43 protein-coding genes and 1 pseudogene (1 of these 44 cut by a window edge) are annotated in these 52349 nt (G+C 67.4%); 24 read left to right on the top strand and 20 right to left on the bottom strand.

What is annotated here, in order from left to right; translation table 11 throughout:
- Both RYM47_RS11695 and trxA read right to left on the bottom strand, forming a co-directional pair.
- A pseudogene (locus tag RYM47_RS11695) lies at positions 1-283 on the bottom strand (transcription termination factor Rho); the annotation flags it as partial.
- 223 nt (positions 284-506) lie between these two features.
- Positions 507-836 (bottom strand): thioredoxin, encoded by a 330-nt coding sequence (trxA, locus tag RYM47_RS11690; protein ID WP_315388068.1) that lies wholly within the window; start codon positions 834-836, stop codon positions 507-509.
- Between the two features lie 530 nt (positions 837-1366).
- Here trxA and rhlB point away from each other — a divergent pair.
- From rhlB to ung, 5 genes are all read left to right on the top strand, one after another.
- Positions 1367-3067 (top strand): ATP-dependent RNA helicase RhlB, encoded by a 1701-nt coding sequence (gene rhlB / locus RYM47_RS11685; RefSeq protein WP_315388066.1) that lies wholly within the window; start codon positions 1367-1369, stop codon positions 3065-3067.
- An 80-nt stretch (positions 3068-3147) separates the two neighbouring features.
- Complete coding sequence (gene ftsE, locus RYM47_RS11680; protein WP_070207341.1) at positions 3148-3834, top strand: cell division ATP-binding protein FtsE; 687 nt, start codon at positions 3148-3150, stop codon at positions 3832-3834.
- Complete coding sequence (gene ftsX / locus RYM47_RS11675) at positions 3831-4781, top strand: permease-like cell division protein FtsX (protein ID WP_315388064.1); 951 nt, start codon at positions 3831-3833, stop codon at positions 4779-4781. Before ftsE ends, ftsX begins: the two co-directional genes overlap by 4 nt.
- A 13-nt stretch (positions 4782-4794) precedes the next feature.
- Positions 4795-5637, top strand: coding sequence for a response regulator (locus tag RYM47_RS11670; protein ID WP_315388063.1), 843 nt, complete (start codon positions 4795-4797; stop codon positions 5635-5637).
- Positions 5634-6368 carry a uracil-DNA glycosylase gene (gene ung, locus RYM47_RS11665; protein WP_315388062.1) on the top strand — a complete coding sequence of 245 codons (735 nt, stop codon included), beginning with the start codon at positions 5634-5636 and terminating at the stop codon, positions 6366-6368. Before RYM47_RS11670 ends, ung begins: the two co-directional genes overlap by 4 nt.
- Here the strand turns inward: ung and RYM47_RS11660 are convergent.
- The gene (locus RYM47_RS11660; protein WP_315388060.1) at positions 6346-6708 is read right to left on the bottom strand and encodes a helix-turn-helix transcriptional regulator; all 363 of its coding nucleotides are present in this window, start codon (positions 6706-6708) and stop codon (positions 6346-6348) included. The two genes, ung and RYM47_RS11660, sit on opposite strands and share 23 nt — an antisense overlap.
- A 400-nt stretch (positions 6709-7108) precedes the next feature.
- Here RYM47_RS11660 and RYM47_RS11655 point away from each other — a divergent pair, with 400 nt between their 5' ends.
- The 4 genes from RYM47_RS11655 to rpoH all read left to right on the top strand — a co-directional run bounded on the left by RYM47_RS11655 (position 7109) and on the right by rpoH (position 23903).
- Positions 7109-9214, top strand: a complete 2106-nt coding sequence (locus RYM47_RS11655) for a hypothetical protein (RefSeq protein WP_315388058.1) — start codon at positions 7109-7111, stop codon at positions 9212-9214.
- A 101-nt stretch (positions 9215-9315) separates the two neighbouring features.
- Positions 9316-19146: an Ig-like domain-containing protein gene (locus RYM47_RS11650; RefSeq protein WP_315388056.1), complete on the top strand. Its 9831-nt coding sequence runs from the start codon at positions 9316-9318 to the stop codon at positions 19144-19146.
- 10 nt (positions 19147-19156) lie between these two features.
- Complete coding sequence (locus RYM47_RS11645) at positions 19157-22762, top strand: hypothetical protein (protein ID WP_315388054.1); 3606 nt, start codon at positions 19157-19159, stop codon at positions 22760-22762.
- Positions 22763-23027: 265 nt separating this feature from the next.
- Positions 23028-23903 (top strand): RNA polymerase sigma factor RpoH, encoded by an 876-nt coding sequence (gene rpoH, locus RYM47_RS11640; RefSeq protein WP_315388052.1) that lies wholly within the window; start codon positions 23028-23030, stop codon positions 23901-23903.
- A gap of 69 nt (positions 23904-23972) precedes the next feature.
- Here the strand turns inward: rpoH and purD are convergent, their stop codons facing one another.
- From purD to prmA, 5 genes are all read right to left on the bottom strand, one after another.
- Positions 23973-25259, bottom strand: coding sequence for a phosphoribosylamine--glycine ligase (gene purD / locus RYM47_RS11635; protein ID WP_315388051.1), 1287 nt, complete (start codon positions 25257-25259; stop codon positions 23973-23975).
- A gap of 67 nt (positions 25260-25326) precedes the next feature.
- Entirely contained in the window at positions 25327-26910 is a 1584-nt protein-coding gene (gene purH / locus RYM47_RS11630) for a bifunctional phosphoribosylaminoimidazolecarboxamide formyltransferase/IMP cyclohydrolase (RefSeq protein WP_315388050.1), read from the bottom strand.
- Between the two features lie 62 nt (positions 26911-26972).
- A complete protein-coding gene (gene fis, locus RYM47_RS11625) occupies positions 26973-27248 on the bottom strand; it encodes a DNA-binding transcriptional regulator Fis (RefSeq protein WP_068854228.1) in 276 nt (91 codons plus the stop codon).
- 112 nt (positions 27249-27360) lie between these two features.
- Positions 27361-28179, bottom strand: coding sequence for a DUF3426 domain-containing protein (locus RYM47_RS11620; RefSeq protein ID WP_315388049.1), 819 nt, complete (start codon positions 28177-28179; stop codon positions 27361-27363).
- A 29-nt stretch (positions 28180-28208) separates the two neighbouring features.
- Positions 28209-29129, bottom strand: a complete 921-nt coding sequence (gene prmA / locus RYM47_RS11615) for a 50S ribosomal protein L11 methyltransferase (RefSeq protein ID WP_315388048.1) — start codon at positions 29127-29129, stop codon at positions 28209-28211.
- A 171-nt stretch (positions 29130-29300) separates the two neighbouring features.
- Between prmA and RYM47_RS11610 the strand changes: the two genes are divergently transcribed.
- The 3 genes from RYM47_RS11610 to RYM47_RS11600 all read left to right on the top strand — a co-directional run bounded on the left by RYM47_RS11610 (position 29301) and on the right by RYM47_RS11600 (position 32911).
- On the top strand, positions 29301-30260 hold the full coding sequence (locus tag RYM47_RS11610; protein ID WP_315388046.1) for a hypothetical protein: 960 nt from the start codon (positions 29301-29303) through the stop codon (positions 30258-30260).
- Entirely contained in the window at positions 30257-30628 is a 372-nt protein-coding gene (locus tag RYM47_RS11605; protein ID WP_315388045.1) for a hypothetical protein, read from the top strand. The genes RYM47_RS11610 and RYM47_RS11605 overlap by 4 nt, the downstream gene beginning before the upstream one ends.
- A gap of 168 nt (positions 30629-30796) precedes the next feature.
- Positions 30797-32911: a hypothetical protein gene (locus tag RYM47_RS11600; protein ID WP_315388044.1), complete on the top strand. Its 2115-nt coding sequence runs from the start codon at positions 30797-30799 to the stop codon at positions 32909-32911.
- A 60-nt stretch (positions 32912-32971) separates the two neighbouring features.
- On the opposite strand, the gene accC is transcribed toward RYM47_RS11600, so the two are convergent.
- From accC to RYM47_RS11570, 6 genes are all read right to left on the bottom strand, one after another.
- Positions 32972-34339: an acetyl-CoA carboxylase biotin carboxylase subunit gene (accC, locus tag RYM47_RS11595; RefSeq protein WP_315388043.1), complete on the bottom strand. Its 1368-nt coding sequence runs from the start codon at positions 34337-34339 to the stop codon at positions 32972-32974.
- 10 nt (positions 34340-34349) lie between these two features.
- Positions 34350-34835, bottom strand: coding sequence for an acetyl-CoA carboxylase biotin carboxyl carrier protein (accB, locus tag RYM47_RS11590; RefSeq protein WP_315388042.1), 486 nt, complete (start codon positions 34833-34835; stop codon positions 34350-34352).
- 67 nt (positions 34836-34902) lie between these two features.
- The gene (gene aroQ, locus RYM47_RS11585; RefSeq protein ID WP_315388041.1) at positions 34903-35346 is read right to left on the bottom strand and encodes a type II 3-dehydroquinate dehydratase; all 444 of its coding nucleotides are present in this window, start codon (positions 35344-35346) and stop codon (positions 34903-34905) included.
- Positions 35347-35934: 588 nt separating this feature from the next.
- Positions 35935-36669 carry a response regulator gene (locus tag RYM47_RS11580; protein ID WP_315388039.1) on the bottom strand — a complete coding sequence of 245 codons (735 nt, stop codon included), beginning with the start codon at positions 36667-36669 and terminating at the stop codon, positions 35935-35937.
- A 29-nt stretch (positions 36670-36698) separates the two neighbouring features.
- Positions 36699-37070: a response regulator gene (locus tag RYM47_RS11575; RefSeq protein WP_315388038.1), complete on the bottom strand. Its 372-nt coding sequence runs from the start codon at positions 37068-37070 to the stop codon at positions 36699-36701.
- Positions 37067-38602: a PAS domain-containing protein gene (locus RYM47_RS11570; RefSeq protein WP_315388036.1), complete on the bottom strand. Its 1536-nt coding sequence runs from the start codon at positions 38600-38602 to the stop codon at positions 37067-37069. The genes RYM47_RS11575 and RYM47_RS11570 overlap by 4 nt, the downstream gene beginning before the upstream one ends.
- A gap of 188 nt (positions 38603-38790) precedes the next feature.
- Between RYM47_RS11570 and RYM47_RS11565 the strand changes: the two genes are divergently transcribed.
- The 6 genes from RYM47_RS11565 (at position 38791) to arsC (ending at position 43848) form a co-directional block, all read left to right on the top strand.
- Positions 38791-40110 carry an epoxide hydrolase gene (locus tag RYM47_RS11565; protein WP_315388034.1) on the top strand — a complete coding sequence of 440 codons (1320 nt, stop codon included), beginning with the start codon at positions 38791-38793 and terminating at the stop codon, positions 40108-40110.
- Positions 40111-40142: 32 nt separating this feature from the next.
- Positions 40143-41195 carry an alpha/beta hydrolase gene (locus RYM47_RS11560; protein WP_315388033.1) on the top strand — a complete coding sequence of 351 codons (1053 nt, stop codon included), beginning with the start codon at positions 40143-40145 and terminating at the stop codon, positions 41193-41195.
- A gap of 15 nt (positions 41196-41210) precedes the next feature.
- On the top strand, positions 41211-41720 hold the full coding sequence (locus RYM47_RS11555; protein WP_315388031.1) for a cytochrome P460 family protein: 510 nt from the start codon (positions 41211-41213) through the stop codon (positions 41718-41720).
- Between the two features lie 37 nt (positions 41721-41757).
- Complete coding sequence (locus RYM47_RS11550; protein WP_315388029.1) at positions 41758-42573, top strand: alpha/beta hydrolase; 816 nt, start codon at positions 41758-41760, stop codon at positions 42571-42573.
- Positions 42570-43406, top strand: a complete 837-nt coding sequence (locus RYM47_RS11545) for an oxidoreductase (RefSeq protein WP_315388028.1) — start codon at positions 42570-42572, stop codon at positions 43404-43406. The genes RYM47_RS11550 and RYM47_RS11545 overlap by 4 nt, the downstream gene beginning before the upstream one ends.
- Before the next feature lie 82 nt (positions 43407-43488).
- The gene (arsC, locus tag RYM47_RS11540) at positions 43489-43848 is read left to right on the top strand and encodes an arsenate reductase (glutaredoxin) (protein WP_315388027.1); all 360 of its coding nucleotides are present in this window, start codon (positions 43489-43491) and stop codon (positions 43846-43848) included.
- Here the strand turns inward: arsC and RYM47_RS11535 are convergent, their stop codons facing one another.
- Both RYM47_RS11535 and RYM47_RS11530 read right to left on the bottom strand, forming a co-directional pair.
- On the bottom strand, positions 43849-44274 hold the full coding sequence (locus RYM47_RS11535) for a response regulator (protein ID WP_315388026.1): 426 nt from the start codon (positions 44272-44274) through the stop codon (positions 43849-43851). It abuts the gene before it with no gap.
- A 71-nt stretch (positions 44275-44345) separates the two neighbouring features.
- Positions 44346-45035 carry a type 1 glutamine amidotransferase domain-containing protein gene (locus tag RYM47_RS11530; protein WP_315388025.1) on the bottom strand — a complete coding sequence of 230 codons (690 nt, stop codon included), beginning with the start codon at positions 45033-45035 and terminating at the stop codon, positions 44346-44348.
- Positions 45036-45164: 129 nt separating this feature from the next.
- On the opposite strand from RYM47_RS11530, the gene RYM47_RS11525 reads away from it, so the two are divergent.
- Complete coding sequence (locus RYM47_RS11525; RefSeq protein WP_315388023.1) at positions 45165-46304, top strand: DUF1254 domain-containing protein; 1140 nt, start codon at positions 45165-45167, stop codon at positions 46302-46304.
- A 57-nt stretch (positions 46305-46361) separates the two neighbouring features.
- Positions 46362-46997 (top strand): M23 family metallopeptidase, encoded by a 636-nt coding sequence (locus tag RYM47_RS11520; RefSeq protein ID WP_315388022.1) that lies wholly within the window; start codon positions 46362-46364, stop codon positions 46995-46997.
- Here the strand turns inward: RYM47_RS11520 and RYM47_RS11515 are convergent.
- From RYM47_RS11515 to RYM47_RS11500, 4 genes are all read right to left on the bottom strand, one after another.
- Complete coding sequence (locus RYM47_RS11515) at positions 46983-47609, bottom strand: DNA-3-methyladenine glycosylase (protein ID WP_315388021.1); 627 nt, start codon at positions 47607-47609, stop codon at positions 46983-46985. The two genes, RYM47_RS11520 and RYM47_RS11515, sit on opposite strands and share 15 nt — an antisense overlap.
- Before the next feature lie 61 nt (positions 47610-47670).
- Entirely contained in the window at positions 47671-48558 is an 888-nt protein-coding gene (locus RYM47_RS11510; protein WP_315388020.1) for an RNA polymerase sigma-70 factor, read from the bottom strand.
- A gap of 79 nt (positions 48559-48637) precedes the next feature.
- Positions 48638-49045: a cupin domain-containing protein gene (locus tag RYM47_RS11505; RefSeq protein WP_315388019.1), complete on the bottom strand. Its 408-nt coding sequence runs from the start codon at positions 49043-49045 to the stop codon at positions 48638-48640.
- Positions 49046-49058: 13 nt separating this feature from the next.
- Positions 49059-49538 carry a carboxymuconolactone decarboxylase family protein gene (locus RYM47_RS11500; RefSeq protein ID WP_315388018.1) on the bottom strand — a complete coding sequence of 160 codons (480 nt, stop codon included), beginning with the start codon at positions 49536-49538 and terminating at the stop codon, positions 49059-49061.
- Between the two features lie 163 nt (positions 49539-49701).
- Here RYM47_RS11500 and RYM47_RS11495 point away from each other — a divergent pair, with 163 nt between their 5' ends.
- The 4 genes from RYM47_RS11495 to RYM47_RS11480 all read left to right on the top strand — a co-directional run.
- Positions 49702-49965 (top strand): transcriptional regulator, encoded by a 264-nt coding sequence (locus tag RYM47_RS11495; protein WP_315388017.1) that lies wholly within the window; start codon positions 49702-49704, stop codon positions 49963-49965.
- The gene (locus RYM47_RS11490) at positions 49956-50990 is read left to right on the top strand and encodes a LysR family transcriptional regulator (RefSeq protein WP_315388016.1); all 1035 of its coding nucleotides are present in this window, start codon (positions 49956-49958) and stop codon (positions 50988-50990) included. The genes RYM47_RS11495 and RYM47_RS11490 overlap by 10 nt, the downstream gene beginning before the upstream one ends.
- Positions 50991-51120: 130 nt before the next feature.
- A complete protein-coding gene (locus tag RYM47_RS11485) occupies positions 51121-51876 on the top strand; it encodes an SDR family oxidoreductase (protein WP_315388015.1) in 756 nt (251 codons plus the stop codon).
- A gap of 24 nt (positions 51877-51900) precedes the next feature.
- Positions 51901-52349, top strand: the 5' portion of a protein-coding gene (locus tag RYM47_RS11480) for an Ohr family peroxiredoxin (protein ID WP_102946017.1). It continues 58 nt past the right edge of the window; the window shows 449 of its 507 coding nt (coding positions 1-449); its start codon is at positions 51901-51903; the stop codon falls past the right edge of the window.

Here is a 52349-nt window from a genome sequence, read left to right as displayed (position 1 = left end):
TGTTGTTGTTGTTGCGCGGGCCGCCGTCGCCGGCGTCCTGGCCACCGCCCTGCGCGGCCGGGGCATCGCCGCTGGACGCGGCCGGTGCCGGAGGAGCCTGCACAGGTGCCGGAGCAGCCGGCGCCGGCGCGGCGGGCGCGGCAGCCAGGGGCAGGGCGTTCTGGGCGGGGGTGGACCCGGTGTCGGCGCTGGGAGCAGCGGCCTTGGCGACGCGCGGCTTGCGCACGCGCTTCTCGGCGGGCGCGTCGGCGCTCCCGGGTTCGGAAGTAGTGATATCGGACAAGTGCTGAATTCCTCGCTGGAAGGTGCGAGCGCCCGGCAGGGGCGGCGAACGTTGGGAAGGGATTCTGGAAAGAGACGTCGTCCAGAAGATGCGGCGCGCGAATGCGGCCGGATGTGCCGACACTAACACCGGCTCGCGGCGGCGCGCAAGCCGGGTGGGGCAGGATCATTCATGCGGGCGTGGGGCCCGCGGGGCAGCCGGCTGGGCCGGCTGCCGGGGTGGATCAGGCCAGGGCCTTGTCGAGCAGGCCGGCCAGCTGGGCCTTGCCCACTGCGCCGATCTGTTCGTTGACCTTCTCGCCGTCCTTGAACACCACCAGGTACGGGATCGAACGGACATGGTACTTGGCGGCCAGGGCGCGGTTGTTGTCCACGTTGACCTTCACGATCTTGGCGCGGCCCTGGTACGCGTCGGCGAGCTCGTCGAGCGCCGGGGCAATCATCTTGCAGGGACCACACCATTCGGCCCAGAAATCGACCAGGACCGGTTCCTTGGAGTTCAGTACGGTGCTATCGAAGTCGGCATCGCCGACGTGTACAACCTTGTCGCTCATCTTGGTCTCTCGTTTTGGAGTGCACCTGGACGTGGCCACTAAAGACCTCATCCGCTCTGCTGCCTCGTTCCCCCTGGGGTCGTCGGCGGTGCGCCCGATGGATGCCTGGACGCTCACGGCCGGCAGTGTACCCCTATCGTCGCGGGGTGGCAGGTGCCGGCTGGAAAGAATTGTCCTGTGACAGCGGTCGCGATTTGCCGGGGGTGGCTTCAGCTATGTGGGGGTAGGGGCTGACGGTTCCAGAGCGGGTGCGCGGGGCGTTCAACTGGGGGTTGGCGGGGTGAAGGGGGTGGGAGGACAGCCACGCAAGGCGTGGCTCTACCGGGCGGACGTGGTGTCGCAGAAGGGCGTGCGACGGGGTGGGCCGGTATCCGGGCGGGTTTGCGCTAAACTGGGTCATTGTGCGGCGCCCCGGGACCCGGTCGGGTCCGGCCTCCGCCTTCCCCGGCGCAGGGCCCGCAGTGGCGACGGTGCCCCCCAAGATTGCAAGCCACCCGCTCTTCGTCGGCTGGCCTTACCAAGACGGACTCATGAGCGACAAACCGCTGACCGATTTGACTTTCTCCTCCTTCGAGCTGCATCCGGCCCTGCAGGCGGGCCTTGAAGGCGCTGGTTTCACCCGCTGCACCCCGATCCAGGCGCTGACCCTGCCGGTGGCATTGCCCGGCGGCGACGTCGCTGGCCAGGCCCAGACCGGGACCGGCAAGACCCTGGCGTTCCTGGTCGCGGTGGTGAACCGCCTGCTGACCCGCCCGGCCCTGGCCGACCGCAAGCCGGAAGATCCGCGCGCGCTCATCCTGGCACCGACCCGTGAGCTGGCGATCCAGATCCACAAGGACGCGGTGAAGTTCGGCTCGGACCTGGGTCTGCGCTTCGCGCTGGTCTACGGCGGCGTGGATTACGACAAGCAGCGCGAACTGCTGCAGCAGGGCGTGGACGTGATCATCGCCACCCCGGGCCGCCTGATCGACTACGTCAAGCAGCACAAGGTGGTGTCGCTGCACGCCTGCGAGATCTGCGTGCTGGACGAAGCCGACCGCATGTTCGACCTGGGCTTCATCAAGGACATCCGCTTCCTGCTGCGCCGCATGCCGGAGCGCACCACCCGCCAGACCCTGCTGTTCAGTGCCACCCTCAGCCATCGCGTGCTGGAGCTGGCCTACGAGCACATGAACGAGCCGCAGAAGCTGGTGGTTGAAGCCGAGACCATCACTGCCGCGCGCGTGCGCCAGCGCATCTATTTCCCGGCCGACGACGAGAAGATTCCGCTGTTGCTTGGCCTGTTGTCGCGCAGCGAAGGCGCGCGCACCATGGTCTTCGTCAACACCAAGGTGTTCGTCGAACGTGTTGCCCGTTCGCTGGAAAAGGCCGGCTACCGGGTCGGCGTGCTGTCCGGCGACGTGCCGCAGAAGAAGCGCGAGAGCCTGCTCAACCGCTTCCAGAAGGGCCAGCTGGAAATCCTGGTGGCCACCGACGTGGCCGCGCGCGGCCTGCACATCGACGGCATCAAGTACGTCTACAACTACGACCTGCCGTTCGACGCTGAAGATTACGTGCACCGCATCGGCCGTACCGCGCGCCTGGGCGAAGAGGGCGACGCGATCAGCTTCGCCTGCGAGCGCTATGCGATGGGCCTGCCGGACATCGAGGCCTACATCGAGCAGAAGATCCCGGTCGAAGCGGTCACCAGCGAGATCCTTACCGCGCTGCCGCGCCCGGAGCGCGCGCCGCTGGCCGAAGGCGAAACCGACGACAACGAAAGCGTCGGCCAGATCTTCCGCGAAGCGCGCGAAGCGCGTGCGGCCGAAGAAGAACGCCGTGGCGGTGGCAGTGGCCGCGGTGGCAAGCCGTCCGGTGGCCGTGGCGAACGCCGTGGCCCGGGCGAGCGCAGCAGCGATGGCAAGCCGCGTCGCGAACGCAAGCCGCGTGTGGAAGGCGAACAGCCGGCCGCCGAAGGCGCGCCGAAGCCGCAGCAGCCTGCCAAGGACGCTGCACCCTCGGCTGCCAGCAGTCCGGCAGTGGAAGGCGAGCGCGCGCCGCGCAAGCGCCGTCGTCGTCGCCATGGCCGTCCGGTCGAGGGTGCAACCGCCGAAGGCGGCGCTGGCCAGCCGGTGACGCCGGTGCAGGTCACCGCCAAGTCGATGCGCAACCCGGCACCGGCCGCGGACCCGGGCGCTTCGTTCCTGACCCGCATCGGCCGCAAGATCCGCCGCATGCTCTCGGGCAGCTGACCGATCAACGGTGGCGCCCAACGGTTGGACGGGCGCCACCGCATCCCCACGCCGTCGCTTCGCTCCTGCATAATCGGGGAATGAGCGTCCTGCGTTTTGACAATGTCAGCAAACACTATGCGGGCGGCCACCAGGCACTGGTGGACGTCAGCTTCGAGGTTGCGCCCGGCGAAATGTTGTTCGTCACCGGGCACTCCGGTGCCGGCAAGAGCACCCTGCTCAAATTGATCCACCTCGACGAGCGGCCCAGCCGCGGCGCGGTGGTGTTCGACGAACGCAACCTGCTGAAGGTGCGCGGTGGCGACATCCCGCATCACCGCCGTGCGGTCGGCGCGGTCTACCAGGACCATCGCCTGCTGATGGACCGCAGCATCGCCGAGAACGTCGCGCTGCCGCTGATCCTGCGCGGTACACGGCGCGGCGACATCGGCAAGCGGGTGCGCTCCGTGCTTGAACGCATGGGCCTGGGCCACCGCGAAAAAGCGCTGCCTTCGCAGCTCTCGGCCGGTGAGCAGCAGCGCGTCGGCATCGCCCGTGCGATCGTCGGCGAACCCAAGCTGCTGGTCGCCGACGAGCCCACCGGCAACCTCGACCCGACCCTGGCTGCGGAAATCATGGCGCTGTTTGCCGAACTTCCCGCGCGCGGCACCAGCGTGCTGGTGGTCAGCCACGACCTGGCGCTGCTGCGGGCCATGCGCAAGCGCGTGCTGATCCTGGACCACGGCAAACTGATCGACGACATCTCGCCGCAGGACCTGGCCGAATGAGTACCGCCACCAACAAGGAAGCCGCCGCGCCGTCGCGGCTGGGCGTGTGGCTGCATCATCATGGACACAGCGTGGTGTTCAGCCTGGGCCGCGCCTGGCGCAAGCCCTGGGCGACCCTGCTGACCATCATGGTGATGGCCCTCGCGCTGGCGTTGCCGCTGGGCCTGTCGATCGCGCTCGACAACCTGAAGCACTTTGCCGGCAGCGTGCAGCAGTCGCGCGACATCAATCTGTTCCTGAAAACCGACGTGGACGCCGCAGCTGCAAAGCAGGTGGCCGACACCCTGCGCGGCCGTGGCGACGTGGCCGGCGTGACCCTGCGTTCACCGGACGAAGGGCTGGGCGAACTGCGCGACAGCGCGGGCCTGGGCGAGGCGATCGATGCGCTGCACGACAACCCGCTGCCCTCACTTCTGATCATCACCCCCGCCAACCGCACCGACGATGCGCGCCTGGCGCAGTCGCTGGAAGGCCTGCCGCAGGCCGACCTGGTGCAGCACGACGCGCTGTGGCGCAAACGCCTGGACGCCTGGCTGGGCTTCGGCACGCGGCTGGTGCAGGTGCTGTCGGTGCTGCTGGGCCTGGGTGCTGCGCTGGTCGTGGGCAACACGGTCCGCCTGGACATCCAGGCACGACGCGACGAAATCGGCGTGCTGCAGCTGCTGGGCGCCAGCGACGGCTTCATCCGCCGTCCGTTCCTGTACCTGGGCGCGTGGTACGGCCTGGGCGCCGGTGCACTGGCGCTGGCACTGGTTGGCGTTGCCGGCCTGGCCCTGCGCCCGCCGCTGGCCGCGTTGTCGCAAAGTTATGCCAGCCCGTTCGTGCTGCACGGGCTGGATCTGCTGCATTCCTCGCTCGTGCTGGTCGGCACTGTAGTGCTGGGCTGGCTGGGCGCGTGGCTGGTGACGGGACACTTCCTGCGCCAGACCCGTCCGACCGAAACCTGAAGGCCCATCCTGCATGCGTCCGCAAGTATTGAAGCACCTGGTCGACGACGCGCCGCGCGTCATGGTGGTCGACGGTTCCAAGCTGGTCCGCAAGCTCATCGCCGACGTGCTGAGGCGCGAGCTGCCGGCCGTGGAAGTGGTGGGCTGCGCCAGCATCGAAGACGCGCGCATGGCGCTCGAGGCCGGGCCGGTCAACCTGGTCACGACCTCGCTCACGCTCAGCGACGGCGACGGGCTGGCGCTGGCGCGGCTGGTCCGTGAAACCGCCGGGCAGGCCTATGTGCCGGTGATCGTGGTCTCCGGCGACGCCCAGCAGCACCTGGAGCAGCGCCGCTTTACCGATGTCGTCACCGACTACTTCGACAAGGCGCTGGGACATGAAGCACTGGCGACCTTCATCCGGGGCTATGTGCAGCCGGAAACCATTCCCGGCGCCACCATCCTGTACGTGGAAGACAGCCGCGTGGTCGCCGAGGCGACCAAGCGCATGCTCGAGCGCCAGAGCCTCAACGTGCTGCACGTGATGACTGCCGAGGAAGCGTTCGCGCTGCTTACCGCCGAATCGCTGGGCCGCGGCAGCCACCGCATCGACCTGGTGCTGACCGATGTGACCCTCAAGGGCGAGCTCAGCGGCCTGGACGTGGTCGAGCGCGTGCGCGTGGACTTCGGCTACGGCAAGCGCCGCCTGCCCGTGCTGGTGATGACCGGCGACGGCAACCCGCTCAATCAGTCCAGCCTGCTCCAGGCCGGGGCCAACGACCTGGTGCAGAAGCCGATCGAAGAACGGTTGCTGGTCACCAAGGTGCTGTTCCAGCTGCGTCTGGCGCGCCTGGGCGACAAACCCGGCGCGCGATGAACGACGACGTACAGGCGGGCATCCAGCTGGAAGCGAGCTGGAAGGCCCGCATCGGCGATTACCTGCTGCGTCCAGAGATGCGCGCGCTGTCGGCGTACCTGCGCGAGCGCAAGGCGGCCGGGGCGCACGTGTTTCCGCCTGGCCCGCAGATCTTCGCCGCCTTCGACGCCACCCCGTTCGAGCAGGTGAAGGTGGTCATCCTGGGTCAGGACCCGTACCACGGCGCCGGCCAGGCGCATGGCCTGAGTTTCTCGGTGATGCCGGGCGTGCCGGTGCCGCCGTCGCTGTTGAACATGTACAAGGAGCTTGAGTCGGACCTTGGCCTGCCGCGTCCGGACCACGGCTGCCTGCTGCCGTGGGCGCAGCGGGGCGTGCTGCTGCTCAACGCGGTGCTGACCGTGGAAGAAGGGCAGGCTGGCGCGCACCAGAAGCGTGGCTGGGAAGGCTTCACCGACCAAGTGGTGGACACCCTCAACCGCGAACGGGAGGGCCTGGTATTCCTGCTCTGGGGCAGCTACGCGCAGCAGAAGGGCAAGGTGATCGACACGTCCCGCCATCGCGTGCTCAAGTCGCCGCATCCCTCGCCGCTGTCGGCGCACCGCGGCTTCCTCGGTTGCGGGCATTTCTCCGCAGCCAATGACTACCTGGAGCGACGCGGCCTGGGCCGCGTCGACTGGTCACTGCCGCCGCGGGCGGCGTTGGACCTGGCTACACCCCCAGCATCTCGATGATGGCGTGGGCCATCCGGCGCTTGCGCGGCGGCAGGCGCCGCACCAGCGACAGGATGTTGCCTTCCAGGTCGTTCTGTACGTAATCCGCATTCGGCTGCACGGTGCCGTGCAGGCCTTCGCCATCGGGTTTGGCACATCCCCTTCCGGTTGCCAGCCACTCGAACCGTACGCGGGTGACCACGGCAATTTGTGCCAGATGCGTCACGCTGGGGGTAGTGCCCTCCTTTCGCTCCCACTGCGCGACCGCACTGCGTTTCACTCCGGTTTCCAGGGCCAGCTGCGTCTGTGAAAGCCCTGCAGTGGTCCTTGCTGCTCGAATTCGATCCGACATCGACAGCATTGAAATCTCTCCCTTGCGTGTCCTTCCTGCGATGGGTAGTTATCGATACTAACCGGGCAGTGATTCTTTTTTTCGAATGTACAGAATCGCTGTCCGTGTCTGCCGCCCAAGGGTTTCCCATCTTTTCCCCCGTGAACGTCAGTACTGCTAACTGCGGTCTTCACAAAACCTTGTTTGCGTCTATCCGTTCGCCGACGTAATTAATTGTGAAACCGGCCACACATCGCCGGCTATTCAAAAAACGTCGAAAAATGCAGTCCTGCATGCGTCCCATGGTTGGCTCGCCAACCGTGCGGGAGCAGTGCAGCTCGGCGCAGGGGGACGGAAAATGGATAATGTGTTGAGTGTGAACGTTGCGTCAGGGCGATTCAGGTTTCCGAATGTCCTGCTGCTGTTTGTGATGGCTTTCTCGTTATTCGGCACAGTATCCAGCGTGAAGGCGCAGGACGCGTGCACCGCCAACGGCGCCTGTGTTTCTGCCGGGCCGCGGCTGGTCCAGGTAAGCAGCGCCGAGAGTCCCGTGCTGAATCTGCTGTTTTCCACGCTGCTGCCCGGGACCAATATCAATCTCACGGCGGTGGACTGGAACAGCATCGCGGCCGCCGATGTAAATCTGAATGCGCTGATTACGCAACTTAATGGGGGAGTTGTCGTAAGCGACCCCAGTCAGGTGCTCAATGCGAACATTACGCTGGCCCAACTGCAGGCGGCGCTGGTGTCCGTGCTGCAGGCCGACGGCCAGACCGCAGCGGCCAATGCGCTGAACCTGCTCACCCCCTCCATCGGCGGCCTGACCGGCAACATCCGCCTGGCCGACCTGCTGCAGGTGAGCCTGCCGCCCGGGTCGCTGGCCAACGTCAACCTGGACGTGCTCGACCTGATCACCGGTGGCGTGCAGCTGTACAACTTCCGCAACGTGGTGACCACGCCCACGCCGGTGACCCTCACTACCGCACAGCTGGCGCCGCTCGGACTGGGCGGGCTGGCCAATGTACGGATCTGGGCCCAGGTGATCGAGCCGCCCACCTACAACTGCGGCCCGGTCGGCACTGGCTTCCACAGCGCGGCGATCCGCCTCAAGCTCGATTTCGATATCGCCCAGGGGCTGACCCTCGCGCCGCTGGTGTCCGCGCTCAACGGGCTCAACATCGGCGGCCTGGTGTCGCTGGCTGGCACCAACATCACCGCCTCGCTCCTGCACCTGTCGGTGTATGCCGACATCGCGCGTGCCGAGGGCACCATCAACGCAGTCAACCTGGCCAGCAATGCGGTGACCCTGCAGGCGCGCCCGGGCCTGGTGAGCCTGTACATCGGCACCATCAGCGACGCGGTGTTCTTCAACCGCAACGCGGTACTGACCCCGGCCAGCGTCACCCCGATCAATGCAACCTCGCTGGCGGTCACGGTGGGCGTCAACCTGCTCGGTGGCCTGAAGGTGGCCGATGTGGACATACCGCTGACCGTGTCGCTGCGCGCGGCAGCCACTGCCACACCGCCAACGCAGTCGGTGGTGTTCACCGGTCCTTTCAAGCAGACCCGCACCCTCACCAGCGGCACAGTAAGCGCCACGGCGCTGGTGACTTCCCTGGTGAATTCGCTTGAACTGCAGATCACCAGTGGCACGCCGGTGGTGCGCTTGATCAACAACCTGATCGTGCTGCCACTGCCGGTGGGCAACATCGTCAATGCGGTCGTGGGCACCCTGCTGCAGGCACTGCGGCCGGTGGTCACGGCGGTGGTCGCACCCGTACTTTCGGCGGTTCTGGGCGGCGTTGTGGACAACCTGCTGGGCCTGCTCGGCATCCGCATCGGCCAGGCGGTATTCACCGTGGAAAGCATCTCGCAGAGCTGTGCGGCCACCGTGCAGCTGGTCAAGACGCTGGCGCCGACCACCGACACCGGCGTGTTCAACCTCAGTGTCGCGCAGGGGGCAACCGTGCTCGCCAGCGTTGCCAACGTGGGCAACAACGGCGCGACCACGGCGGTGGTGACTACGCCCGGAACGGCGTACACCCTTGCGGAAACCGCCGGAACCGCCACCGTGCTGGCGCGCTACGCAAGCACCTGGGAGTGCAAGGACCAGGCGGGCACCACGCTGAGCAGCGGAACCGGCCAGAACTTCACATTCACGTCGCCGGCCTTGTCGGCGCAGCCACTGAATGTGGTCTGCCGGATCACCAACCGTACGCGACAGGCCGATCTGTCCATCACCAAGACGGATGGAAGCGGCACGTACACGCCCGGTGGCACCGCCAGCTACGTCATCACCGTCAGCAATGCGGGGCCCGACCCGGTTACGGCTGCGCAGGTCAGCGACACGCTGCCGGCGGGCGCCACGCTCGGCGCGCCATGGACCTGCACCGCCTCGGCGGGCAGCGTCTGCAGCGCGGCCAGCGGCGGTGCCGCCGGGACCAACGGGGTAAGCCTGGGCGTGGACCTGATCAACGGCGGGACAGCGACGATCACCGTCCCGGTGATCTTCAGCGCCGACCCGGCCGCGTACTAGTCGTCTTCATCCGGTGCGTCGCCGTGATGGCGCGCCGACAGCAACGTCGCAATGCGTAGCGCGCGGGGAGCCCCCTGCGCGGTGCTATCGAGGATACCTGCATGTCGACCGCCAGCGCCCGCCGCTTCCTTGCCGCACTGCTCATGACCCTGGCCACGGCCAGCGTCCACGCGCAGGCGTATCGCAACCCGCTGGTCAACACCGCCACAGTGAGCGCGCCGGCCGACATCGCCGATCCCACCCCAGGCAACAACAGCAGCAGCGACAGCAATACGCTCGCCGCCACCGCGCAACTGAGCGTGCTCAAGACCATTACCACGGCGGTTCCGGTCGCTGCCGGCGGACCGGTGCAGTACCGCATCGAAGTGCGCAATGCGGGCCCGTCGCAGGCGGTCGGTGCGACGCTGTCCGATCCGGTGCCGGCGCAGCTCACCGGGGTCACCTGGACCTGCGCGCCGGTATCGGCAGCCACCACGTGCAGCGCAGCATCGGGCACCGGCAGCATCAACGTCGGTGTCAACGTCGGGGTAGGGGAGGTATTGGTGGTGCTGGTCAACGGCACCGCGCCAACGGTGACCCCCGCCACGGTATCGGCCAATGCCGCAACCATCACCGCGCCGCCCGGAACCACCGATCCCACGCCGGGCGACAATACCGGCACCACGCCGACCATTCCGGTGCAGGCAGTCGCGATCGTCGCCAACAATGACGATTACAGCGCCGCGCCGGTGGCGCCGGGTGCCGGTGGCACCACGCCGCGCGTGTTCGCCAACGATACCCTCGGCGGCGTTGCATTCGCCGACGCCGCCGTGGTCGCGACACTGACCACCGCGCCTGCGGGCTACGCGATCAACGCCAACGGCACCATCAGCGTGCCGGCTACTGCCGCCGCCGGCCCGGTTACGCTCGTCTACCAGATCTGCGAGGTCGCATCGCCGAGCAACTGCGCCAGTGCCAATGTTGCGCTGATCGTCAGCCCCAACGCGGTGGACGACAGCGTTGCGGTCCAGGCCGGCCAGGCCGTCAACGGTGACGTCGGCAGCAACGACAACGCCGTTGCCGGTGCTACCTTCGTGCAGACCGGTGCCACCCCTACCCAGGGCAGCGTGGTGTTGCAGTCCACCGGTGCATTCACCTACACCGCCAACCCCGGTGCCACCGGCACCGATACGTTCGCGTACCAGCTGTGCCTGCCCGCGCCCAATGGCGGCGTATGCGACACCGCCACGGTGACCATCAACCTCACCGCCAACATCATCGACGCAGTCAACGATGATTTCAGCGTCCCCGCGATTCCCGCTGCGGCAGGTGGCGCCACCCCAAGCGTGCTCGCCAACGACACCTTCAACACGGCACCGGTGTCGTCCGCCGACCTGACCACCACCCTGATCACCGCACCGGCCGGTTACACCCTGGATGCAGCAGGGGTAGTCAGCGTGCCGGCCAATGCCGTGGCAGGTCCGGTCAGCCTGGCATACCGCATCTGCGTGACGGCCGCACCCACGCTGTGCGACACGGCCAGCGTGCAGCTGGTGGTGGGGCCCGATGCCGTCGACGACGCAGTCACCACGCCCGGCGCCGGGCAGCCGGTGTCGGGCAACGTGGGCAGCAACGACAACACTCCCGCCGGCTCGGCATTCGCTGCCAGCGGCGCTGCGCCCACCAAGGGCAGCGTCACCGTCAATGCCGATGGCTCGTTCACCTACACACCGGGTGCCGGCGCCACCGGAACCGATACGTTCGGCTACCAGGTATGCCTGCCAAGCCCGGCCGGGGTCTGCGATACCGCCATCGTTACAGTGACCTTGGGCGCGAACGCGTTGATGGCCAACGATGACCTGTTCCCGACGCCGGTGCCGGCGCTGACCGGCGGCAGCACGCCCAGCGTGCTCGGCAACGACACCCTGAACGGTGTGGTGGTTACGCCAGGCACCGTGACCGCCACCCTGCAGGGCGGCGTGACCGGCTTCACGCTGGATGCGTCCACCGGTGTGATCACGGTGGCGGCTGGCGTGCCTGCCGGCGCCACCGCGCTGAGCTACCAGCTGTGCGAGAACGCGGTGCCGGCCAACTGCAGCACCGCCAACGTGCAGGTGCTGGTGAGCCCGGCGGCGCAGCCGGATACGTTCAACGTGCAGTCCGGGCAGGCGGTCAACGGCAACGTGGGCAGCAACGATGCGCCGCCGGCCGGCGCCGTGTTCGCCGCGCTCACCCAGCCCACCGTGGGCGGCCTGGTATTCAACGACGACGGCACATTTACCTACACCTCGCTTGCAGGCAGCACCGGCAGCGATACCTTCAACTACCAGGTCTGCCTGCCTGCGCCGAACACCGCCGTGTGCGCGTCCACCACCGCCACGCTGGTGATTGCCGCCAATACGGTCGACGCGGTGGACGACCCGTTCACCGCCCCGGCGATCTCGCCGGTCACCGGCGGCAGCACGCCGTCAGTGCTGGGCAATGACCTGTACAACGGCGCGCCTGCCGCCGCAACCCAGGTAACCCTGAGCCTGATCAATGCACCGCCGCCGGGCTACACCATCACCAGCGCAGGGGTGATCAACGTACCGGCTGGTGCTGCCGCCGGCGCGGTGAATCTCACCTATGAACTGTGCGAAGCGGGCACCACCACCAACTGCGACACCGCGCAGGTGGCGTTGCTGATCGCGCCTGCGGCCGCCGATGACGCGTACACCACTCCGGCCGGTCAGCCGCTGCTGGGCGATGTCAGCCTCAATGACAACGCACCCGTCGGTTCCGCCTACACCGTGTTGACCCCGCCTGCCGCGGGTACCTTTGCCCTGCAGACCAGCGGTAGCTTCAATTACACGCCGGTGGGCGCCGGCCCGCAGACCGTGCAGTACCAGGTCTGCCTGCCGGCACCGGACGCAACCACCTGTGCCACCGGCACGGTCAACATCACCGTCATCGCCAATACGCTCAACGCGCTGGACGACGATTTCCGCACACCGGCGTTCGCTCCGGGCACGGGCGGCAGCACGCCCAGCGTGCTGGGCAATGACACCTTCAATGGTGCGGCCGCCAATCCGCTGCAGGTGACCGTGAACCTGGTCGGCGCACCGGCGGGCTTCAGCATGGATGCGGCCGGTGTGATCGACGTGTCCAGCTTCGCCCCGGCGGGCGCTGCCGCGCTCACTTACCAGCTGTGCGAGCTGGGCTCCACCACCAACTGCGACACCGCTGCAGTGCAGGTGCTGATCGCGCCGGACGCGCTGGACGACAGCGTCGCGGTCACGGGGACCCAGCCGGGCAGCTTCAATGTGGCCGCCAACGACAACGTGCCGGTCGGCGCCACTTTTACCGTCACCGTCGCCCCAACCAAGGGCACAGGCGTGCTCGCCGCAGATGGCACCCTGCAGTACACCGCGACCGCCGGCCAGAGCGGGGCGGACACACTGACCTACCAGGTGTGCCTGCCGGCGCCGGATGGCGCTGTCTGCGACAGCGCGCAGGTGGCGATCAGCATCGCCGCCGCCGCACTGGTCGCGGTCAACGACGATTACAGCGCCAGCCCGATCCCGCCCGCTGGCGGAAGCACGCCCAGCGTGTTGCTCAACGACACCTTCAATGGTGCGGCGATCGTGCCCGGCACCACGCCGGTGACCGCGTCGTTGACCACGCTGGTGTCGGGTTACAGCATGGCCGCCAACGGCGTGATCTCGGTGGCCGCCGGCACTCCGCCGGGTTCGGTCGCGCTGAACTACCAGGTCTGCGAAACCGCGTTGCCCAGCAACTGCGCCGCCGCCACCGCAGTGGTGGTGATGAGCCCGGACGCGGTCAACGACGTGCTGCCCGCCACCGCCGGCGCCGTCACCGTACTCAACGTGCTGGCCAATGACCTGGCGCCGGTTGCGCCGGTGGTGACCGTCACCGTTCCCCCGGCGGGCGGCACGGCAGTGCCCAACGCCGATGGCACGGTGAGCTATACGCCCACCGGAGCCTTCGTCGGACCCGATGCCTTCACCTACCAGCTGTGCCTGCCGGCGCCGCACGGCACTGTCTGCGACACCGCCAGCGTGGCGCTGACCGTGACCGCGACCACGGTCACCGCAGTCAACGACAACTTCACCGGCACGCCGATCGCACCCGCCGCAGGCGGCAGCACCGCCAGCGTGCTGCTCAACGACACGTTCAACGGTGCGGCCATCGTGCCCGGTACCACCCCGGTCACTGCCACGCTGCTCAATGCCGTGCCCGGCTACACCATGGCGCCCACCGGGGTGATCACCGTGGCCGCCGGGACCACGCCTGCAGCGGTGACCCTGAGTTACCAGGTCTGTGAAACCGCCTTGCCGACCAACTGTGCCGCCGCCACGGCGGTGGTCGCGGTCAGCCCGGATGCCGTCGACGACGCGCTGCCGGCCACCGCCGGCACCAGCACTGTGCTCAACGTGCTGGCCACTGACGCGGCGCCGCTCAATCCGGTGGTCAGCATTGTCGGCGCGCCCGCGAACGGGGCGGCCGTGGCCAATGGCGACGGCAGCATCAGCTACACCCCGAACGCGGGTTACACCGGCGCCGATGCCTTCACCTACCAGCTGTGCCTGCCGGCGCCCGGGGCTGGGGTCTGCGACACCGCCACCGTTGCGGTGACCGTCAGCGCCACCACCCTGAACGCCAGCAACGATGACTTCACCGCCACGCCGATCGCGCCCGCCACCGGTGGCAGCACCCCCAGCGTGCTGCTCAACGACAGCTTCAGCGGTGCGCCGATCGTGCCGGGCACCACGCCGGTTACTGCAAGCCTGTCCACGCCGGTCGCCGGCTACAGCATGGCGCCCAACGGCGTGATTACCGCGGCGGCTGGCACCACGCCCGCTGCGGTCAGCCTGAACTACCAGGTCTGCGAAAACGCGGTGCCGACCAACTGCGCCGGCGCCACCGCCGTGGTCGCGGTCAGCCCGGATGCGGTAGCCGATGCCTTGCCCGCCACTGCCGGCACCACCACCGTACTGAACGTGCTGGCCAATGACACCGCGCCGGTCAATCCGACGGTCAGCATTGCGGTGGCGCCCACCAACGGGGCCGCTACGGTCAATGGCGACGGAACCGTCAGCTACACGCCCAATGCCGGCTTCACCGGTCCGGATACCTTCACCTACCAGCTCTGCCTGCCAGCGCCCGGTGCGGCGGTGTGCGACACCGCCACGGTCAACGTGACGGTAGGTACCAGCAGCATCACGGCGGCCGCCGACGACTTCACTGGTACGCCCGTGGCACCGGCCGCCGGTGGCACCACCGCCAGCGTGCTGCTCAACGACACCTTCAACGGTGCCCCCATCGTGCCCGGCACCACCGCCGTGACCGCAACCCTGCTTACCCCGGTGACCGGCTACAGCATGGACGCCAACGGCGTGATCACCGTGGCGCCCGGCACCGTACCCGCTGCAGTCACGCTGAACTACCAGGTCTGCGAGAACGCGGTGCCGACCAACTGTGCCGGGTCCAGCGTGGTCGTTGCGGTCAGTCCGGATGCGGCCGACGACGCGTTGCCGGCCACTGCCGGTACTACGACGGTGTTCAACGTACTGGCCAACGACACCGTGCCGACCACTCCGACAGTCACCGTAAGCGTGGCGCCTGGCAACGGCAGCGCCGTGGCCAACCCCGACGGCACGATCAGCTACACCCCCACGCCGGGCTACACCGGTCCGGACACGCTCACCTACCAGGTGTGCCTGCCTGCGCCGGGTGCCGCGGTATGCGATACCGCGACGCTGACCATCACCGTGAGCGCCACCACGCTCGCCGCCACGGCCGACGACTTCAGCGCCACGCCGATTGCGCCGACCAGCGGTGGCAGCACCGCAAGCGTGCTGCTCAACGACACCTTCAACGGTGCACAGATCGTGCCGGGCACCACGCCGGTGGCGGCGTCCCTGGTGACGCCGGTCGCGGGCTACAGCATCGCCGCCAATGGCGTGGTCACGGTTGCAGCGGGTACAACGCCGGCCGCCACCACGCTCAACTACCAGGTGTGCGAAGTCGCCGTGCCGACCAACTGCGCGCAGTCCACTGCGGTGGTTGCGGTCAGCCCGGTGGTAGTCGATGACACGCTGAACGCAGCGGCCGGTGCCACTACCGTGCTCAGCGTGACCAGCAACGACACGCTGCCGACCACGCCGACCCTGAGCCTTCCGGTCGTCCCGACCAACGGCACAGCGGTGTTCAATCCGGACGGCACCATCAGCTACACACCCAACGCGGGCTACACCGGGCCGGACAGCTTCACCTACCAGGCCTGCCTGCCGGCGCCTGCAGCGGCTGTTTGCGATACCGCGACCGTGAACCTCACCATTGCGGCGACCAGCGTTGCCGCAACCAACGACGACTTCACCGCGACGCCGTTCGCACCGTCTACGGGCGGCACTACGGCCAGCGTGCTGCTCAACGACAGCTTCAACGGTGCAGCCATCGTGCCGGGCACGACGCCGGTGACCGCCACGCTGCTCGCGCCGGTCGCGGGGTACAGCATGGCAACCGACGGCGTGGTCACCGTGGCGGCGGGCGCTACACCGGCCGCCACCACGCTGGGCTACCAGGTGTGCGAAACCGCCGTACCGGCCAACTGCGCGCAGGCTGCCGCCGTGGTCGCGGTGAGCCCGGTCGCTGCCGATGACACGCTGTCGGCCGGTGCCGGGACCACCACGGCGCTCAAGGTCACGGCCAACGACACGCTGCCGCTCAACCCGGTCATCACCGTTCCGGCGGCACCTGCCAACGGCACCGTCGTGGTCAACGGCGACAACACGATCAGCTACACGCCGAATGCCGGCTTCAGCGGCAGCGATACCTTCACCTACCAGGTGTGCCTGCCTGCGCCGGGCGCCAGCGTCTGCGACACGGCCTCGGTCAGCCTGACCGTGACCGCCACGACACTGACCGCCGTGGGCGACGACTTCAGTGGCACGCCCATCGCACCTGTCGCCGGTGGAAGTACCCCCAGTGTGCTGCTCAACGACACGTTCAACGGTGCGCTGATCGTACCGGGGACCACGCCGGTCACCGCCACGCTGGTGACGCCGGTTGCGGGCTACAGCATCGCGCCGACAGGCGTGGTCACGGTGGCGCCGGGGACGCTGCCGTCCGCGGTCAACCTTGCGTACCAGGTGTGTGAGAACGCACAGCCCACCAACTGCGCCCAGGCAATCGCAGTCGTGGCGGTGCGGCCGGATGCCGCCGATGACAGTCTTGCCGCCGGCGCTGGCGCCACCGTACTCAACGTGGCTGCCAACGACACCCTGCCCGCCAACCCGGTGTTCACCGTGCTGGTGCCGCCGACCAACGGCCTGGCCGTGGTCAATGGCGACAACACCGTCAGCTACACGCCCACCGCGGGCTTTACCGGGACGGACACCTTCACCTATCAGGTCTGCCTGCCTGCACCCAACCTCAACGTGTGCGATACCGCGTCTGTTTCCGTTGCGGTGACCGCCAGCACCCTCGATGCAGTGGATGACACCCTCACCAACGTGCCGGCCACCGGTGCGCTCGGCGTGGTCAACGTGCTCGCCAACGACACCTTCAACGGCGCCGCGCTGGACCCGGCCACGGTGCAGTTGACCCCCAACAACACAACCGCACTCACCATCCAGCCCAACGGCAGCCTGGACGTGGCGGCCGGTACGCCGGGCGTCACCTACACCACTACCTACCGCCTCTGCCTGGTGGTGCAACCCGCGGTATGCGACATCGGCACCGTGTCGGTCACCCTGGCCAGCACGCCGGGCCTGCTCGACGCGGTGGATGACACGGTGGCCAACGTGCCAGTCGCAGGCGCAACCGGTGTGGCCAACGTGTTGGCCAACGACACCTACAACAGCGTGGCACTCGATCCGGCTACGGTGGTGCTGACCCCGGTCAATACCACTGCGCTCACCATCCAGCCCAATGGTGCCGTGGATGTTGCAGGTGGTACGCCCGGCACCACCTACACCACCACGTACCAGATCTGCCTGGTGACGCAGCCGGCGGTGTGCGACGTCGGCACGGTGTCGGTCACGCTGGCCAATGCGGGCGTCGTGGTAGCGGCAGACGACAACGTTCCCGATGCGCCCCCGGGCGGCGGGAGTGGTCTGGGCAACGTGCTGGACAACGACACCCTCAACGGTGCGCCGGTGGACCCCTCCAGCGTGGTGCTGACCCCCGTCAACACGCCGGCGCTGACCATCCAGCCCGACGGCAGCGTGACGGTGGCGCCGGGTACCCCGGGTACGACCTATACCACCACCTACCAGATCTGCCTGGTGGCGCAGCCGAGCGTGTGCGATACCGGCACGCTCTCGGTGACGTTGGCCGCTGCGCCCACCGCAGTGCCGGTAGCCAGCGACGACCAGGCGAACACGCCGCAAGGCGTTGCGGTGGACGTGCCGGTGCTGGCCAATGACGTTGCCAATGGCACGCCGATCAACCCGGACGACGTGGTGGTCACCGTCAGCACCGCGCCCACGATGGGAACGGCTGCGGTGCTTCCGAATGCCCGGTTGCGCTATACCCCGATGACCAATTTCAGTGGCATGGACAGCTTCACCTACAGCGTCTGCTCGACGGCCACGCCCCAGCAGTGCAGCAGCGCAACGGTCAGCGTGCAGACCGGTCTGAACGATGTGGATGTCGTGGACGAAAACATCACCGTGCTCAGCGGCACCAGTACCACCGTTCCGCTGCTGGACAACCTGACCACCAGCGGGGCCGACATCAACCCGGCGTCGATGCGCTTGGGCCGCGCCGCGTCCAGTGGCCGCGCCACCTGCGCGAACGGCGACTGCGTCTACACCGCCTTCGTCGGCTACAGCGGGCTGGACAACTTCAGCTACAACATCTGCGACCGCTCGATGCCCACCCCGGTGTGCGTGGAAGGCTGGGTCAACGTGGTGGTCACCGCCGATACGATCGTGCTGCGCCTGACCAAGCAGGCCACCCAGCGCAGCGTGCAGGTGGGCGACGTGGTGCGCTACGTGGTCACTGTTGAAAACATGGGTGATGTCGACGCGCTGGGCGCCACGCTGTACGACACGTTGCCGAGCGGCTTCACCTTCATCCCCGGCGGCTTCGAAGTCCGCGACGCCGACAACGCGGCCCGCGCCAGTGGTGTGGCCCCGCTGCGCATCGATGGCGTGGACGTCCCGGCCGGTGGCACCGCCACGCTGGTGTATTACCTGCGCGTCGGCGCTGGCGTGGGCGTGGGCATCCACACCAACCGCATCACCGCCAACGATGTCCTGGGCACCACCATCAGCAACGTGGCGTCGGCCGATGTAGAGGTGATCGGCGATCCGCTGCTGGACGAAAGCCTGGTGATCGGCAGCGTGTTCGACGACCGCAACGGCAACGGTGCGCAGGACCCCGGCGAACGCGGCATCCCCGGCGTGCGCGTGGTGTCGGTGGAGGGCCTGGTGATCGAAACCGATGCCTGGGGCCGCTACCACCTGGTCGGCATCAACGGGGGCCAGGCACGCGGACGCAACTTCATCCTCAAGGTCGACCCGACCACGCTGCCGTCCGATGCGCAATTCACCACGCGCAACCCGCTGGTACGCCGGATCACCCCGGGGCTGCCGGTGCGCTTCGACTTCGGTGTGGCCATGCCGGACGGACAGCTGGGCGAAGGGCCACCGCAACGCCCACAACAGGTGCTGGAGGTCGGCGAAGCGCTGTTCGTTCCCGGCCAGGCAACGCTCGGTGCAGCCGCCGAAGCGGTGCTGGCGCATGCGGCAGACACGCTGAAGGGCCAAGGCGGTGGGCGGGTCGACGTTGCGCGCGGCCAGGCGACGCCTGCGCTGGCCGCACAGCGCGCCGGAGTCCTGCGAAACGCGCTGTTGCCACGCCTGCCTGCCGACGTCGCCGCGCATGTGCAGGTCCAGGTGCAGCCCGCTGCACCGGACCGCCCCGCCACCCGTGCGGACCGCTGAGGAGATGACCATGACCACCCAGACCTCACTCAGCGCCCTGATGCTCCTGTTGGTCCTCGGCCTGCCAACGGCGCAGGCCCAGCAGGGTCAGCCCGCTCCCGACGTGCCCGCGACGCTGTGCGGCGTGGACGGGTGCCGACAGGGCAACGACCTGCTGCTGCAGGTGCATCCCGCCACTGGACCGGCCGCGCCGGTCGAACAGCCGCCGGGTTCGGTCACGGCTTCGTCCACCGAGCTGCCGGATGGCGCGGTGGTGTGGGCCACCGAAGACCCCGCGCTGTCCGCGCCGGTCCTCAACGTGCAGACCGGCTCAATGGCGCCGTTCGAGAACGGACGGTTGACCAAGCCGCTGCGTTTCCACGGTTACAACAACTATTCGTCGTTCATCGAACGGCTGGAGGTGGTGATCTACCGCGGCAGCGACACCGACCTGGTCACCCCGCTCGCACGCATCGACATGCCGGTGGACTACGTGGCCAACACCGAGTGGGATGGCCAGCTGCCGGACAGCCTCAACCTGCGCGTGGGTGATGACCTGCAGTACATCGCACGTGCGTACGGCCGCGACGGTTCATTCGACGAAACCAATGCCCAGCGCTTCCAGCTGGTGCTGCCCACCGACTACGAGCGCGGTACCCAATTGGTGCGCGACGACGTGCAGCGCTCGCTGGGCCGCGTACTCAGCGGCGATGACGCACAGGCGCAGCAGCTCAGCAACGCGATTTACGGACAGAACGCGCTGCGCCAGCAGAACATCCCGATCTACGGTTCGCGGGTGCGCATCTACGGGCGCGGCCTCAGCCCGAACGCACGGGTGATGATCAACGGGCAGAGCTTCCCGGTGGACCTGGAGCAGAAGTTCGCCGCCGAGTTCCTGGAGCCGATCGGACAGCACCGCTACAGCGTGCAGGTGGAGGCGCTGGATGCGCCGACGCTGACCCGCACCCTGGACGTGGATGTGACTGGCAGCTACCGCTTCCTGGTGGCGCTGGCCGACGTGACGTTGTCCAGCAACACCGCCAGCGGCAACCTCGACCCGCTCGCGGCCGATCGCGACCAGGACGACAGCTTCCTCAGCGAAGGCCGGCTGGCGTTTTACCTGAAGAGCAAATACCGCGGGAAGTACCTGGTGACCGCGCAGGCCGACACCTACGACCGGGAGCTGAAGCGGCTGTTCGACGGCTTCCTCGATGCCGATGCGCGCGATGTGTTCCGCCGCCTCGATCCGGACCAGTACTACCCTGTCTACGGCGACGATTCGACCACTTACCGCGACGTGGACACCCAGGGCCGGCTGTACGTGCGCGTGGACTGGGACCAGAACCAGGCGCTGTGGGGCAACTTCGCCACCGGCTTCACCGGCACCGAATATGGGCAGTACGTGCGTTCACTGTACGGCGCGGCGGTGAGCTGGCGCTCGCGCGCCATCACGCCGCTGGGCGATCCCCGCTCGCTGCTGAAGGCGTTCGGCTCCGAAGCCCAGTCCGCGCTGGGCCACAGCGAATTCCTCGGCACCGGTGGCAGCCTGTATTACCTGCGCCATACCGACCTGCTGCCCGGTTCGGAACAGGTGGTGCTGGAAGTACGCGACCGCACCACCGGCCGCACCGAGGTGCGCACCAACCTGACCCGGGGCGTGGACTACGAGATCAACGAAATCCAGGGCCGCCTGTTCCTGACCCGCGCGCTGGCGCAGATCACCCGCGAGAACGTGCGCACGCTGACACGCGACACCCCGCTGGACGGCTACGACCAGCTGCTGCTGGTGGACTACGAGTACATCCCGCTCGGCTTCAGCACCGACGACGTCAGCGCGGGTGTGCGCGGCAAGCAGTGGTTCGGCGATCACGTGGCACTGGGTGGCACCTACGTCGACGAGAACCGCAGTGGCGACGACTACAGCCTGATGGGCGCCGACCTGACCCTGCAGGCCGGGCGCGGCACCTACCTGAAGCTGGAACAGACCCGCACCGAAGCCACGGCCGCGCCGATCTTCTATTCGGACAACGGCGGCCTGAGCTTCATCCAGCGCAACCCGGTCAGTCCCGACCGCAAGGGCGATGCGCGTGCGGTGGAGGCGCGTGCCAACCTGCGCGAACTGGGCTGGACAGAACAGGACTGGAGCATGGGCGCGTGGTGGCGCGACGTCGATGCCGGCTTCTCGGTATCGCGGATGGACAGCGGACTGGCGCTGGAAGAATACGGCGCGGAATTCCTCGGCTATTTCACCGACAACCTCAGCCTGTACGGCCGCTACAGCCGTGCCGAGCGGGGCGAGGTGGCAGTGGAGCAGTCGCAGCTCACGCTGGACTGGCGCCTGGGCAACGACGGCCAGCTCGGCGCTGAACTGCGCCGTGTGCAGGAAGGAAACGCCGGTATCGATGTTGCCGGCACGCTGGCGGCGTTGAGCTACCGGCAGCGCCTCGGTGCCAAGTGGGAGCTGTACGGGGTAGGGCAGCTGACCGTGGACGACGATGGTGGCGCCTACGAAGACAACAACCTGGCCACGCTGGGCGCACGCTACCTGTTCGGCAACCGCTCCAGCCTCGGCGCGGAAGTCAGCAGCGGCAGCCGCGGCGAAGGCGCCAAGCTCGAAGGCGAGTACTGGATGACCCCCGAGCACAGCTTCTACGGCAATTACACCTACAGCACCGACCGGACCACCACCGACCCGCTGTACAACAACACCGGGCTGCAGTCGGGGTGGACGCTGGGCCAGCGCTGGCGGCTGAGCAACCAGGTCAACGTGTTCAACGAAAGCCAGTACCTGAAAGACCGCCGTGACGAGAGTGCGGGGCTGGTCAACACCTTCGGCATGGATTTCTATCCGTCGCAGGGCTGGACGCTGGGCTTCAGCGTGATGGACGGCAACCTGGACGCCACCACCGGACGGGTCGACCGCCGCGCGTACAGCGTCAATGGCGGGCGTACCGACGCCAACACGCAGTGGACCAGCAAGCTGGAGTACCGCCGCGATGAAGGCGCCGAGGAGCGTCGGCAGTGGGTCACCACCAACCGCCTGCTGTATAAGGTCAACGAAGACTGGCGGATCGCACTGCGCGCCAACTATGCCGACACCGACGACAAGCGCAATCCGCTCGCCGACGCAAAGCTGGTCGAGTCCAACCTGGGATTCGCCTGGCGCCCGCACGACAACACGCGCTGGGCCGCGTTCGGCAAGTACACCTACCTATATGACGTGGCGTCACTCGGCCAGGAAGGCGGCAACGTGTACGACCAGAAGTCGCGGATCGTCTCGTTCGAAGGGGTGATGCAGTTGACCGGGCGCTGGGAGCTGGCGGCCAAGCTGGCCGGGCGCTGGGGCGACTACCGCACCGGGCGCGGCGAGGGGGCGTGGCTGGACAGCCGGGTCAACTTCTCGGCCCTGCAGCTGCGTTACCAGCTGTTCTCCCAATGGGAGGCGATGGGCGAATACCGCTGGCTGGACGTGCGCGAGGGCGGTGACAAGCAGGGCTGGCTGGTGGGGGTGGACCGGCAGGTGGGGCAGAACTTCAAGATCGGGGCGGGGTACAACTTCACCGAGTTCAGCGATGACCTGACCGAGCTTCGGTATGAGAGCAAGGGGTTCTTCCTGAATCTTTCGGGGTATTACTGAGGCTCCAGGGCTGAACCAGTGGCAACGTTTTCAACCTGAACGGGCGGAACAGGATGGGATTGTGCGGCCCAAACCACGCTGCGATGACGCTTTTGGCTGTATGTTATTGAATATAATGGAAATGATCCCGGCGCTGAGCCTCTCGCCAGTGTCACCATTTCCCTGTAGGTTAGAGGGGTGATCCGATCCATCGTCTCATCAGTGGGACGCTGGAACTTTTCCACCCCTTAGCAGTCCAATTCCGTGACTGCTAAAATGCCAACCTATGAGCCAGAACATGTCTACTGCCCTTGTGGCAAACAATCTTCCGATTCCCAGTGCGCTCGGTTCGCTGGACGCCTACATCGGCGCCGTGCACCAGATCCCGGTGTTGACGGTCGATGACGAGCAGGACCTGGCCCGCCGCTTCCGCGACGAGCAGGACCTGGACGCCGCGCGCGAGCTGGTCCATTCCCACCTGCGCTTCGTGGTGCACGTGGCCCGTGGCTACAACGGCTACGGCCTTGCGCTGGGCGACCTGATCCAGGAAGGCAACATCGGCCTGATGAAGGCGGTCAAGCGCTTCGACCCCGACATGGGCGTGCGCCTGGTGTCCTTCGCCGTGCACTGGATCCGTGCCGAGATGCACGAGTTCATCCTGAAGAACTGGCGCATCGTCAAGGTCGCCACGACCAAGGCGCAGCGCAAGCTGTTTTTCAACCTGCGCAAGTCCAAGACCCGCCTGGGCTGGATGAACGCGGCTGAAGTCACCGCCGTGGCCAAGGACCTGAACGTGTCCGAGCGCGAAGTGCTCGAGATGGAATCGCGCCTGTCCGGTCGCGATATCGGTTTCGACGCACCGACCGACGAAGACAACGACCATGCGCCGCCGTCGCCGGCTGCGTTCCTGGTCGCCAACGATGAAGATCCGTCGCAGGCCTACGAGCGTGCCGACAGCGAAGACAACCAGCTGCAGCTGCTGCGCGAAGGCATGGCCGAGCTCGACGCCCGCTCGCGCGACATCATCCGTCGCCGCTGGCTGGACGCCGACAGTAAGGTCACCCTGCAGGAACTGGCCGACGAATACGGCGTTTCCGCCGAACGCATCCGCCAGGTCGAAGCGAACGCGCTGAAGAAGATGAAGGCGCTGTTTACCGCCTGATGCAGGCTTGAAGCAACAAACAAAAAACCCGGCAGCGCCGGGTTTTTTGTTGTCTGGAGTTTCGCGTGATCAGGCCTGTTCGCGCGCGATCGCTCGCCAGCCGATGTCATTGCGATGGAACTCGTGCTCCCACGAGATCTTCGCCACGCCTTGGTACGCGGCTGCCTGTGCATCGCTGACGCTGTCGCCCAGTGCCGCCACGCACAGCACGCGGCCGCCGGCGCTCAGCACCTGGCCCTGTGCGTCCAGCGTGGTGCCGGCATGGAACACCTTGGCGGTGGACGATACCTGCTCCAACCCGTGGATGACATCGCCGGTGATGGGCGTTTCAGGGTAGGGCGCTGCGGCCATCACTACGCCCAGCGACGGGCGCGGATCCCACTGCGCTTCCACTTCGTGCAGCCGCACGTCGATGGCCGCTTCGACCAGATCCACCAGGTCCGACTGCAGGCGCAGCATCACCGGCTGGGTTTCAGGGTCGCCGAAGCGGACGTTGAACTCGATCACCTTCGGCGCGCCGCTGGCGTCGATCATCAGGCCCGCATAGAGGAACCCGGTGAACGGAATGCCGTCGGCGATCATGCCCTGCACGGTGGGATTGACCACCTCGCGCATCACCCGCGCATGTACTTCATCGGTCACCACCGGTGCCGGCGAATACGCGCCCATGCCGCCGGTATTCGGGCCGGTGTCGCCATTGCCAACCCGCTTGTGGTCCTGCGAAGTCGCCATCGGCAGCGCGGTGGTGCCATCGACCATCGAGATGAAGCTGGCTTCCTCGCCGTCGAGGAACTCCTCGATCACCACGCGTGCGCCGGCGTCCCCGAAGGCATTGCCCGACAGCATGTCGCGGACCGCGTCTTCGGCTTCCTGCTGGGTCATCGCCACGATCACACCCTTGCCGGCAGCCAGGCCATCGGCCTTGACCACGATTGGCGCGCCCTTCTCGCGAATGTATGCCAGCGCCGCGTCCACCTCGGTGTGCACCGCATAGAACGCAGTGGGGATGTTGTGCCGGGCCAGGAAGTCCTTGGCGTAGGCCTTGCTGCCTTCCAGCTGCGCGGCGGCGGCGGTCGGCCCGAAGATACGGTGCCCGGCAGCGCGGAAGCGATCGACCACGCCTGCCACCAGCGGTACTTCCGGACCCACCACGGTGAGTTCGATGCCTTCGTCCTGCACCAGCTCAAGCAGCCCGTCCAGATCGGTGACCTTGACCGCCACATTGCGGCACTTCGCTTCGGTCGCGGTACCCGCATTGCCCGGCGCCACCAGCACTTCGCTGACACGGGGAGACTGGGCCAGCTTCCAGGCCAGCGCATGTTCACGGCCGCCGGAGCCGATGACGAGGATTTTCAAGGCAGTTCTCGCACAGAAGGGGAAGAATGAAAAACGGGGACCTGGCTGGGCCGGGTCCCCGTCGATATCAATGGCGGAAGTGGCGCACGCCGGTGAACACCATCGCCAGGCCATGCTCGTCGGCTGCAGCGATCACCTCGGCGTCGCGCATCGAACCGCCCGGCTGGATCACCGCCTTGATGCCGGCGGCAGCAGCGGCGTCGATGCCGTCGCGGAACGGGAAGAACGCGTCGGAGGCCATCACCGAGCCTTCCACCACCAGGTTCGCATCGGCCGCCTTGATGCCGGCGATACGCGCCGAGTACACACGGCTCATCTGGCCGGCGCCGACGCCGATGGTGCGGTTGTCCTTTGCGTACACGATCGCATTGGACTTCACGAACTTGGCGACGTTCCAGGCGAACAGCAGGTCGGCGAACTGCTTGTCGGTCGGTGCCACCTTGCTGACCACGGTGAGCTCGTCGCGCGACATGCCGCGGTTGTCCGCACTCTGCACCAGCAGGCCCGAACCGATGCGCTTGGTGTCGTAGTTGTTGCGGCCGTCGCCGTGCGGAATGCGCAGCACGCGCACGTTGGCTTTCTTCTGTGCGTATTCCAGCGCAGCCGGCTCGTAGTCCGGTGCGATCAGCACCTCGACGAACTGGCGGTCCAGGATCACCTTGGCGGTGGCCGCATCCAGCGGCTTGTTGAAGGCGATGATGCCGCCGAACGCGCTGGTCGGATCGGTCGCGTAGGCCAGCTCATAGGCATCGCCATTACCGGCGCCCACGGCCACGCCACACGGGTTGGCATGCTTGACGATCACGCAGGCCGGTGCGTCGAACTGACGCACGCATTCCCATGCAGCGTCGGCGTCGGCCAGGTTGTTGTAGCTCAGCTCCTTGCCCTGCAGCTGCTGGAAGGTGGCGAGCGTGCCCGGCACCGGGTATAGGTCGCGGTAGAACGCGCCGGCCTGGTGCGGGTTTTCGCCGTAACGCAGGTCCATCACCTTCACGAAGCTGGAGTTCATCTGCGCCGGGAATTCGGTGCGCAGCGGCACGGTCGCGTCGGTCGCGGTGACGGCCGACAGGTAGTTGCTGATCGCCGCGTCGTACTGGGCCACGCGGTTGAACGCGGCCACCGAAAACGCGAAGCGCTTTGCTGCCGACAGCTGGCCATCGTTGGCATCGAGCTCGGCCAGCAGTTCAGCGTACTGCGACGGGTCGGTAGCAACGGCGACGCGCGCGAAGTTCTTGGCAGCCGAACGCAGCATGGCCGGGCCGCCGATATCGATGTTCTCCACCGCGTCGGCCAGCGTGCAGTCCGCGTTCGCCGTGACGCTCTCGAACGGATACAGGTTCAGCACCAGCAGGTCGATCGGCGCGATGCCGTGTTCGGCCATCACCGCTTCGTCCTGCCCGGCGCGGCCGAGCAGGCCGCCATGCACCAGCGGGTGCAGGGTCTTGACCCGACCGTCCATCATTTCCGGGAAGCCGGTGACGTCGGCCACGTCCTTGACCGGCAGGCCCGCGTCGCGGATCGCCTTGGCGGTGCCGCCGGTGGAAAGCAGTTCGACGTTGCGCGCGGCCAGCGCACGGGCAAGGTCAAGCAGGCCGGTCTTGTCGGAAACGGAAAGCAGGGCCCGGCGCACGGGCAGCAGATCGGAACTCATGGGGGCAGGAGATCGAAGCGGAGCGGGCCCATATTGTAGGCCGTCCCGACCAGCCCCGGGCATCAGGTAGCGATGCCGTATTCCTTCAGCTTCTTGCGCAGGGTCGCGCGGTGGATGCCCAGCATCGACGCCGCACGGCTCTGGTTGCCTTCGCAGTGGTTGAGCACCTCCACGAACAGCGGGATTTCCATCTCGCGCAGCACGATCTCGTAGACGTCATCCGCGTCGCAGCCGTCCAGGTCGCGCAGGTAGCGTCGCACCGATTGCGCCACGTGTTCGCGCAGCGGCGGCTTCGGCGCGCCACGACTATTGTCAGGACGAGAAAGGACTGCGTTCAAGAAGGATCCCGGTGCGAAGCCAGGGCGGACCACAACCCTGGCGGACAAATTGGAGGGGGTCAGTCTAGCGCGTGCGCCGCCGCCCCGCCACGCTCGCTGACAGGATGCCGGGTTACAGGAATTCGAAGGTGAATGCGACAGTGGAGGCGGCCGGCTCGCGCACCCGGAACGCGATCTGCGCGCTCTGGCCCGGTTCCAGGACCGCTGCGGCATCCGCGGAGGGGTCTAGGTAGTCGTAAGGTGCGAACACGCGGGTGCCGATCACGCGGCCATCGGCGTCGGACAGCGACAGCCGCAGCGACGGCCAGCCTTGCGCCCAGCGCGCGTCGTTGCGGAAGCTGGCCTGCACCTGCAGCGCCCCGGCCAGGCCCGGCACCGGGCGCACGTCGCGGCCGATCATGCTGAAGGCGGTGGGTTCCCGCCACGCGGGCAGGCTGCAGCGCAGCACGCTGCACAAGCCGGCGATCCACGGGCGGCTGCCGGCATCGGCGGCCAGGCGCGCGCGATCGGCCACGGCAATCTGCAACGCCAGCACCACGACCAGGCCCGCCACCAGTCCCCACTGCCAGCGAGGGCTGGGCAGCGGCGCTTCGGGTGCCAGCATGAAGCTGGGCGCGGTGGGTGCAGCCTCCGCTTCGGGCTGCTCCGCCAGGCGCCTGAATGCCGCGTCGCCTGCAGGGTCGTGCGCAACGCTGTGGTCCGCGCTGTCGGCGGACACGGGTTCGACGCCTGCATCTGGCGCAGCGATGTCTTCGCGGCCGCTATCACTGGCCGCGTCGTCCGACGCACTGTCCAGTTCCGTGTCCACTTCGTTGTCCACTGTCGTTTCGCGGACATCTTCCGGCGGCACCGTGGCGTTTTCCGAGGGTGCCACGGACGCACGCAGGAACGTGGCCAGCGGGCGGCGCGGGGGCGGGGTGGACTCGGTCATCGGGTCAGCGCCGGGCGAAGGTGCCTCATTCAAGCACGACGCACGCCGGTGATGCGCATCCAGTCGCCGTCCTGGGCCACTTCAAGCTGCTCGAACCACGGCGCGTAACGCACCAGCAGTTCGTCTTCCTGTCCGTGCAGGATGCCCGACAGCGCGATCCGGCCACCCGGCGCTACGCGCGCGGCCAGCACGTCGGCCAGCGCGTCCAGCGCCGAGGCCAGGATGTTGGCGACCACCACCGGGTAGGTGGCCTGGGGTTCGTCGGCCGGCAGGTAGACCTGCACCTGATCCTGCAGGCCGTTGCGTTCGGCGTTGTCGCCGGTGGCGATCACCGCCTGCGGGTCATTGTCCACGCCCACCGCGCGGGCGGCGCCGAGCTTGAGCGCGGCCAGCGCCAGGATTCCCGAGCCGCAGCCGAAGTCCAGCACGGTCTGCCCGGCCAGCGCGCCCTCGGCGGCCAGCCCGTCCAGCCAGCGCAGGCACAGCGCGGTGGTGGGGTGGGTGCCCGAACCGAACGCCAGGCCGGGGTCCAGACGCACCACGGCCGCGTCGGCGGCCTGCGCGGCGTCCGGCAGCTCGTGGTTCCACGGCACGATCCAGGTGCGCTCGCCGAACGCCATCGGCTGGAACTGGTCAAGCCAGGCACGTTCCCAGTCTTCGTCCTGCACCGCGCGGAAACTGGCGGTATTCCATTCCAGGCCCGGGTCGAATGCCTCCAGTGCGGCCAGCAATGCCAGCGCATTGGTGTCGGACGGGAACAGGGCGCTCAGCACCAGATCGTTCCACAGCGGCGTTTCGCCCACCCCGGGCTCCAGAATGGCGCGCTCGTTGCTGGTATCGGCATCGGCGTCGAGCAGGGTCACCGCCAGCGCGCCGACGTCGTCCAGCGCGTTCTCGTAGCGGGGCTGGGTAGCTTCGGTGCAGTGGAGGGTGAGTTCCAGGAACGGCATGTCGGTAACAACCTGCGGAAAACAGTGAATGCTAGACCATTGCGCCGGGTGGCGGCAGGTGCAGTCTCCGGTCACCATGAGAATCAATGGGATGCCGTGTTCAGACAGCGGGAAGCGTCATTGCTAAACTCCGCAACCTGCGGCGCTCGTTCCGCGAACCGGTTCCCGTGAATGGCCCTCGTGCCCACCCTCAAAACCTGGTTGCTGGTGGTACCGGCCCTGGCCTTGCTGGGGGTGGTGGGGTATCGCGCGGGCGGGCGTGCCCTGCATCTGGACACGGCGCCCACGGCGGCCAGCGAATTGCCGACCGCCAACAGCGCGACGATGCCGCTGCAGGCCCAGCAACTGGCGCGCCAATTGTTGGCCAGCGAGCGCAGCGCTGCAGTGCCGTCGGGATTGCCGCTGGACATCCGCGCCGACATCGAAGGCGACACCGACCTGTTCGCTTATGCGCAGCGCCTGCGCCTGCAGGCGGCCAACGGTAATGCCGAAGCGGGCTGGATGGTCAGCCGGGTGTACGACTACTGCGCGATCTATGCGATGGACCCGGGTGGTTACCAGCTCGACAACACGCTGCTGACCGGCATGGGCTTGAGCGCGTCGGCGCCGATGGTGCAGGCACGGGAACGCGTGGCGCGGCGCTGTGCGGGGTTCGTGTCCAGCGATGGGCTGGGCCGCAGCCTGATCCTGACCCAACGCGTGCTGGCTGCGCGCGCCGGCAACCTGGCTGCGGAAGCCGCACTGTTCGCTGACGGCCAGCCGTTGAAGGACGGCCCCGATTACCGCCGCGATCTGGTGGAACGGGTGATGGAGTCGCGTGATCCGGAGGCGTACATGGCCATTTCCACGGCCATGGGTCAGCGGGCAAGTGGCGATGCCGCGTTGCAGGGCCTGGTGGCGGGCGACCAGTTCAGCGAGCTGGCGTGGCGCCTTGCAGCCTGCGAACTGGGCATGGCCTGCGGGCCTGACAGTGTGTTGATGAACAATTTCTGTGCGAATGGAGGGATCTGTTCGCAGGACGGTGGGCAGGACTTTTCCACATTCGTGTATGACGCCGCGGTATCGCGGCAAGGTGCGGGAAAAATGAAGACGTTGGTTGAACAGTTGATCAAGCGGAGTGGCCGCGCATGAATTACCGTCGATTCCTGCATGGCGCAAAATTCTGGTTCTGGGTGGCCCTGTTCGTGGCCTACTCGGCCGGCGCGGTCGGGCTGGTCATGATCGATACCTACGATGACCGCTACCGGCAGTTGTCCAAGGTAACGCTCACCTCGGTGAAGGCGCAGGAAGACGTACGCCGTGCCGGTGCCAGCCAGGTCGCGGCGGTGTACCGCGCACAGAGCGGCATGCCGTTCGCCTCGCTGCCGGCCGGCAGCACCTTCCAGGTGGTCTGGCCGGATGGCTCCACCGAAACCATGGTGATCGTCGACCCGACCTCGTCGCTCGGCGTGGCCCCGGTCAAGGACACCCAGATCACCGCGGCCGACGTCGCGCGCTGATGACGCGGACCCGGCACGCTGTGCCGGGTCCGATCATGTAGTGACCGTGCCGATTGCGTCACCGTGATTCACGGCATCTATCGTTTTTGCGATTAAGGTAGACAGCGTCGCTTGGACAGGAGCGCGTGGCTTCGATTTCATCGGGCACGCCTTTCCATCGAGCCGCCCATGCCTACTTCCGCTGCCGAGCACCGGCACACCACCGGTCGCCACCACGCCGGCCGCCCTGTTTTCGCGCCCACGCCGCAACCGCTGGATACCCGTGCGATCCGCCGGGTGGAAACGCCCATACAGGCGCTGGCCGCAGTGCTGTCGATCACCAATGCGACTGGCGTGCCGACGACCACGGCAAGGCCTGCGACGCTGCCAGCGACCTGCGTTCCCGTACCTCCGGCACCCGGCATCCCGGGCGCGCTGCACAACGTGGCGGGACTGCTGCGCAGCCCGGTAACCGAGCTGTTCACCGACGCCCGCAATGCCTGGGAGCGGCACGAAGGCGTGCGCTGCGCGCCGCCGGTGAGCCCTGGCGTGCGCGCGCTGCTGCAGCTGGGCGATGCGGCTGTCACGATCGTAGAAGCGGCCGGCATCGGCGCCCGCGGCGTGTTCGCCCTTCAGTCTGTGGGAGAAGCGCTCGACCTGACCGCAGATGCGCTTGAACACAAGCCACTGGGCCGCGCCGAGGTGACCGACGCCGCACTGGCTCTCGCCGGCGCCAAAGGACTGGTAGAGCCGGGCCCTGCCCCGCTGGAGTCAGACCCACCCGCCCAACCCCGCCCCGCGCGCCGCCCCACCAGCGCCATCCGCCAGACCAGCGCCGAGCTGCACGATGGACGCATCCTGGTGCCGTTCGAAGGCCGCGAGCGCGCGCTGGGGATCAGTGAAGGGCGCCTGCAGGTGCTGGGTGACAGCGGCTATATCGACGTTGAATACGACAACAGCGACTGGACCTGGAAGCGCGCCGCGCCGTTGCAGGGCGCATCCTCCCGCGTTGCCCGCATGGACAGTTCCGTTCCGCTGTTCGATACAGTCGCAGCGCAGGTGAAAGCGCAGAAGCCACTGGATCGCGCTACGCTGCGCCTGGACCTGCTCGGCCCGGACGGCATCCTGTACTACCACGATGCGGTCAGCGGGCGCGCCGGCAATGCCGTCTGCGTGGATGGCCACTACTACGCCGCCACGCCCGGTGAGGCATTGTCGCTGCGCATCGGCACCCTGGAGCTGGTCAAGCGCGACGGCGTCTACCAGCTCCGTGAAAAGGCGCCCACGCGGCTGCGCACGCTCCGCTGTCCACGCGCACCCGGTGACGCCTGCGCGGTGCTGGCACCGGAATTTTCGACGGAGTTGTCCGGCACGCTGGAATCGCACTACGCACGCGCGCTCGATGCGAAGCAGGCCAGGGCGCGCGGACTCCAGGCCGACGTAGGCCGGCCTGGCTGGTACATCAGCCTGAAGGGCGGCCGCCTCCGCCATTTCATGCGCTACCGGGAGCGCTACTTCCGCGTGCGCATCCGCGACGTCGACGAGCACACCCGGCGCATCTCGGTGTACCTGCCGCGTGGCACCGGCGCCGCGCGCCTGCATCGGCGTGGCCAGCCCGCGCATCACATCGTCGATATCCGCCAGGCCATTCCCCAGGAGGAACAGCGCTTCATGACCCAGGCCGAGTTCAACGTGGAGTACCGCGGCATGCCCAGCCTGGAGGCCGCACAGGTGTATGAAAGCGCCGTGGCCCACAACGAGCGCTTGCGGCTGAGCCAGCTGCAGCGTGCTGCGATCCGCAGTTACCTGACCTGGCGTCGGCGTTCGATGGACGACTTCCTGCAATACGGCAGCCTGCAGCCGGTGTTCCGGGATTCCGAGGAAGTCGTGGCGCGGATCAATCGCGGCCTGGCGCGCATTCCGCCCCACGCCGGTCGCGTGTACGCCGCGCTGGCGCTCGACGCCGCGCAGCTGGCCGGCCTGGAGGAAGGCCAGGTCGTATACAGCCGCACCTTCCTGGTGGCCAGTGGCGACCGCGGGCGCGCGATCGGTGCGGTGGCAGGCGCTGCCGATGGCCTGCAGGGCGCTTCAACGGTAGTGACCCTGCAGGTGCAGAAGCATGCGCACCCCACCGGTCTGCTCTCGCTGCAGGACGAAGCGCAGGTGATGATCGGAAACAACGTGCTGTTCAAGGTCGCCGGCAAGGCGCCGGGCGAACTGCAGCTGGAGGAACTGGGCGTCGCCCGCCAGGCGCTGGGCACGCTCGGCGCGCAGCCGCTGCTGGCAACCCCGTTAAGGGACTGACCCTGAAACGCGTAGAGCCGGGCGCTGCCCGGCTCCACGCAATCCAGCAACCCACCTCGATCAGGTCAGCGCGATCGACTTGTTCTTGCGCTCGGCCAGTCGCTTTTCCAGGTAGTGGATGTTCTGTCCACCGGCCTGGAAGCCCTTGTCGCGCATGATGCGCTGCTGCAGGGCCACGTTGGTCTTGATGCCGTCCACCACCATCTCGCTCAACGCCACGCGCATGCGCGCAATCGCGGTCTCGCGGTCCGGGCCGTGCACGATCAGCTTGCCGATCATCGAGTCATAGTTCGACGGCACGCGGTAACCGGCATAGATGTGCGTATCCACGCGCACGCCCGGGCCACCCGGCGGGTGGAAGGCGGTGATCTGCCCCGGGCTCGGCACGAAGGTTTCGGCATCTTCGGCATTGATGCGGCACTCGATCGCATGGCCGGTCAGCACGATGTCGCTCTGCTTGATGCTGAGCTTGTGGCCGGCGGCGATGCGCAGCTGCTCCACCACCAGGTCGATACCGGTCACCATTTCGGTCACCGGGTGCTCCACCTGGATGCGGGTGTTCATTTCGATGAAGTAGAAGCGGCCGTCTTCGTACAGGAACTCGAAGGTGCCCGCACCGCGGTAGCCGATGCGTACGCACGCCTCGGTGCACACCCTGCCGATTTCTTCGCGCTGTTCGGCGCTGATGCCCGGTGCAGGCGCTTCTTCCACCACCTTCTGGTGACGGCGCTGCATCGAGCAGTCGCGCTCACCCAGGTGGATGGCGTTGCCCTGGCCGTCGGCCAGCACCTGGATCTCCACGTGGCGCGGATTCTCCAGGAACTTCTCCATGTAGACCTCGCCATTGCCGAACGCGGCCTTGGCCTCGCTCTTGGTGGTTTCGATCGAGGTCTTCAGCGAGGCTTCGGCGTGCACCACGCGCATGCCGCGGCCACCGCCGCCACCGGCTGCCTTGATGATGACCGGGTAGCCGATCTCACGGGCGATCTTGGTGTTGGCGACGATGTCCTCGCCCAGCGGGCCGCCCGAGCCGGGCACGCACGGCACGCCGGCGGACTTCATCGCGCGGATGGCTTCGACCTTGTCACCCATCATGCGGATGGTGTCGGCCTTGGGGCCGATGAAAATGAAGCCGGACTCTTCCACGCGTTCGGCGAAGTCGGCGTTCTCCGACAGGAAACCGTAGCCCGGGTGGATGGCCTGGGCGTCGGTGACTTCCGCCGCAGCGATCAGTGCCGGGATGTTGAGGTAGCTCTGCGGCGACGGCGCCGGGCCGATGCAGACCGACTCGTCGGCCATGGCCACGTGCTTGAGGTTGCGGTCGACCGTGGAGTGCACGGCCACCGTGCGGATGCCGAGGGTGTGGCACGCGCGCAGGATGCGCAGCGCGATTTCCCCTCGGTTGGCGATGACGACTTTGTCGAGCATGGCGTGCCCCTCAGCCGATCACGAACAACGGCTGGTCGAATTCCACCGGCTGGCCGTTCTCGCCGAGGATGGCGACGATGGTGCCGGACTTGTCGGCTTCGATCGGGTTGAACATCTTCATCGCTTCGATGATGGCCAGAGTCTCGCCTTCCTTGACCTGCTGGCCAACGCTGACGAAGGCCGGCTTGTCCGGGGCGGACGACGCGTAGAAGGTGCCGACCATCGGCGAGCGCAGCACGTGGCCTTCCGGCAGCGCCGGGCCCGGCTTGGCGGTGCCGCCGGTGGAGGCTTCGGTCGGCGACTGCATCGGCATGGCCGGTGCGGCGGCCTGGGCCGGCGCGGGTGCCATCACCATCTGCGGCGCCTGCACCATGCCGTAGCCGGAGACCGGGGCGCGCGACAGGCGGACGGATTCTTCGCCTTCCTTGATTTCGATTTCGGCAAGGTTCGACTCTTCCAGCAGGTCGATCAGCTTCTTGATTTTGCGGAGATCCATAGGGGCCTCTTGTTTTTGATGTCAGTGTGGTGGGAAGCGCGTTGCGCTCGGGTCAATTCAATGGGGTTCAGGCCGCTGCCAGCCGGGCCAGGGCCGCATCCATGGCATAACGGTAGCTGTCGGCACCGAAGCCGCAGATGACGCCGACCGCCTTGTCGCTGAAATAGCTGTGCTGGCGGAACGGTTCGCGGGCATGCGGGTTGGACAGGTGGATCTCGATGAACGGCACATCCACCGCCGCCAGCGCGTCGCGCAGTGCCACCGAGGTGTGGGTGAACGCGGCCGGATTGATCAGGATGAAGGTGGTACCGTCGGTACGGGCGGCCTGCACCCGGTCCACCAGCACGTGCTCGGCGTTGGACTGCAGGCTGTCCAGTGCGTGCCCGGCGGCCTGCGCCTGCGCCAGCAGTGCCTGGTCGATCTGCGCCAGCGTGGTGTGCCCATAGACCCCCGGCTCGCGCGTACCGAGCAGGTTGAGGTTGGGGCCATGCAGGACCAGCAGTTTCGCCATGGGTGCCACGTAACAGGAAAGGGCGGAGTCTGGCGGAACCGGTGGATCGTGTCCAGTTCGGCGAAGTTACGCGCGTTTCAATCGTTTGTTTGAAATATGGGCATCGGGTATGGCTGGTTTCAGGTTACGGCGGCCGCAACCTTCATGCGAGAGGGCTTCTCGATGCCACTCACAGCCTCCCTTGATCGCTGGACTGGCCAGATGGCGCACGCTAAGGTCGGCGCAAACCTGGGAGAACGGCGATGCGAAGGACTGCAGTTCTGTTGGTGTGCCTTCTGGTTGCAGGGGCAGCGGGCGCGGTGCCTCCGGCAGCCGTTGAGCTGCTCAAGTCCACGCCGCCTACCTGCGTGGCCGAGCGCTTCGGACGCGTCACGGTCAAGCTCGGTTCCAAGGAGCCCAATACGCGCACCGGAATGGCCCCGTCGCCGGTGAACTACCGCAGGGCGTTCGCCAAGCTTCAGAAGGAAGCTGCCGAGCGCGGCGGGCATGCGGTGGTGCTGCGCGGACATGAAGCCCATTTCTATGCAAAGACCGCCCGCCCCCCGCGGGAACCCACGTTCGTCCAGTTGAGTGGCGACGTAGTGAACCTCAAGCCGGATCTGACCGGGTGCCGGCTCGTTGCGCTGGACACGGATCAGTTCGCACAGGACGTCCTGGAGCGGGAGGGTGAGAAGGTGACGCTGCACACCACGTCGGTCTACTGAGCTTCTCGCCCAGCTCAAGCAACGCTGTCTGCTTCACCAGCTCAGGCAGCGAGCGCGCGCCCATCTTGCGCATCGCCTTGCCGCGATGCGCCTTGACCGTGATCTCGCTGATATCCAACGCCGCCGCAATCTGTTTGTTCAGGCGTCCGCGCACCACCAGACCGAGCACGTCCCGCTCGCGAGGAGTCAGCGACGCATAGGCGTCCCGCAGCGCCTGCACCGACGCCTGGCCCTGCAGCGCTGCCTCGCTGGACGCCAGCGCTTCTGAAATGGCGCTCAACAGTGCATCGTCGTCGAACGGCTTGGTCAGGAACTCGACGGCCCCGGCACGCATGGCGCGCACGGTCAACGGGATGTCGCCATGGCCGGTAATGAAGATGATCGGCAGGTCGGGTCGCTCCTGCCCCAGCGAGGTCTGCAGGTCCAGTCCATTCAGATCCGGAAGGTGGACATCCAGCACCAGGCAGGCGGGCACCTGCGGACGTGGCTGTTCGAGGAAGGCCGTGGCCGAACTGAACAACCGGGGTTGCCAGCCGGCATGCTCGATCAGCAGTTCGAGGGACTCGCGCACCGAGACATCGTCATCGACCACGAACACGAGGGCGGAAGCGTGTGGCATGGGGCGTTCTCCGGGAACGGGGCCGTCGCTCAGGGCTGCGGCAGCGCGGCGTTGAGCGCCCGCAGCAGCTCAGCTTCGCTGAACGGTTTGGCCAGGCAGTCCACAGCACCCTGCTCGACCAGGCGCGGACGCTCGCTGGCCGACCCGTGTGCGGTGATGAAGATCAGCGGTATCGCATAGTGGCGTCGGCGCAGTTCCTGCATCAGTTCGGGCCCGCTCATGCCAGGCATCGCAATGTCCAGGATGAGGCAGCGGGTGCTGTCGATCTCCGCAGAGGCGAGGAATTCGGCGGCCGAGGAAAACGCCGCCACGGCGAAACCCAGCTCACGCAGCAGGTCGGGCAGGGACTCGCGCACCGACTCGTCGTCATCCACCACCGACACCAGCAGATCCGTGCTCATGCGCGTGCCTCTGCGCGTGGCAGGGTGAACGCGAACATGGCACCGCCCGCGTCGGAGGCTTCCACCCACAGCGCGCCACCGTGGCTGTCGATGATCGAGCGGCTTACCGAAAGGCCGACGCCCATGCCGGTGCGCTTGGTCGAGTGGAAGGCCTGGAAGATCCGTTCCACGTCCTGCGGGTCGACACCAGTGCCCGAGTCGCCCACTGACAGGCGTACGTTCCCGGTCCCCTCGGTGGACGTGCCCACCCACAGCCGTTTCGGCCGGTCGTCGAGCGCGGACATGGCTTCCAAGGCGTTGAGGAGCAGATTGAGGATGACCTGCTGGACCTGGACGCGGTCGGCCCATGCCCGGGGCAACCGTTCGGCCAGGTCCAGGTGCACGCAGACATCGGCGCGGTCCAGTTCGGCCGAAGCCAACGCCAGCACTTCGCGGGCTGCTTCGTTGAGGTCCAGCGGCTCGGCGCTGGCCTCGGTCCTGGCAAACAGCGCACGCAGGCGCTTGACCACGTCCGACGCGCGGTTGCCGTCGCGCAGGGTGCGACGCACCGTCTCGCGGGCGCCTGCCAGGTTCGGTGGTTCCGTATTCAACATTCGCATGCAGGTATTGGCGTTGGTGATGATGCCGGACAACGGCTGGTTGACCTCGTGTGCGATGGAAGCGGTCAATGCGCCCAGGCTTGCCACCCGTGCAACATGGGCCAGCTCCGAGCGGACCCGGGCCAGCGAAAGTTCGGCCTGCTTGCGATCCTCGATGTCGGTGTTCTGGCCGTACCAGCGCAGCACGCGCCCGGTGTCGTCGAGCAGCGGCACGGCGCGGATCAGGAACCAGCGGTAGCTGTCGTCGGCGCCGCGCAGCCTGGCTTCGAAACTGCCCGGCTGGCCGGATGCAAGCAGGCCTTGCCAGTACGCGCCCAGCGGCGTGGCGTCGGCGGGATGGATGCGTGACGTCCAGCCGCTGCCAAGCGCGTCCTCGAGCTGCATGCCGGTGTAGTCGAACCAGCGCTGGTTGAGGAATTCCACGCTGCCGTCGGGCGCGGCCTGCCAGACGAAACCCGGTACCGTGTCGATCAGGGCGCGCAGGCGCAGCTTGGACGCGGCCAGCTCCGCCAGTGTCTGCGCCAGCAGCGCTTCTCCCTGCTTGCGGTCATCGATGTCCACGTCCAGGAAGCACCAGCGCAGGATGACGCCTGCCGCGTCTTTGACCGGTTGGCCCCGCACGTGGAACCAGCGGTATGCCCCGTCGGCGCGCCGCACGCGGTATTCCATCTCGAACCGGTCACCGGTTGCCACGCAGTGCGCCCACCGTTCGATGGCCTGCGGCAGGTCGTCCGGATGGATCAGCTGTGCGGTTTTCCAGGCGCGCTGTTCTTCCACGCTGGCGCCACGGAATGCCACGGCCTGCTGGTTGGCGTACTCCACCTGGCCGTCGGGCGTCATCAGTAGGACCGAGGCCGGCATGGCGTCGGCCAATGCACGGAAGGTGGCGATCGTGGGGTCTTCCGGACCGCCGCTGGGTTCTGTCTCAACCATGGGCTCTTTCCAGCGATCGTCAGCGGTAGATGGTGCGCGCCGCTGCGGCGTGTTTCAACCATACCTTGGTGTCGATCCGCGTCCGGCTCATACCTAGGTATCGACCGATACCTTGGTTCAAGTGCGCAGCGGATGAGCGCCTGCTGATATGCGCCCACAGCGACGCTTCCGTCGTGCGGAGTCCTCCCATGTCTTCCACCGCTTCCTGTACACACCGCACTGCCGCCTGCCTGCGCCTGGTCGCAGTACTCGGTTTCGCCGTCGCGTGCCCACTGTCGCCCGCCCTTGCCACGCCGGCGTCGCCGAACTCGCCCGACACGGCCATTCGCCCCTATCACGTGCACGTTCCCGAGTCGGAACTGGTCGAGCTTCGCAGGCGTATCGCACAGACCCGTTGGCCCGACCGGGAAACCGTTACCGACACGTCCCAAGGGGTGCAGCTGGCCGCCCTGCAGGACCTGCTGGGGTACTGGGGCAGCGGCTATGACTGGCGCCGGGTGGAGAAGCGGCTCAACAGCCTGCCGCAGTACATCACCACCATCGACGGGGTGGACATCCAGTTCATCCACGTGCGCTCCCGCGAGCCGAACGCGATGCCGCTGGTGCTCACCCACGGCTGGCCGGGATCGCCGCTGGAGTTCATCAATGCGATCGGGCCTTTGACCGATCCGGTAGCCCATGGCGGTCGCGCCGAAGACGCCTTCGACGTGGTGATTCCGTCCATACCCGGCTACGGCTTTTCGGGCCAGCCAACGGCGCCGGGTTGGAATCCGGATCGGGTGGCGCGGGCCTGGGACGTGCTGATGAAGCGGCTGGGCTACACCCATTACGTATCCCAGGGGGGCGACCACGGGTCGGTCATCTCCGACGCCCTGGCGCGCCAGGCGCCGCAGGGTCTGCTGGGCATCCACCTCAACATGCCGGCCACCATCCCGGCCGAGCTGGTGGACGGCATCAACGCCGGCCGCGCTGCGCCGGCCGCACTGGGCGAAAGCGAGCGCGCGGCGTATGACCAGCTGAGCACGTTCTTCGGCCGTAACGCCGCCTACGGCGCGATGATGGTGACCCGCCCGCAGACGGTGGGCTATGCGCTGACCGACTCTCCGGCAGGCATGGCGGCGTGGCTGTACGAAAAGATCGCGGCGTGGACCGACAGCAACGGTCACCCTGAAACCGTGCTGGGACGCGATGCCATCCTCGACGACCTGACCCTGTACTGGGTCACCCGTACCGGCGCGTCGTCGTCGCGGTTCTACTGGGAAAACAACAACAACAACTTCAGCGCCGCCGCGCAGAAGACCGCCAGCATCCACGTGCCGGTCGCGGTGACGGTCTTCCCCGGCGAGATCTATCGCGCACCGGAAAGCTGGACGCGCCAGGCTTACCCCTCGCTCTATTACTTCCACAAAGCCGGCAAGGGCGGCCATTTTGCCGCCTGGGAACAACCTCAGCTGTTTGCCGAAGAGCTGCGCAGCGCCTTTGCGCCGTTGCGCGAAACCCGTCCGTGAACTCACCACAGCCAACTTTTCTGGAGACGACGATGAACGTTTCGATGACCCGTGCCACTCCCTTGCCCCACCGCGTCAGCGTGCTTGGCGCTTCCCTCCTGGCGTGCCTGTTCCAGTTAGGCCTGGCCGGTAGTGTCGCTGCACGACCTGCGTCCTCCGCGCCCGCCGCAGCGACGACGCCGCAAAGCGCACTCGGCGCGCTGAAGCACGTGCGCGCCGGCGTGCTGGACGTGGCGTATGCCGAACTCGGTCCCGCCAAGGGACCGGTGGTGATCCTGCTGCACGGCTGGCCCTACGACATCCACAGCTACGACGACGTGGCACCGATGCTGGCGGCCAAGGGCTACCGTGTGCTGGTGCCGTTCGCACGCGGCTATGGCGATACCCGCTTCCTCTCCAGCGACACCCCGCGCAACGCCGAGCCTGCCGCGCTGGCCCAGGACGTGATCGACTTCATGGACGCGCTGGGCATCAAGCGTGCCGGGCTCGCCGGATTCGACTGGGGTGCGCGCTCGGCCAACATCGTCGCCGCGCTGTGGCCCGAGCGCGTGCGTTCGCTGGTATCGGTCAGCGGCTACCTGATCAGCAGCCAGGCGGCAGGCAGTGCGCCGTTGCCGCCGAAGGCAGAGCTGCAGTGGTGGTACCAGTTCTACTTCGCCACCGACCGCGGCCGCGACGGCTATGACAAGAACCGCCACGACTTCGCCCGCCTGATCTGGCAGCTGGCCTCGCCACAATGGACGTTCGACGACGCAACCTTCGCGCGCAGCGCGGCGGCGCTGGACAACCCCGACCAGGTAGCCATTGCCATCCACAATTACCGCTGGCGCCTGGGCCTGGCCGAAGGCGAGGCGAAGTACGCGCCGCTTGAGCAGCGCCTGGCCAGCCTTCCCAGCATCGGCGTGCCGACCATCACCATGGAAGGCGATGCCAATGGCGCGCCGCACCCGACCGCCGAGAGCTACGCCAAGCGCTTTACCGGCAAGTACGAATACCGGTTGATCACCGGCGGCATCGGTCACAACCTGCCGCAGGAAAGTCCGCAGGCGTTCGCGCAGGCGGTGATCGACGTCGACCACCTGTAGGCGCGGGAGATACCGATGAAGATCGCCCGGATTGCACTGTTCGTGCTGGTCTGCGCCCTGATCGTGCTCGGCACCGTGTTCATCGCACGCGGCGCGCCTGCTGCCAAGCCGTCATCGCCGATCTACGGCGTAACCCCGCCTGACAACTACCGGCGCTGGCAGCTGGTGGGCGTGGCGCAGGAGGCCGCACCGTTGAACGAGTTGCGCGCTGTACTCGGCAATGAAATTGCCGTACGTGCCTATCGGGAGGGCAGGTTGCCCTTTCCCGACGGCACCGTGCTGGTGAAGCTCGCCTGGAAGGATGTGCCGTCGAGCGAATTCGCCCCTGCTTCGGTACCCGGCGCGGCGACCACCGTGCAGGTCATGGTCAAGGACTCGAAGAAGTACGCCGCCTCCGGCGGCTGGGGCTATGGCCGCTTCATCGACGGGCAGCCGGCCGACCGCACCCAGCACGACACCTGCCTGGCCTGCCATCAATCGCGGGTCAAGGACCACGATCTTGTTTTCACCCGTTGGGCGCCGTGACAGGCCCCACCCCCCACTCTCCCTGAGGAACGCCCCCATGATTACGCGCAGACACAGTTCACGTTCGACCGCCGGCACGCTGATGCTGCTGGCGTTGTCGCTGGCCACCCCGCTGGAAGGCTTCGCTGCGCCTGCCACACCGGCCAAACCCACGGTGGTGCTGGTACACGGTGCCTTTGCCGACGGTTCCAGCTGGAACGGCGTCATTGATCGGCTGCATGCCGATGGCTACCGGGTGGTGGCAGCGCCAAACGAACTGCGCAGCGTGCGCACCGACGCGGCGGAAGTCGGCAGCCTGCTCCGCAGCATCCCCGGGCCGGTGGTGCTGGTTGGCCATTCCTACGCGGGCTCGGTGATCAGCGCGGCGGCCGATGGGCTGTCCAACGTCAAGGCGCTGGTGTTCGTCGCCGCGTTCGCACCGGCGGTGGGCGAGACCGCAGCGCAGCTGTCCGGCAAGTTCCCTGGCAGCAGCCTGGGCGCCACGCTGGCACCGCCGGTGGCCCTGGTGGACGGCGGCAAGGACCTCTACATCCAGCAGGACAAGTTCCATGCGCAGTTCGCCGCAGACGTTCCGGCAGCGCAGGCGCGCTTGATGGCGGCCACCCAGCGGCCGATCACCGAGGCGGCGTTGAACGAAGCCAGCCCGGCGTCGGCGTGGAAAACGCTGCCCAGCTGGTTCGTGTACGGCGACGCCGACCTCAACATCCCCGCCGCTGCGCAGGCCTTCATGGCCGAACGCGCGCATGCGCGCGAAACCGTGGTGATCAAGGGTGCCTCGCACGTGGTCATGGTGTCCCACCCTGACGCCGTGGTGGCGTTGATCGAGAAGGCGGCGCAGGGAGAACGTCCATGACGCAACGATGGCTCATCACTGGCGCGTCGCGCGGCATTGGACGCGCGTTGGCGGAGGCGGTGCTGGACGCGGGGCACCGGCTGGTCGCCACTGCCCGCGATCCGGCCCGACTCGACGATCTGGTGCAGCGACATGGCAGCGCGATACGCACCTTCGCGCTGGACGTCACCGACCCGGCCCAGGCAGAGCAGGCAGTGGCGCTGGCGGAGGCATCATTTGGCGGGCTGGATGTACTGGTCAACAACGCCGGCTACGGCGATGTGAATTCGGTGGAGGACGCCAGCCTGGCCGAGTTCCGCGAGCAGATCGAAACCAACCTGTTCGGCACCATCATCATGACCAAGGCGGTCATCCCGATCATGCGCGGGCAGGGCAGTGGCCACATCATCCAGTTCTCCTCGGTCGGCGGCCGCATCGGTGCGCCCGGGCGCGCGGCATACTCTGCCGCCAAGTGGGGTATCGAAGGCTTTTCCGAGTCGCTTGCCAGGGAGATGGCGTTGATCGGGGTGCAGGTGACCGTTGTCGAGCCCGGCGGCTTCCGTACCGACTTCGCCGGTTCATCTACCACCTTGCATGAGGGCCGCCGCGAGTACGACGCCGTAGTGGGCGCCACCGCACGTGCGCAGCGCGGCTACGACGGCCGCCAGCCCGGCGACCCGGCGCGCGCAGCCGCTGCGCTGCTGAAGCTCGCAGCACTGGAGCGGCCGCCGCTGCGCCTGGCTCTGGGAAGTGACGCGCTGGAGATCATCGCCAACGCGGACCGCGACAGGCTGCGGGAGCTGGAGCAGTGGCGGGTGCTCAGTGCTTCGACGGATTACCCACCGACAGAGTGAATGCCAATCATGTGCCGATGTGATGAGGAACACGCCTGCGGGTAAACTGAGCGTATCCACGGGCGGCGCTGCAGAGGAATACATGAACGCTGTCATTTACCACAACCCCAAATGCAGCAACTCGCGCAACGCGCTTGCGCTGATCCGGCAGGCCGGCATTGAACCGGACGTGGTGGAATACCTGCGCGATCCGCCAAGCCGGGCGCGGCTTGCCGAACTGATCGAGGCGGCCGGGCTGCGCGTACGCGATGCGATCCGGACCAAGGAAGCGCCCTATGCGGTGTTGGGCCTGGCCGACGCCGGCCTTGGCGATGAGGCGCTGCTCGACGCAATGGTCGCCAACCCGATCCTGATCCAGCGGCCGCTGGTACAGACCACACTGGGTACCCGCATGGCGCGGCCGGCCGACGTGGTACTGGAGATTCTTCCGTCGGTGAAGTAATCAGGCTGCAGGCGAAGCGAGATCCACGCCGCTGATGATCTGCTCGACGCGGAACAGCAGGTCGTCGATGTTGAACGGCTTGCCTATGAACGGTACGTCCTGGTGCGCCTTTGGAATGGCCTGGAAGTAGATGGCCGACGCGAACAGGTAGGGTGTCCCCTGCGCCGCCAGCCGGTCCGCTACCGGGAAAATAGCGCCGTCGCGCAGTTCGACATCGAGTACTGCAGCGTCGAAATGCTGGTAGGCCATGGCGGCAATCGCATCGGTCACCGAGTAGGCCGGAACGGCGGTATAACCTGCTGCGGTCAGTACTTCGATGAAGAGGCGTGACAGTTCTATTTCATCTTCGACCACCAGCACGGTAGCGCCGGTGGGTGAAACGGCAAAGCTGTTCATGTTCTCTGCGCGGAATGAAGGCAGTTTCACTATACCTCCGCGCATGTCAACGCCGGGGCAAGCGCTCTTGCCCCGACCTTCATCGCATCTGGCACAAACCATCAACCGTTCTGCTTGCCGGCCGCTTTCAACAGCACATTGGCCGCTTCTTCAGACGAAGCGGGGTTCTGACCGGTGATCAGCAGTCCATCGCGCACCACGTGCGAGGCCCAGTCCGGACCCTTCGAGTAATCGCCACCCAGCGACGTGAGCGTATCTTCCACCAGGAACGGCACCACGTCGGTCAGGCCAACGCCCGCTTCTTCGGAATTGGTGAAGCCGGTGACCTTCTTGCCCTTTACCAGCGGGTTGCCATCGGTCGCTTTCACGTGGCGAAGTACGCCCGGCGCATGGCAGACCAAGCCAACCGGCTTCCCGGCGCCGATGAAGGATTCGATCAACGCAATGGAAGTGCGGTCTTCGGCCAGGTCCCACAATGGACCGTGGCCTCCGGGGTAGAACACCGTGTCGAAGTCATCCTGCGAGACACTGTCCAGGCGGACCGTGTTCGCCAGCCTGGCGGTCGCCTCTGCGTCGGCCTCGAAGCGGCGCGTGGACGCCGTCTGTGCGTCGGGCTCACTGCTCTTGGGATCGAGCGGTGGCTGGCCGCCCTTGGGAGAGGCCAGGGTGATGCTCGCGCCGGCGTCCAGGAAGGCGTAGTAGGGCGCGGCGAGTTCTTCAAGCCAGAAGCCGGTCTTCTTGCCCGTGGTGCCAAGTTCGTCGTGCGAGGTCAGGACGATCAGTACGTTCATGGGGTGGCTTCCTGTGGGAGAGGGGGTGTTGGAGCGCTCCCCCAGTGTGGCCAGGAGGCAGTAAAAGTACGGTGTTGAAGCTGCATGGCCATTGTTAGGCTGCGGCCATCCCTGAACGGAGATGCCGCTGTGAGCGCTGCCCCCCTTCGAAGCAGTCACGTTGTTCTTCTCTCGACCGCGCTGGCCGTCGTCGCAGCCGTATCGGGCTGCAAGCGCGAGCCGGAGGCGGCGGCGCCGGTCGCCGCAGAGACCCCTGCGCCAGCGCCTGTCCCCTCCGCCACCGCCCCCACGCCGGCCCCGGCCGCCACGCCGCAGCCCGGCAGCGTGCCGGTGACCGCCGACAACTTCGTCCGCGCCGAATCCGACCGGTATTTCGGGTCGCTGGTGAAGCAGGGCGGGTTGGGCAAGCTGTTCCATCATCGCGAGCCCGCGCCGATCGATGCGCAGGACGTGGTGCGCCTGAATCGCGACACGCTGTACTCCAGTGGCGTATTCGATCTCGACGCGGGACCGGTCACCATCACCCTTCCCGACGCAGGTGGGCGCTTCATGTCGATGCAGGTGATCGACGAGGACCAGTACACCACCCAGGTCAACTACAAGCCGGGCGCCTACACGCTGAGCCGTGGCAAGGACGGCACCCGCTACGTGGTGGTGGGCATACGCACGCTGGTCGATCCCACCAAGCCGGACGACGTAGCGCAGGTACATGCGCTGCAGGATGCGATCAAGGTGCAGCAGGCCGCGCCGGGGAGCTTCGACGTGCCGCAATGGGACACCGTGAGCCAGGACAAGGTGCGCGACGCGCTGCTGACGCTGGCAGCGACCCTGCCCGATACCCGACGCATGTTCGGCACCCGTGAGACCGTGGACCCGGTCCGCCGCGTGATTGGTGCGGCGTCGGGATGGGGCGGCAATCCGGATGCCGATGCGCTGTACCTCAACGTCACACCCGCCAACAACGACGGCAAGACCGTGTACCGCCTGCACGTGGCCGACGTACCGGTGGACGGGTTCTGGTCGGTGAGCCTGAACAACGCCAAGGGCTACTACGAGAAGAATGCGCAGGACGCCTACACGCTCAACAACCTTACCGCGAAGAAGAACGCGGACGATTCGGTCGACATCCAGTTCGGTGGCTGCGACGGCCAGGTACCCAATTGCCTGCCGACCATGGCGGGCTGGAATTACCTGGTGCGTCTGTACCGGCCTCGCGCGGAGATTCTGGACGGGCGCTGGACCTTCCCGGAGGCGGTTGCCGTACAGTAAGCGCACGCTGCGCCGCTGCGTGCGCGCCGTTTACGCAGGGTCTGCGATGCTGGGGGCATGAACCCGCCCACGCCTCCCGATACGAACGCCTCAGCCGTTCCGAAACCACGCCCGCGTTCGCGGGCGTTCACCCTGCGTCGATGGCTGGCCTGGCTGGTGGTTCCCTGCCTGCTTGGCCTCGCGGTGCTCGCGTTCTGGAACAGTGAATGGTTGAGGGCACCGCGCGCCATGTGGGAGCTGTCGCGCATGCCGGCGCCCACGTCGCTGCCGGTACCCGTCGACGGTGTGGCGGCGCGCCGCATCGCCGACACGTATGGCGCGCCGCGCGGGCGCGACCGCACCCATGCCGGCGTGGACATCTTTGCCAAACGTGGCACGCCGGTGCGCAGCGCGGGGCCTGGCGTGGTGGTGGCCGTGCGCGATAGTGGGCTGGGCGGACGCCAGGTCTGGGTAGTTGGGCCTGCGCGTGAGCGCTACTACTACGCACATCTGGAAGACTGGCGCGAAGGATTGGCCGAAGGCGACGTACTGGCCGAGGGCGACGTGCTGGGCTACGTGGGAGACAGCGGCAATGCGGCCGGTACGCCGCCGCACCTGCACTGGGGCATCTATGGCAGCAACGGGGCTTACGATCCCCTACCGCTGCTGCGCGCGCACGCCACCCGCGAGTCGCGCGCCTCAACCCCGCCCTGATACGGGCCCGGACACGTGCGCATGGCCGCGCACGTGCCACCGCCACGGGAACTCCACCGCGCGACGGATGCCGATGCGCGGCCCGGCCACCGGGTGCTCCGGCGGCGGCATGCCGTCGGAGACGATGCGGATGCCGCGATCATTCCTGACCAGGTCGGCGCCATCCAGCGCCTTGTCGATGCCCATCGCCTGCGACAGCCGCCCCGGACCGCTGGCGAGCTCGCGGTCGCGGCGAATCGCCGGGCGCGCCCCGCGGATGAGGTCCAGTCCGTGCACCGGCTCCAGCGCCCGCAGCAGCACGCCCCAGCCTTGACCGACCTCACCGCAGACCGCGTTGCTGCCCCAGTGCATGCCGTAGGTGAAATACACATACAGGTGCCCGCACTCGCCGAACATGCTGGCGGTGCGTGCGGTCATGCCACGGAACGAGTGCGCGGCCGGATCCTGGTCGCCGGCGTAGGCCTCCACTTCCACGATGCGCCCGGCGCGGCCGTCGTCACGGACCAGCAGCTTGTTGAGCAGCTCCGGCGCCACCTCGGTCGGGTGGCGCCGGTAGAAACGGCGAGGCAGCGTGCGCCAGCGCGAAGGGGGCAGCAGGTCGGAAGCGGGCATGGCAGGTTCCAGCGTGGATGCCTGCAGCATGCATCGGCTGCCGTCGTCGGCGCATCAAGCCTCAGCGCAGCGACAACGGCTGCTGCGCCAGGATCCGCGCCAGCTTGTTCGGGTTGCGCTGCACCAGGATCTGGGTGATGCGCTCGCCGTCGGTGTCGAACGACATCGCCGAATCCAACTGGTCGCCGAAGTAGCGCAGCAGGCCCATGCGGCCATTGAAGAACACCGGCACCATGCGCAGTTCGGCGCGCCGCCGCAGCGTGGGTGCGAACAGCAGCTGCGCGATGCGTGCGCCGCCCAGCATTGGCTTGGGGAAACTGCTGACGATGCCACCGCCGTCGCCGATCAGCTGCGCCGAGCTGTCCATCAGCGCCATCATCGACTTCAGGTCGGCCTTGTCCAGCGCGTCGGCGAACGCCTGCAGCAGCTGCTGGTGGGTGCGGTGCGGCACCACATGCAGCGGCCGTTCTTCGCGCAGGCGGCTGCGCGCACGGTGCACGATCTGCCGGCAGGCCGCCTCGCTCTTGTCCAGGATCCCGGCGATTTCCGGGTAGTCGCGGTCGAACACATCGTGCAGCAGGAATGCGGCGCGTGCTTCCGGTGCCAACCGTTCGAGGACGGCCAGGAACGCGACCGAAAGATCGCTGGCCGCTTCGTGCAGGCGTTCGGGCGTGTCCGCGTCCTCGGTCGGCACCGGCTCGGGCAGCCAGATACCCACGTACTGTTCGCGGCTGCGCCGGGCCAGGCGCAGTTCGTCGATCGCAATGCGGGTGGCGGTGGCGACCAGCCAGGCTTCGGCGTTCTCGATGGCTGCACGGTCGGTGCCATTCCAGCGCAGCCACACCTCCTGCGCCACGTCTTCGGCCTCGGCCATCGAGCCCAGCATGCGGTAGGCGACGCCCAGCACGCGCGGACGCAGCGAAGTAAACAGGTCGGGAGCGGTTTCCATCGCGGCATTCAACACGAGCAGAGGCCGCAGGAACAGTGCCGGGAGAGGGGCATCGTTCCTGCGGCATGTGCCAACGTCCTCAGTGCGGCGGCAGAACCGCGGGTTTGTCCGCGTCCTTGAGCAGGAACACCACGAATCGCGCCGGTTTGGTGCTGCTGGCATTGCGGCCCACGGTGTGCAGGTCTTCCGGGCCTTCGTGGAAGGCTTCGCCAGGGCCCAGCGTGACCTCGCGACCACCGGCCACGCCCATCACGATGTTGCCCTCCAATACGTAGACAAACCCGTGCGCATCGTGTCGATGTACCGGATCGGCACCGCCCGGTGGGTATTCCACGGTGAGGATCAACGCTTCCTTGCCCGGATATTCGGGCAGGGCTTTGCTCATGACCGATGTCACCACCGGCTCGGGGGCGGCAGGCGCGGGCGAGGCCGCCATCGCGGCGGGGCTGGCGGCAGCCAGCAGCAGCGAGCACAGGAACAGGCGCATGGGTGTGTCTCCGTCAGTTGAGGTCGGCCTTGTCCAGGCCCCAGGCCTTGTCGCGCGAACCCGGCTCGCTGCGGAAGGCGATGTTGATGCGGTTCCATGCATTTATGCCCATTACCGCATGGGTGAGATCGAGCACTTCCTGTTCGGAAAGCTGACCCCGCACGCGCTCGTAGAGCTCGTCCGGCACGCCCTGCGGCGGGAGCTGGGTAAGCACTTCGGTCCAGGCCAGCGCGGCGCGTTCGCGCGGGCTGAACAGGGTGGACTCGCGCCACACAGCGAGGTGGTGCAGGCGAAGCGGACGCTCGCCGTGGATCGTGGCCTGCTTGACGTGCATGTCCACGCAGAAGCCACAGCCATTGAGCTGGGAAGCGCGGATCGCGATCAGGTCCTGGATCGGTTCTTCGATGGTGGTGGCATGCGCGGCCATGCTGTAGTCGAGCAGTTTCTTGAACAGGGCGGGCGCTTGCTTCTGGTAGTCGAGACGTTCGCTCATGGTCGTGTTCCTGGCAGTAGAGGGGGCAGATCAGAGGCTGCAGGCTAGGCCCGGCGCCGCCGCCCCGGTAGCCGGCACGGCGGACGCACCGTGTTGAGCGCAATGCACCAATCCCGGTGGGGTGGGGCTGTCACAGCGCAGTGCGCTGGTCCGTCTGACCGGTATGAGCACCCCGAACGCCACCGATGCCGCAGGCCCGCCGTGCCCCGCCGACCAGGTGTGGACGTCGTTCCTGGTCGCGCTGGACGCCCTGCCGGCCGACGCGCGCCTGCTGCTGTTGCTGCACGACGTGGCCGGGGCATCCATCGAAGAGCTCATGCCCCTGCTTGGACTCTCTGCCGCCGACTGCCGGCAGCGTCTGCAAGCCGCCCATGCCTGCCTGCGCGCCCACGCGCGCCTTCCTGGAGTGCCACCCGCATGTCCCTGACCGAACCGGGCACCGTCGAAGACGGTGTCGATCCGCTCACCACCGGCTTCTCGGCAAGCTATGCCGGCGTAATGGCCTTCATTGCGGTGGCCCATGAGGGCAGCTTCTCGCGCGCGGCCGACCGACTTGGCATCGGCCGCTCGGCGGTCAGCCGCAGCGTGCAGAAGCTGGAAGGGCAGCTCGGCGTGCGCCTGTTCCTGCGCACCACGCGGTCCACCTCGCTGACCCGCGAAGGCGAGCTGTTCCACGACGGCTGTCGGCCCGGCGTGGACCGCATCCTGCAGGCGCTGGAGGAAATGCGCGACCTGCGCGACGGACCGCCCCGCGGCCACCTGCGGGTCAGTGCCAACTACGGCTTTGGCCGCAAGGTGATCGCGCCGCTGCTCTCGGCGTTCCGTGCCCGCTTCCCGGACGTCACGCTGGAGCTTCAGCTGGAAGAGCGCGCGCTGGACCTGGCTGCCGACCGCATCGATGTGGCTTTCCGCGATGGCGTGCTGGAAGACAGCGAGGTGATCGCCAAGCACCTGATCCCGATGCAGCTGCTGGTCTGTGCCGCCCCGGCGTACGTACAGCAGCACGGCCTGCCCGGCACCGTGGCCGAACTGGCCGCGCATGCCTGCATCAGCCAGCGCCAGCCGAACGGGCGCCTGCAGCCCTGGGAGTTCCGCGTGGAGGGTCGCCCCCTCAGCGTGGAGCCGTCCTCGGCGCTGGTGTTCAACGACGCAGACCTGGCGCTGCAGGCGGTACTGCAGGGCCAGGGGTTGGCGCAGCTGCCGAACTACCAGGTGCGTGCGGCGCTGGACGCCGGCCTGGCGGTGAGCTGCCTGGACCAGTACGCGGCCGACGACCGTGGCCATTACCTGTGTTACCTGAGTCGGCGCCAGCTGCCCAAGCGGATCCGCGCCTTCATCGACTTCATCACCAGCGAGGTCCGCGCGCTCGACCTGGACGTGGTGACCCACTGGGAAAGCGTGCAGCAGGCCAGCGCCCCGGCGCGCGACATCGACGCCGGGGCCTGGCGGTGACCCCGATTGGTTCCCGGCGGGCAACAGTGCGCGTCCGTGCGCGGATCTACTGCCGCCGTGGCGGCCTGCCTAGCATCGTCACACGCCCCCGCTCCGGCGGGTCGTCCCCTTCCAGCAGTGGAGCATCCCCATGAAGTTCCTGGTCATCGGCGGCACCGGCCGCATCGGCAGCAAAGTGGTCGACCGCCTGCGCGCGGCCGGGCACGAGATCGTCATTGCCGCGCCCTCCACCGGCATCGACATCATCAGCGGTGAGGGTCTGGACGCGGCCATGGTGGGCACCGACGTGGTCATCGACCTGGCCAACTCGCCGTCGTTCGAGGACGCGGCGGTGCTGTCCTTCTTCCAGACCGCCGGCCACAACATCCTGACGGCCGAAAAGGCGGCGGGTGTGCGCCACCACGTGGCGCTGTCGGTGGTGGGTACCGACAAGCTGGCAGCCAGCGGTTACTTCCGCGGCAAGATCGCGCAGGAAGCGCTGATCCGCGACGCGGGCATCGCCTACACCATCATCCATTCCACACAGTTCTTCGAATTCCTGCCGGGCATCATCCAGTCCGCCGGAGACGCGCTGCGCCTGCCCACCGCACTGGTACAGCCGATCTCGGCCGAGGACGTCGCCGATGCCGTGGCAGCGGTGGCGCAGAAGCCCGCGGTCAATGGCGTGGTGGAGATCGCCGGCCCCGAGCGCGCGCCGATGGACGAACTGGCGCAGCGCTTCATGGACCGCACCGGCGATCCGCGCCGCGTGGTCGGCGACGCGCAGGCCCCGTACTTCGGCGCGCAGCTGCAGGACGACACGCTGGTGCCGGCAGGACAGGCGTGGCTGGGCCGCCAGGGCTTCGACGGCTGGCTGCAGCAGTCCGGACTCGTACAACCCCACTGACCCTCCGCACTGCGTGGATCTGCCATGTCCGACCTGAAGCCGCCGTCGCCCGCCGTTCTCGACAAGTATCGTGGCGACGAGGTGCGCCCGCTCTATACCGGACGGGTACGGGTGCAGGGCGGCGTGACCGGGCACGGTCGCGCCTCGGGTGTGGTGGTGTCCGACGACGGCGCGCTGGAGCTCGACCTGCGCCTGCCGCCGTCGCTGGGTGGTCCCGGCGGCGGCAGCAACCCCGAGCAGCTGCTGGCGGCCGGTTACGCCGCCTGTTTCCACGGTGCCATGAACCTGCTGGCCAGCCGCGCCGGTCTGGTCCTGGTGGACGCGTGCATCGAGGTGGCGGTGACCTTCTCGCGCGATCCGATCGACGGGTTGTACCTGCTGTCGGCCGAGGTGGAGGCGTACCTGCCGGGTCTGGAAAGCAGCGTGGCCGCCGAGCTGGTCCGCAACACCGAACGCGTCTGCCCCTACGCAAA

It is taken from the genome of uncultured Stenotrophomonas sp. (assembly GCF_963519125.1).
Classification (GTDB): domain Bacteria; phylum Pseudomonadota; class Gammaproteobacteria; order Xanthomonadales; family Xanthomonadaceae; genus Stenotrophomonas.
The sequence above is the reverse complement of the archived record's forward strand: the minus strand, read 5'-3'. Positions and strand labels throughout refer to the sequence as shown.

What these genes read in the sequence shown, in the direction of transcription:
- trxA (WP_315388068.1), bottom strand. Translation starts at nt 836, where the DNA reads ATGAGCGACAAGGTTGTACACGTCGGCGATGCCGACTTCGATAGCACC.
- rhlB (WP_315388066.1), top strand. Translation starts at nt 1,367, where the DNA reads ATGAGCGACAAACCGCTGACCGATTTGACTTTCTCCTCCTTCGAGCTG.
- ftsE (WP_070207341.1), top strand. Translation starts at nt 3,148, where the DNA reads ATGAGCGTCCTGCGTTTTGACAATGTCAGCAAACACTATGCGGGCGGC.
- ftsX (WP_315388064.1), top strand. Translation starts at nt 3,831, where the DNA reads ATGAGTACCGCCACCAACAAGGAAGCCGCCGCGCCGTCGCGGCTGGGC.
- RYM47_RS11670 (WP_315388063.1), top strand. Translation starts at nt 4,795, where the DNA reads ATGCGTCCGCAAGTATTGAAGCACCTGGTCGACGACGCGCCGCGCGTC.
- ung (WP_315388062.1), top strand. Translation starts at nt 5,634, where the DNA reads ATGAACGACGACGTACAGGCGGGCATCCAGCTGGAAGCGAGCTGGAAG.
- RYM47_RS11660 (WP_315388060.1), bottom strand. Translation starts at nt 6,708, where the DNA reads ATGCTGTCGATGTCGGATCGAATTCGAGCAGCAAGGACCACTGCAGGG.
- RYM47_RS11655 (WP_315388058.1), top strand. Translation starts at nt 7,109, where the DNA reads ATGGCTTTCTCGTTATTCGGCACAGTATCCAGCGTGAAGGCGCAGGAC.
- RYM47_RS11650 (WP_315388056.1), top strand. Translation starts at nt 9,316, where the DNA reads ATGTCGACCGCCAGCGCCCGCCGCTTCCTTGCCGCACTGCTCATGACC.
- RYM47_RS11645 (WP_315388054.1), top strand. Translation starts at nt 19,157, where the DNA reads ATGACCACCCAGACCTCACTCAGCGCCCTGATGCTCCTGTTGGTCCTC.
- rpoH (WP_315388052.1), top strand. Translation starts at nt 23,028, where the DNA reads ATGAGCCAGAACATGTCTACTGCCCTTGTGGCAAACAATCTTCCGATT.
- purH (WP_315388050.1), bottom strand. Translation starts at nt 26,910, where the DNA reads ATGAGTTCCGATCTGCTGCCCGTGCGCCGGGCCCTGCTTTCCGTTTCC.
- RYM47_RS11620 (WP_315388049.1), bottom strand. Translation starts at nt 28,179, where the DNA reads ATGACCGAGTCCACCCCGCCCCCGCGCCGCCCGCTGGCCACGTTCCTG.
- prmA (WP_315388048.1), bottom strand. Translation starts at nt 29,129, where the DNA reads ATGCCGTTCCTGGAACTCACCCTCCACTGCACCGAAGCTACCCAGCCC.
- RYM47_RS11610 (WP_315388046.1), top strand. Translation starts at nt 29,301, where the DNA reads ATGGCCCTCGTGCCCACCCTCAAAACCTGGTTGCTGGTGGTACCGGCC.
- RYM47_RS11605 (WP_315388045.1), top strand. Translation starts at nt 30,257, where the DNA reads ATGAATTACCGTCGATTCCTGCATGGCGCAAAATTCTGGTTCTGGGTG.
- RYM47_RS11600 (WP_315388044.1), top strand. Translation starts at nt 30,797, where the DNA reads ATGCCTACTTCCGCTGCCGAGCACCGGCACACCACCGGTCGCCACCAC.
- accC (WP_315388043.1), bottom strand. Translation starts at nt 34,339, where the DNA reads ATGCTCGACAAAGTCGTCATCGCCAACCGAGGGGAAATCGCGCTGCGC.
- accB (WP_315388042.1), bottom strand. Translation starts at nt 34,835, where the DNA reads ATGGATCTCCGCAAAATCAAGAAGCTGATCGACCTGCTGGAAGAGTCG.
- aroQ (WP_315388041.1), bottom strand. Translation starts at nt 35,346, where the DNA reads ATGGCGAAACTGCTGGTCCTGCATGGCCCCAACCTCAACCTGCTCGGT.
- RYM47_RS11580 (WP_315388039.1), bottom strand. Translation starts at nt 36,669, where the DNA reads ATGCCACACGCTTCCGCCCTCGTGTTCGTGGTCGATGACGATGTCTCG.
- RYM47_RS11575 (WP_315388038.1), bottom strand. Translation starts at nt 37,070, where the DNA reads ATGAGCACGGATCTGCTGGTGTCGGTGGTGGATGACGACGAGTCGGTG.
- RYM47_RS11570 (WP_315388036.1), bottom strand. Translation starts at nt 38,602, where the DNA reads ATGGTTGAGACAGAACCCAGCGGCGGTCCGGAAGACCCCACGATCGCC.
- RYM47_RS11565 (WP_315388034.1), top strand. Translation starts at nt 38,791, where the DNA reads ATGTCTTCCACCGCTTCCTGTACACACCGCACTGCCGCCTGCCTGCGC.
- RYM47_RS11560 (WP_315388033.1), top strand. Translation starts at nt 40,143, where the DNA reads ATGAACGTTTCGATGACCCGTGCCACTCCCTTGCCCCACCGCGTCAGC.
- RYM47_RS11555 (WP_315388031.1), top strand. Translation starts at nt 41,211, where the DNA reads ATGAAGATCGCCCGGATTGCACTGTTCGTGCTGGTCTGCGCCCTGATC.
- RYM47_RS11550 (WP_315388029.1), top strand. Translation starts at nt 41,758, where the DNA reads ATGATTACGCGCAGACACAGTTCACGTTCGACCGCCGGCACGCTGATG.
- RYM47_RS11545 (WP_315388028.1), top strand. Translation starts at nt 42,570, where the DNA reads ATGACGCAACGATGGCTCATCACTGGCGCGTCGCGCGGCATTGGACGC.
- arsC (WP_315388027.1), top strand. Translation starts at nt 43,489, where the DNA reads ATGAACGCTGTCATTTACCACAACCCCAAATGCAGCAACTCGCGCAAC.
- RYM47_RS11530 (WP_315388025.1), bottom strand. Translation starts at nt 45,035, where the DNA reads ATGAACGTACTGATCGTCCTGACCTCGCACGACGAACTTGGCACCACG.
- RYM47_RS11520 (WP_315388022.1), top strand. Translation starts at nt 46,362, where the DNA reads ATGAACCCGCCCACGCCTCCCGATACGAACGCCTCAGCCGTTCCGAAA.
- RYM47_RS11515 (WP_315388021.1), bottom strand. Translation starts at nt 47,609, where the DNA reads ATGCCCGCTTCCGACCTGCTGCCCCCTTCGCGCTGGCGCACGCTGCCT.
- RYM47_RS11510 (WP_315388020.1), bottom strand. Translation starts at nt 48,558, where the DNA reads ATGGAAACCGCTCCCGACCTGTTTACTTCGCTGCGTCCGCGCGTGCTG.
- RYM47_RS11505 (WP_315388019.1), bottom strand. Translation starts at nt 49,045, where the DNA reads ATGCGCCTGTTCCTGTGCTCGCTGCTGCTGGCTGCCGCCAGCCCCGCC.
- RYM47_RS11500 (WP_315388018.1), bottom strand. Translation starts at nt 49,538, where the DNA reads ATGAGCGAACGTCTCGACTACCAGAAGCAAGCGCCCGCCCTGTTCAAG.
- RYM47_RS11495 (WP_315388017.1), top strand. Translation starts at nt 49,702, where the DNA reads ATGAGCACCCCGAACGCCACCGATGCCGCAGGCCCGCCGTGCCCCGCC.
- RYM47_RS11490 (WP_315388016.1), top strand. Translation starts at nt 49,956, where the DNA reads ATGTCCCTGACCGAACCGGGCACCGTCGAAGACGGTGTCGATCCGCTC.
- RYM47_RS11485 (WP_315388015.1), top strand. Translation starts at nt 51,121, where the DNA reads ATGAAGTTCCTGGTCATCGGCGGCACCGGCCGCATCGGCAGCAAAGTG.